Raw genomic sequence first — 56,175 nt, forward strand, 5'->3', positions numbered from 1 at the left:
TGCCCAGCCGTCACCTTGGCCTGGTCCAGGCCAGCGAGTTGAACGACCTGGATGCACGCCTGGATGCCGCCGCCGAAGCCCTGGGCGCCAGTTGCGATGCCGCGCTGCCGCCACCGGTCCGTTTTGCCGAGCCTGAGCCTGTGAATGTGACTGCGTCGCTGGCCGGAGCGCGCATCGGTGTGGCCCGCGATGAGGCCTTCGCCTTCACCTATGGCGCCAATCTTGACTTGCTGCGTGGCCTCGGTGCGCACCTGGAATTCTTCTCGCCGGTGCATGACCGCGAGCTACCCGTGGTGGACAGTCTCTACCTGCCCGGCGGCTACCCCGAACTGCATCACCAGGCGCTGGCCGCCAACGCGCCGATGCTGGAAGCGATCCGCGCCCATCATGCCGCCGGCAAGCCGTTGCTGGCCGAGTGCGGCGGCATGCTCTACCTGCTCGACGCGCTGACCGACGTGGCGGGCGAGCGCGCCACGCTGCTGGGCCTGCTGCCGGGCGAGGCGACCATGCAGAAGCGCCTGGCGGCCCTGGCCCTGCAGGCGGTCGAACTACCCGAAGGCACCCTGCGAGGCCACACCTACCACCACTCGCTGACCAGCACGGAGCTTGCGCCGATCGCCCGCGGCCAGAGCCCCAACGGCGGTCGGGGCAACGAGGCGGTCTATCGTCTGGGGCGTCTGACCGCCTCCTACGTGCACTTCTACTTCCCCTCCAACCCCGACGCGGCGGCGGCGCTGCTGCGACCATGAGCCGACACGCCTACAGCGAAGCCGAACGCCAGGCCATCTACCGGGCCATTGGCGAACGCCGCGACATGCGCCATTTTGCCGGGGGCGAGGTGGCCCCCGAGTTGCTCGGACGCCTGCTCGCCGCCGCCCACCAGGCGCCCAGCGTGGGCCTGATGCAGCCGTGGCGGTTCATCCGTATCAGCCAGCGTGCCTTGCGCGAGCGGATCCAGGCGCTGGTGGAGCAGGAGCGGGTGCGCACCGCCGAGGCCCTGGGCGAGCGCTCCGATGAATTCATGAAGCTCAAGGTCGAAGGCATCAACGACTGCGCCGAAGTGCTGGTGGCCGCGTTGATGGACAAGCGCGAGGCGCATGTCTTCGGCCGCCGCACCCTGCCCGAGATGGACTTGGCCTCGCTGGCCTGCGCCATCCAGAACCTGTGGCTGGCGGCACGCGCCGAAGGGTTGGGCATGGGCTGGGTATCGCTGTTCGACCCCGAGGCCCTGGCCGAACTGCTGGGCATGCCCGCGGGCGCCAAGCCCATGGCGGTGCTGTGCCTGGGGCCGGTGACCGAGTTCTATCCGGCGCCGATGCTGGTGCTGGAAGACTGGGCCGAACAGCGGCCCTTGAGCGAGATGCTGTACGAGAACCATTGGGGAGAGCGTCCATGAGCGTGGCCTTGCTGACCGTGGCGGGCGTGGCCCTGGATGCGCTGCTGGGCGAGCCGCGCCGGCGTCATCCGCTGGTGGGCTTCGGCAACTTCGCATCGCGCCTGGAGCAACGTTTCAACGCCGGTGGGTGCGGCTGGCGCAGCCATGGCGTCACCGCGTGGTTCCTGGCGGTGGTGCCGCTGACCCTGCTGGCGCTGATCCTGTCCTGGCTGCCGTACATCGGCTGGCTGGTGGATGTGCTTGCGCTGTACTGCGCCCTGGGCCTGCGCAGCCTGGGCGAGCATGTGCTGCCGGTGGCCCAGGCCTTGCGCCAGGGGGACCTGGCCGAGGCGCGGCGGCGTGTCGGTTACCTGGTCAGCCGCGAAACCCGCGAGCTGGACGAGCCCGCCGTGGCCCGGGCGGCCACCGAGTCGGTGTTGGAAAACGGCAGCGACGCGGTGTTTGCCGCGCTGTTCTGGTTTGTCGTGGCCGGTGCGCCGGGGGTGGTGCTGTACCGCCTGAGCAATACCCTGGATGCCATGTGGGGCTATCGCAACGAGCGCTTCGAACGCTTTGGCTGGTGCGCGGCGCGCATCGACGATGGGCTGAACTATATTCCCGCCAGGCTGGTGGCGCTGACCTATGCGCTGCTGGGCAAGACCCGCCTGGCCCTGGCCTGCTGGCGCAACCAGGCGCCGCTGTGGGATAGCCCCAACGCCGGCCCGGTGATGGCCGCGGGTGCCGGCGCGCTGGGCGTGGAGCTGGGCGGCCCGGCGGTGTATCACGGCGAGCTGCATGAACGACCGCGCCTGGGTGAAGGGCCGATGGCCGACGCCCAGGCCATCGAGCGCGGCTGGAGCCTGGTGCAGCGCGGCGTGTGGTTGTGGGTGCTGTTGATCTGCGTGGGAGCCTATCTGAATGCTTGAACACGGTGGCCGCCTGCTGCGGGCGGTGAAACAGTACGCCATTCCACGGGAGCAGTGGCTCGACCTGTCCAGCGGTATCGCGCCATGGTCCTATCCGATACCGCCGATTCCGCTGGAGGCCTGGGCCCGTCTGCCGGAGACCGAAGACGGCCTGGAGACGGCGGCGCGAAAGTACTATGGCGCGCAGCCGTTGCTGGCGGTGGCCGGCTCCCAGGCGGCGATCCAGGCCTTGCCGCACCTGCGCCCGAGCGGGCGGGTCGGGGTCCTGTCGCCGTGCTATGCCGAGCATCCGCATGCCTGGGCACGGGCAGGGCACACGTTGGTCGAACTGGACGAGACCGAGGTCGAGGACGTGCTCGACAGCCTTGACGTCCTGGTGCTGGTCAACCCCAACAATCCCACCGGCCGTCGGGTAACCCGCGAACGCCTGCTGGCCTGGCATGCGCGTCTGGCCGAGCGCGGTGGCTGGCTGCTGGTGGACGAAGCCTTCATGGACAATACGCCCGAACACAGCGTGGTCGAGCAGGCCGGGCAACCTGGCCTGATCGTGTTGCGCTCGTTCGGCAAGTTCTTCGGCCTGGCCGGTGTGCGGTTGGGCTTCGTCGTCGCCCAGGCGGATGTGCTGCGACGTCTGGCCGAGGCACTCGGGCCCTGGGCCGTCAGCGGCCCGACCCGAGTGCTGGGGCAGGCCTGTTTCGCCGACGACGCGGCGCACCTGGCGCAGATTGCCCGTTGCGCCCAGGCCAGCCAGCGCCTGGCCTCGTTGCTCGACGGCGCGGGCCTGCCACCCAGTGGCGGCTGCGACCTGTTCCAGTACGTGCGTGATGAGCGCGCCGCGCACCTGCATGACTTTCTCGCCCGCCGCGGCATTCTGGTGCGCCTGTTCGATCAGCCGCCCGCGCTGCGTTTCGGCCTGCCCGCCACGGCCGCTGACGAACAACGCCTGGCCCAGGCCCTGGCGGACTACCAGAAGGAATCGGCATGACCACCCTCATGGTGCAAGGCACCACCTCCGATGCCGGCAAGAGCACGCTGGTGACCGCCCTGTGCCGCTGGCTGCTGCGCCAGGGCATCGCCGTGGTGCCGTTCAAGCCGCAGAACATGGCGCTCAACAGCGCCGTGACCGCCGACGGTGGCGAGATCGGCCGCGCCCAGGCGGTGCAGGCCCAGGCCTGCCGGCTGGCGCCGCACACCGACATGAACCCGGTGCTGCTCAAGCCCAACAGCGACACCGGCGCCCAGGTGATCGTCCATGGCCGCGCGGTGACCAGCATGAACGCCGTCGCCTACCACGACTACAAGGCCATCGCCATGCAGGCGGTGCTGGCGTCCCACGAGCGCCTGAGCGAAGCCTACCCGGTGGTGATGGTCGAAGGCGCCGGCTCCCCGGCGGAGATCAACCTGCGTGCCGGCGACATCGCCAACATGGGCTTCGCCGAGGCGGTCGACTGCCCGGTGATCCTGGTGGCCGACATCAACCGCGGCGGCGTGTTCGCCCACCTGGTCGGCACCCTGGAACTGCTGTCGGCGAGCGAGCAGGCGCGGGTCAAGGGCTTTGTCATCAACCGTTTCCGTGGCGACATTGCCTTGCTGCAACCGGGCCTGGACTGGCTGGAGCAGCGCACCGGCAAGCCGGTGCTGGGCGTGTTGCCCTACATCACCGACCTGCACCTGGAGGCCGAGGACGGGATCGATACCCGCCAGGGGGCGAAGGGCGAGCGCGTGCTCAAGGTGATCGTCCCGGTGCTGCCGCGAATCAGCAACCACACCGACTTCGACCCGCTGCGCCTGCATCCGCAGGTGGACCTGCAGTTCATCGGCCCGGGCCAGCCGATCCCAGCCGCCGACCTGATCATCCTGCCCGGCTCCAAGAGCGTGCGCGGCGACCTGGCGCAACTGCGCGAGCGTGGCTGGGATACCGCCATCGCCCGGCACCTGCGCTACGGCGGCAAGCTCATCGGCATCTGCGGTGGCCTGCAGATGCTCGGCGAGCAGGTGCATGATCCACTGGGCCTGGAAGGGCCCGCCGGCTCCAGTGCGGGCCTCGGCCTGCTGGCCTACAGCACCGTGCTGGAGGCCGAGAAGCAGCTGCGCAACGTGGCCGGCACGCTCGATCTCGAGCAGGTTCCGGTGTCGGGTTACGAGATCCACGCCGGGGTTACCCACGGTCCGGCGCTGGAGCGTCCGGCGGTGCTACTAACCGATGGCCGCGCCGACGGGGCCATCAGCGCCGACGGGCAGATCCTCGCCACCTACCTGCATGGCCTGTTCGAGGGCACCCAGTCGTGCGCCGCGCTGCTGCGCTGGGCGGGTCTGGCCGATGTGCAGGCCATCGACTACGAGGCCCTGCGCGAACGCGATATCGAGCGCCTGGCCGACCTGGTCGAGCAGCACCTGGACACCGCGCGTCTGCGCCAACTGTGTGGAGTCGTCTGACATGCGCAGCCTGATCCTCGGCGGCGCCCGTTCGGGCAAGAGCCGCCTGGCCGAGCAACTGGCCGAGACCAGCGGCCTGCCGGTGACCTATATCGCCACCAGCCAGCCGCTGGATGGCGAGATGAATGAACGCGTGCGTCTGCACCGCGAGCGCCGTCCGGCCCATTGGGGGCTGGTGGAGGAACCCCTGGCGCTGGCTGATGTGCTGTACGCCGAAGCCGCCGAAGGGCGCTGCCTGCTGGTGGACTGCCTGACCCTGTGGCTGACCAATCTGCTGATGCTCGAGGATGACCTGCGCCTGGCGCAGGAGCGCGATGCGCTGCTCGATTGCCTGGAACAGCTGCCGGGCACCCTTGTCCTGGTCAGCAACGAAACCGGCCTGGGCGTGGTGCCCATGGGCGAACTGACCCGTCGCTACGTCGACCTGGCGGGCACGCTGCACCAGGCCGTGGCCGAGCGCTGCCAACGCGTGGTGCTGACTGTCGCTGGTCTCCCTCTCATGCTCAAAGGACCTGCCCTATGACCCAGATGTGGTGGCGTGACGCCTGCCAACCCCTCGACACCGCCGCCATGGACCAGGCCCGCGCTCGTCAGCAGCAGCTGACCAAACCGGCCGGCTCCCTCGGCCAACTCGAAGGCCTGGCGATACGCCTGGCCGGCCTGCAAGGGCGCGAGCGTCCCAGACTGGAGCGGATCGCCATCACGATCTTCGCCGGCGACCATGGCGTGGTGGAGGAGGGCATCTCTGCCTACCCGCAGGCGGTGACCGGACAGATGCTGCGCAATTTCGTCGGCGGTGGCGCGGCGATCAGCGTGCTGGCGCGCCAGCTGGACGCAGACCTTGAGGTGGTCGACCTCGGTACCATCGACCCGACGCTGCAACTGCCCGGTGTCCATCACCTGAGTCTTGGGCCTGGCACGGCCAATTTCGCCTGTCAGCCGGCGATGAGCGATGCGCAACTGGCTGCGGCGCTGCAGGCCGGACGCGACAGCGCCCTGCGCGCACTCGACAACGGCGCCCAGCTGTTCATCGGCGGGGAAATGGGCATCGGCAACACCACCGCGGCGGCGGCACTGGCCAGCACGTTGCTGGGCTGCCCGGCGCGTGAGCTGAGCGGCCCGGGCACCGGCCTGGACAGCGCCGGCGTGCGGCACAAGGCCGAAGTGATCGAGCGCGCCCTGGTGCTGCACGGTCTGCGCGCCGACCAGCCGTTGCAGGCGCTGGCCTGTGTCGGCGGCTTCGAGATCGCCGCGCTGGCCGGCGCCTACTTGGCGTGCGCCCAGCATGGCGTGGCGGTACTGGTCGATGGTTTCATCTGCAGTGTCGCCGCCCTGGTGGCGGTACGCCTCAATCCACAGTGCCGCCCCTGGCTGCTGTTCGCCCACCAGGGCGCCGAGCCGGGGCACAAGGCCTTGCTGGCGGCCCTGGAAGCCGAGCCGCTGCTGACCCTGGGCTTGCGCCTGGGCGAGGGCAGCGGTGCGGCGCTGGCGGTGCCGCTGATCCGCCTGGCCTGCGCGCTGCATGGGCAAATGGCGACCTTCGCCGAGGCGGCGGTGGCGGATCGCCCGGCATGATCCTCGACCTGCTGCGCCACGGCGAGACGGAAAAAGGGGGCGGCTTGCGCGGCAGCCTCGACGACGCCTTGACCGAGACTGGCTGGGCGCAGATGCGCCAGGCCGTCACCGACGTCGGCCCCTGGGACGTGCTGGTCAGTTCGCCGCTGCAGCGCTGCGCGGCGTTCGCCGATGAGCTGGGCGCGCGCCTGAACCTGCCGGTGTTGCGCGAGGCTGGTGTGCGCGAGCTGCACTTCGGTGAGTGGGAAGGGCAAAGCGCCGCGCAGATCATGCAGGTCGACGCCGATGCCCTTGGGCAGTTCTGGAATGATCCGTATGCCTTCACCCCGCCGGGCGGCGAACCGGTGCTGGCCTTTGCCGAACGGGTGCTGGCTGCGGTCGAGGGTTTGCGCCGTGTGCATGCAGGCAAGCGCGTGCTGCTGGTCACCCATGGTGGGGTGATGCGTCTTCTCCTGGCACGGGCACGTGGCTTGCCGCGTGAGCAATTGCTGCAGGTCGAGGTCGGGCACGGCGCGCTGGTGCGACTGATGCTGGATCACGACGGGCAAATGCGCGAGGTGGGTTGAGATGCTGCCGTTCTGGATCGCCCTGCAGTTCCTCAGTAGCTTGCCGGTCCGCTTGCCGGGCATGCCGGAGCCCCGCGAGATGGGGCGCTCGCTGCTGTGCTATCCGCTGGTGGGGCTGCTGTTTGGCCTGTTGCTGTGGCTGGCCAGCCATCTGCTGCAAGGCACTGCGGCGCCCTTGCACGCGGCCTTGTTGCTGGCGCTGTGGGTGCTGCTCAGCGGCGGGCTGCACCTGGACGGCCTGGCCGACAGCGCCGATGCGTGGCTGGGGGGCTTCGGTGATCGCGAACGCACCTTGCAGATCATGAAGGACCCGCGTAGCGGGCCGATTGCCGTGGTCACGCTGGTGCTGGTATTGCTGCTGAAGTTCTGCGCCCTCTGGGTGCTGGTCGAGCGGGGCGCTGACGGCCTGTTGGTGTTGGCTCCGGTGGTGGGGCGGGCGGCGATGCTCGGGTTGTTTCTCGGCACGCCCTACGTGCGCGCGGGCGGGCTGGGCGCGGCCTTGGCCGAACACCTGCCCCGGCGCGGTGCGGGCTGGGTGTTGCTGGGCTGTGCGCTGGTCGGCCTGGCGCTGGGAGGCTGGGCGGTGTTGTGGCCGCTGCTGGCGGCGTTGCTCATATTCGTGTGGCTGCGTCTGCTGATGTGCCGTCGGCTGGGGGGAACCACAGGGGATACGGCTGGGGCGTTGCTGGAACTGCTGGAGCTGACGGTGGTGGTTACCCTTGCGCTGTTAGTCTAGCAGCCCTTGGGTTTGTGTCGCTTCCACAGGGGGCAGGATGTGCCCTGCATGGATCTCGGAAACCAATTCCACGTATTGCGCTTATCCTCGTTTGCTCCTCAAAACCACCAGGAGCCCCTGCCATGCACCCCTGGATGCTCGCCAGTCTGCTGGCCACCAGCAACTGCATTGGGCCTTCTACAGCTTCCGTGAGGGCAGTTGGGATGGCATGGATTACGAGCTGGGTTCGGCCAAGATGCCGTGGCGCTATTGGCAAGCCATCGAGAACGCCGCGCCGGACCCCTTGCCGCGCAAGGCCACGGCTGAGTTCGAGCCGATCCGCCAGCGCCTGCTACCCAAACCGACACCGTGAAATTTCTTGCAACATCCATAATGCGGGTATATACACGTATCCATGCTGACCAGTGAATGCATCTGTACCCATTTGCGTCGCGCCGCCCGTGGGGTGAGCCGACATTACGACGAGGCCCTTGCCGGCTTCGGCATCAATGTCGCCCAGTTTTCCCTGCTGCGCCAGGTGCAGCGCCTCGACCGCCCCAGCATCACCTGCCTGGCCGAGGCCATGGGCCTGGAGCGCAGTACCTTGGGCCGCAATCTCAAGGTGCTCGAGGCCGACGGCCTGGTGCGTCTTGCCGACGGCGACGACCAGCGCAATCGCGTGGTGCTGCTGAGCGAAGCGGGCAGGGCGTGCCTGGACGCCGCCTACCCGGCTTGGCAGCAGGCCCAGAGGCAGTTGGTGGAACGGCTGGGCGAAAGCCAGCGTGACGAGTTGGTGCGCTTGCTGGAGCAGCTTGCCTGAACGACTACGATAGAAAGCGGGTATATACCCGCATAAACCTTGCGATGGGCTGGAGACAACGACAATGACTTCCCTTTGGCGGAGCAGCGGTTGGGTACTTCTGGGGGCGGCGCTGATCCTGGCGCTGTCGCTGGGGGTGCGACATGGTTTCGGCCTGTTCCTGGCGCCGATGAGCGCCGAGTTCGGCTGGGGCCGTGAGGTGTTCGCCTTCGCCATCGCCTTGCAGAACCTGATCTGGGGCCTGGCCCAGCCGTTTACCGGCGCCCTGGCCGACCGCCTGGGCGCGGCCAAGGTGGTGGTGATCGGCGGCATCCTCTACACCGCTGGCCTGGTGATGATGGGCATGGCCGACTCGGCATGGTCGCTGTCGCTGAGCGCCGGCCTGCTGATCGGCATCGGCCTGTCCGGCACCTCGTTCTCGGTGATCCTTGGGGTGGTCGGGCGCGCCGTGCCGCCGGAAAAGCGCAGCATGGCCATGGGTATCGCCAGCGCCGCCGGCTCCTTTGGCCAGTTCGCCATGCTTCCCGGCACCTTGGGCCTTATCCAGTGGCTGGGTTGGTCGGCGGCCTTGCTGGTGCTGGGCCTGATGGTGGCGTTGATCGTGCCGTTCGTAGGCCTGTTGCGTGATAACCCGCTGCCTAGCCATGGCGCCGAACAGAGCCTTGGCCAGGCGCTGCGCGAAGCTTGCTCGCACTCCGGCTTCTGGTTGCTGGCGCTAGGCTTCTTCGTCTGCGGCTTCCAGGTAGTGTTCATCGGCGTGCACCTGCCGGCCTACCTGGTCGACCAGCACTTGCCGGCGATCACCGGCACCACCGTGCTGGCGCTGGTCGGCCTGTTCAATATCGTCGGCACCTATACCGCCGGCTGGCTCGGCGGGCGCATGTCCAAGCCGCGCCTGCTGACCGGCTTGTACCTGCTGCGTGCCGTGGTCATCGTGCTGTTCCTCTGGGCGCCGGTGACCCAGTTCAGTGCCTACCTGTTCGGTATTGCCATGGGCCTGCTGTGGCTGTCCACGGTGCCGCTGACCAACGGCACCGTTGCCACGCTGTTCGGCGTGCGCAACCTGTCGATGCTCGGCGGTATCGTGTTCCTGTTCCACCAGCTGGGCGCGTTCCTCGGCGGCTGGCTGGGTGGGGTGGTCTATGACCAGACCGGCAGCTATGACCTGGTGTGGCAGATCTCGATCCTGCTCAGCCTGCTGGCCGCGGCCCTTAACTGGCCGGTGCGCGAGCGCCCGGTCGCTCGCCTGCAGGCCCAGGCCGCGTGAACGGCCTGCTCGGGCGTGGCTTGCTGCTGATCGCCGCGATACTGGTGCTGGCGCTGGTGTGGTGGGGCTGGCACAAGGGCGGGCTGGCGTTGATGCAGTTGGGCATGAGCCTGTGTTAAGCGCTACCCTGCACAATCAAGGAATCATGTGCAGGAGACCGCTATCATGCATGCCCGCTGGCTAACCCTCCCTTTGCTGGCCCTGGCCGCAGCCACTTCGAGCTGGGCAGCCGATTGTCCGGCGTTGCTCCAGGGCAGCCTGCCGGAGCTGCGCGGCAAGGAGCAGATCGACCTGTGCCAGCGTTTCGCCGGCAAGCCGCTGGTGGTGATCAACACCGCCAGCTACTGCGGCTTCGCCCCGCAGTTCGAAGGCCTCGAAGCTACCTATAAGGACTACCGCGAACAGGGCCTGGAAATGCTCGGCGTGCCGTCCAACGACTTCAAGCAGGAAGACGCCGACAGCGACAAGACCGCCAAGGTCTGCTATGCCAACTACGGCGTGACCTTCACCATGACCAAGGCCCAGCCGGTGCGCGGCAAGGACGCGATCCCGCTGTTCGTCGAGCTGGCCCGGCAGAGCAGCGCGCCGAAGTGGAACTTCTACAAGTATGTGGTGGACCGCAAGGGCAAGGTGATCGGCAACTTTTCCAGCCTGACCAAGCCTGATGATCCGGCGTTCAGGGCGGCGATCGACAAGGCGATTGCTTCGCAGCCTTGAGGACCATGAGCGGCCTATCCGAACTGGTATATAGGCCAGTTTCGGCTGGAGGATGTTGATGGCTTCACTGAGCCAGTAATTGCCCGGATACGCGCCTGCTGGTTAGCCAACTGGTGAAGCTGCAATTATTTTTGCCCAGCTACGAAGTGACATTGTCTAGCTAGTAGATAAGCGCCTCGCTTACTCAGGGTGCACAGTCAGCGCAACCAGTCGAATGACTACGGGTCGCACCATCAATACACAGAAGAACGCTACGGGCATCGCCAGCTGGTACGCCTTGAGTACATTGTGCAGGTAGTCGGCAGCGACCCCGCCATTGGCGGCGGTAATCACGAAGCACATCAACAATGCCATGATCGCTGACATGTAGAACGCGAACACATAGGGTGTGGCGCCTGCGCGCAATTTGCGACGATTCCGGATCGAGGACAATTCGTTCATGGGGGCCTCTGTTCGAATGAATGGGCGTGCAGGTTAACAAGGGCTGTACGCGACGCTGTAGACGCTGTTCACTGAGTTCTTTATAAAGAGAAACTTACGAATCAGCCAGGCATCCCATGGACCTGCTCAACGCCATCCGCAGTTTCATCAAGGTCGTCGAAGCCGGTAGCATTGCCGGCGGTGCTCGCAATCTGGGTCTCAGCCCCGCAGCCGTTAGCCAGAACCTGGCGCGGCTGGAGACGCATCTGCAGGTGCGCTTGCTGACCCGCACCACTCGCAGCATGGCCCTGACGCCGCCCGGCAGCCTGTACTACGAGCGCGTACGGCATATCGAGCGTGATCTTGCCCAGGCCGAGCTTGCGGTCACCACGCCGGACAGCGAGCCTCAGGGGCGCTTGTGCATTGCCTCGACATCGGCCTTCGGACGGCACGTGCTGGCGCCGCTCATCCCGGCATTTAGCGCCCGTTATCCGCTGCTTTCGATAGAGTTGGTGATGGCTGATCGCAAGGTCAATCACGCCCGCGAAGACGTCGATGTGAGCCTGCGCATCACGCCGCAGCTGGAAGACCACTTGTTGGCTAGGCATATAGCCCGTATTCCTTTCATCTGCTGCGCAGCACCCGGCTACCTGGCCAGGGCCGGTTTGCCGGCCACACCAGAGGCTTTGCACGATCACAGTTGTTTAGTGTTCCGCTACCCGGTGGATGGCCGATTCCTGCCCTGGGGATTCATGCGTGACGGTATGCGCTTCGAGGCCCGCTTCGGTCGGGTGCTGATCAGTGATGATATCGACGCATTAACCCAGATGGCGCTGAATGATGGTGGTATTACCCGCCTGGCCGAGTTCGTCGTGCGCCCGCACCTGGATGCCGGCCGGCTGGTGCCGCTGTTTGAATTCGGCGACAGCGGGCAGGCCTATGCCCAGACCGAGCCGATGGATATATACCTGTGCCTGGCTGACCGCTTTGCACTGACGACCAAGGTGCGAGTGTTCATGGAATACCTGCAGCAGTGCCTGGGCCAGCAGTGGTGCGCACAGGCATGAAAAAACCGCCACGAGGGCGGTTCTTCATGCTGCGACAGTGACTCAGAAGCGGTAGGTCAGCGAAGCACCAACGCCGTGAGCGCTGTTTTCGTACTTGGCCTGGTAGCTGCCCTTGAGGCCAGCCTCGGTCAGGCTATGCGGCTGGTTGTTGACCTTGGTGTCTTCTTCCCACAGGTACGAGTAGGCCACGTCGATGGTCATGTCGTCGGTCGGGCTCCAGCCGGCACCGATGCTGAAGATCTTGCGATCGCCAGTCGGGATGCGCGGGGAGCGGTTGGTGTTGTTGGTCGGCGACTGGTCAACCGAGAAACCAGTACGCAGGACCCACTCCTTGTTCACCTTGTAGGAGGCGCCGATGGCGTGAGCCCAGGTGTCGTGCCAATTCTGTTCCTCGGTGATGGTCGCGAACTGCCCGGCAGGGCCTGCCGGTACTTCATTGTTGACTGTGATGTTCTCCAGGCGGCTCCAGCGGGTCCAGGTGCTGCCTGCGTACAGGGTCCACTTGTCGTCCAGTTCGTGGGTCACCGAGAAGTCCACCGACTCGGGGGTCTTGATCTTCAGGGTGGCATCGAACTTGTTGCCGTCCAGGCCGAGCAACGGGTAGCTGACCTTGGTCTTGCCTTCGAGCTTGTAGTCGACCATCGAGTGGTAGGTCAGGCCGACACGGGTGCGGTCGGTGGCTTGTACCAGAATACCGATGTTGTAGCCGACGGCGGTGTCGTCGCCCTTGATTTTCACCTCGCCATCGGCCGGACGCAGCGGCGAGATACTGGCCAGGTTCGAGCCCAGTTCGCCTTTGATGCGGTTGATGGTCGGGCCGAAGCCGATCGAGACCTTGTCGTTGAACGCATAGCTCACGGTCGGCTGGAAGGTCACGACCTCGACATGGCTCTTCTTGCCCCAGTAGCGCGCGGCATCGTCGCTACCATAGTCGGTGACCAGGCCGAACGGTACGTAGACGCCGAAACCGACGCTCCAGTGGTCATCGATGGACTTGACGTAGTAACCCATCGGCACGCCGACCACGGGCACCATGTCACCGTCCATTTCCCCCCCTTTGTTACTGCCGCGTCCGGAAATATCGGACTTGGCGATGACCGCAGCACCACCAACGGTCATCTGGTCGCGCTTCAGGCGGGACATGCCCGCCGGGTTGCCATACACGGTGCTGGCATCTTCGGCAGAAGAAGAACGACCCGCGAAACCTGTCCCCATGCCGCTGACGCTCTGTTCGTTAAGGGCAAAGCCGCTGGCGAACAATTGGCTGGAAGCGAGGGCAACGGCAATGCCGAGAGAGGTTTTGAGCATAACTTTTTTCATTATTAGAAAACTCCTTGGGATCTCCGGGGCGAAAAGCTACCAACAAATGCCGCGCTGCGCCATAGGCTGAAACGCAGGAGATAGAGCGGTTTTGTAGGACAATCCGACCAAAATTCCGTTTTTTTGGGTGTAGGACGCGTTGGCTCAGGAGGCTGGGGTGAGCATTGGCTCGATACAGTGGTGCCAGGCGTGGGTGAAGTCCCGCAGGCGCCCTTGGGGCTGGAAGGTCTGCCGCCAAATCCGTGCCAGGCCCAGCAGATCGTCGGCCGCCGGCAAGGGCAGGGCTTGCTCTTCGATCAGCATCCAGGCGATGGCGGTGGCGTAGCGCAGGTTGACGGTGAGTTCGAGGTGCGGGCCGCCGAGGAAGGCGTGCTGGCTGGCCAGGCCGCGCACCAGGCTGGCCAGTTCGGGGTCGCGGGCAAGGTATTCGTCCCACAGGCAACGGTGACGATTCCCACCGATCCGGTAAAGCCCATGGCCACGTCGGTCATGCAGGGCGGCCCCCAGCGCAGACTGGCTCGCGGCAACGCCCAGTAACAAAGCTTCGGCGCTGTCGCTGTGGCGACCCAGGTAGATCAGGGTCGGCCGAATCACATATCGACTCAACTCGTTCGCAGCGATGCCCATGATGCCCTCTGCTGAAAAGGGCCGACGGGCGCTGGAGCTTGGCAGCTGGTGAGTGATCAGGCCCGCCGGAAGCGGCAGATGCCGCTCGAGTTGAAGTGTAGTGTGATAACAGTGGTGTAAAAGGCTGTTTTTAAATCGATTGCAGCCCGAAGGCGCAGGGCATATGCCCATTGGCGATTAGGCCAATTACCTTCAGGCTGGGTTTTGCATGGCGTATTCATGGCGTGAATTACCCGCCATTCATTCATGCGGTCAGCGACTGGCGGGTGCGCTCGATCACCGCTTGCAGCGGTTCTGCCCGGTTGTACTGCTCCGGATAGAGGCGCTCGCTGTGGCAGGCGATGCCATGCTCGTCGACCAGGGTGAAGCTAAAGCTGCCCTTGCGTGGCGCAACGATGAGGCACTTCAATGGGGCGAAGGCCTGGGAAAGGGTGCCGAAGGCAACCTGGATTTGTTGATGGTTACTCATATTGTTGGATGTTCCTGCGTAAGACACGGTGTTTGATCCGTGCACAATAGAAACGTTCCAGTGACGTCTTTATTAAGGAGACGCAGAACCTGACTGGAACAGGGCAGCCAGAGGGGCGCATGCAATAAGTGGGCGCTGGGCTGACTGGTAGGTACGACAGAAGGCAGGCAGCACACCGACACCAGGGTTCTGGGCGTCGGGGAAGATCCTGATCAATCTGAAACGTGATTCGTGCTGGGCAAGGTTTGCCGAGTGAATCATCGAATGGGCCGGTCCCGATGGGGCAGTGCTTGCTCGTTACCGAGCACTTGGGCTGCAGGGACTGAGTGGCCAGAATGACTTCAGCTGGGTACTAACGGGGCGCAACCCTACACGAACTTTTCGGGGTTGGCAAGTTTTTGGCTTTTCTAGCGGTAAGCCGATAATTATGTCGTCAATCGCGCCTGGTGTGAAGAGGGTGAAATGTTCAGCCAACCACCCTCCTGTACTGATTCCGTGCACCGCGATGCCATTTGTTGGTGCGGTTGTACACACTCAGTTGAACAGTTGTAACCCTCTTGCAACGTCCTGTGGACGGCTCGCCAATGACTTGACTGGGGGCTTAAGTCAATGAAAAAAAACACTAATTTTTGCTGGTGAAAAAATCGTCAGTTTGACTGAAAGCCCCATTTCACAGGGGTTTGCGAGCTACCTCAAGGGGTTGTCCACCGAGTTATCCACAGGTTCTGTGGATTGTCCCGGGCGCTTGCTCTAGGACGGGCGTGCCAGCTGTTTCATCCATTGTCCGACAATCGGTGGGTAGTGGTGGCATCGGCATTTTCCTTGGGAAAACGTCAAGAAAAAATCGTGGAAAAAAATGGCGATCAGCCGAAAGTCGCCCAGGTCAGTCCACAAAAAAAGGAGTAGAGTGGCGCGCCTCTCGAATCACCCTTGCTGTAGGTCATGAAGCTTCGCGGTAAACACCTCGCCAGTCCTGATGCCTCGCCATCGCTGCCTTCCTCCAAGCGTTTTTCCCTGAAAGTGGCCCTGTGGCTGCTCGACAGCCCGCGCCTGGGGGACAAGCCCAGCGTCAAGCACCTGGCCGGGCGCATGCTCAAGCAGCCGGCGCGCCAGGGCGTGGTGGTGGCCCAGAGCCGCCTGGGGCAGATGCTCTGCCGCGACTGCGGCAATGCCCGCGACCGGCGCATCGGTCATGAACTGCTGCGCCAGGCGGCCCGCGCCGGTGATCGCCGGGCCCAACTGGAGTATGGCCGGTTGTGCCAGGCCCAGGAGCCGGAGCAGTCCCGCTATTGGCTGGAGCTGGCGGCGGGGCAGGGCTCGCAGGAGGCGCGGCGGTTGTTGCGCCAGTGGTTCGGTAGTTAACCGGAGCAGCTGTGTAAAACCATTTGTTGGGGGGCGCATGGCTGAGGTGCTCTCTTGCTGGGTACTGACCACCCAACCCTGTCACCAGGCTGATAAGCTGCGCAGCATTCGTCAATGTTCGATCGGGGTAGGCATGACAGTGGATCTGACCAGCATTTTGCTGGGCTTGGTGGCGGGCGCCGTGCCCTGCCTGGGCTGGGTCATGCAGGTTCAGCGCGGACAGGGGGCGCGCAAGGCCGAGCAGGCCTTGCTCGAAGAGCGCCTGAATGCCGCCCAGTTGACCCAGGCCGGCCTGCTGGCCCAGCTGGAGGCCAGTCGCGACGAGATCAGCGACCTCAGCGAGGCCAACACCATCAAGCAGACCCAGCTGGCCGCCCAGGGCAGGGAACTGGAGCTGCTGCAGATCGACCGCGACAACGCCCGTGATGCCGCCCATGCCTGGCACCTGGAGCGCGCCAACCGCGAGGCCGAGCTGCGCCGTCTCGAGGCCCAGGCTGCACGCCTGGAAGCCGAGCTGCGTGAACAGCAGGAGAGCCACCAGCAACGCCTCGAAGACCTGCAGGAAGCCCGCGACACCCTGCGCGCGCAGTTCGCCGACCTTGCCACCAAGATCTTCGACGAGCGCGAGCAACGCTTCGCCCAGACCAGCCAGCAGCACCTGGGCCAGTTGCTCGACCCGCTCAAGGAGCGTATCCAGGCATTCGAGAAGCGCGTCGAGGAAAGCTACCAGCAGGAGGCCCGCGAGCGTTTCTCCCTGGGCAAGGAACTCGAGCGCCTGCAGCAGCTCAACCTGCGCCTGTCCGACGAGGCCACCAACCTTACCCAGGCGCTCAAGGGCCAGAAGACCCAGGGCAACTGGGGCGAACTGATCCTGGAGCGGGTGCTGGAGCACGCGGGCCTCGAAAAGGGCCGCGAATACCAGACCCAGGTCAGCCTGCGCAGCGCCGATGGCGAGCGCTTCCAGCCCGATGTGCTGATCATGCTGCCGGGCGACAAGCAGGTGGTGGTGGATGCCAAGGTCAGCCTGACGGCCTACCAGCAGTTCGTCGGCAACAACGACGAAGCCGCGCTCAAACAGCACGTACAGTCGCTGCGCAATCACGTCAAGGGCTTGTCCAGCAAGGATTACAGCCGCCTTGAGGGCTTGCACAGCCTCGACTTCGTGCTGCTGTTCGTGCCCATCGAGGCGGCTTTCTCGGCGGCACTGCAGGCCGAGCCCAACCTGTTCCAGGAGGCCTTTGACCGACAGATCGTGATCGTCAGCCCGACCACCTTGCTCGCCACCCTGCGGGTGATCGACAGCCTGTGGAAGCAGGAACGCCAGGGGCAGAACGCCCGCGAGATCGCCGAGCGCGCCGGCTGGCTGTACGACAAGTTTGTGCTCTTCATTCAGGACCTGGACGAGCTCGGCGCACGCCTTGCCCAGGTGGACAAGGCCTACGCCGCGGCACGCAACAAGCTGTGCGAGGGGCGCGGCAACCTGGTCAGCCGCAGCGAGCAGCTCAAGCTGCTCGGCGCCCGGGCCAGCAAGAGCCTGCCGGCTGAGTTGATTGAGCGCGCCCTAAACGATGAGGCGCTTACTGAACCAGGCTCAGATGCCGATTGAGCAGGGCGCGCAGGGCTGCCGGCTTGACCGGCTTGGCCAGGTAGTCGAGGCCTGCGGCATGCACCAGGGCGATGGTCTCGTTGCGCCCGTCGGCGCTGATCACCACCCCGGGCACCGGCTCGCCCAGGCGTGTTCGTAGCCAGCCCATCAGCCCGGTACCGGTCTCGCCGTCATCCAGGTGGTAGTCCACCAGCGCCAGGTGCGGGCGCAGGCCCTTGCCGAGCAGGGCCTCGCATTCGGCCTGGTTGCGCGCGGTCCACACCTGACAACCCCAACGGCTGAGCAGGCTGTTCATGCCGATCAGGATGCTGTCCTCGTTGTCCACGCACAATACCTGCAGCCCGGCCAGCGGCTGCCCGGCCTGCTCCACGGGGGCGGGCGTCGCGGGCGCTGGGCTGTGGGCGATGGGCACGCTGACGCGGAACACGCTGCCCTTGCCCGGCCAGGAGCGTACCTCCAGCGGATGCCCGAGCACCCGGCACAGGCCGTCGGCGATCGCCAGGCCCAGGCCCAGGCCTTTCTCGGCGCGGGTCTGGTGGCTGTCCAGGCGCTTGAACTCCTGGAAGATCACCTGCAGCTTGTCGTCGGCGATGCCCGGGCCACGGTCCCACACCTCCAGCCACAGGCGTCCACTTTGTCGCCGCGCACCCAGCAGCAGCGGGCTCTTGCCGTAGCGCAGGGCGTTGGTGAGGAAGTTCTGCAGCACCCGGCGCAGCAGTTTCATGTCGCTGTCCACCCGCAGGCGGCTGCCGCGCAGGCGGAACTCCAGGCCCTTCTCGGCGGCCAGCACCTTGAACTCGGCGCCGAGGGTGTCAAACAGCTCGTTGAGGGCGAAGGGCTTGATGTCGGGGGTGACCTTGCCGTTCTCCAGTCGCGAGATATCGAGCAGGTCGCTGATCAGCTCCTCGGCCGAGCGCAGCGAGCTGTCCATGTGCTGCACCAGTTGCCGGGCCTCGTCGTTCATGGCCTCGGCTTGCTGCGACAGAGCGGCGGAGAACAGCCGGGCAGCGTTGAGCGGCTGCATCAGGTCGTGGCTGACGGCGGCGAGGAAGCGGGTCTTGGACTGGCTGACCGCCTCGGCGCGGCTCTTGGCCTCGGTCAACGCCTGGTTGAGCTGCGACAGCTCGTGGGTGCGCTCGGCGACGCGTTGCTCCAGGCCCTCGTTGGAGTCGCGCAGGGCCTGTTCGGCCTCGCGGAACGGGGTGATGTCGGTAAAGCTCATGACGAAGCCGCCGCCAGGCATCGGGTTGCCGATCAGCTCGATCACCCGGCCATTGGGGAACAGCCGCTCGGAGGAGTGGGCCCGGCCCTGGCGCATCCAGTGCAGGCGCCGCGCCACATGCACCTGGGCCTCGCCCGGCCCGCACAGACCGCGCTCGGCGTTGTAGCGGATGATGTCGGCGATCGGCCGGCCGACGCTGATCAACCCGTCGGGGTAGTTGAACAGCTCCAGGTAGCGGCGGTTCCAGGCCACCAGGCGCAGGTTCTGGTCGACCACGCTGATACCCTGATTGATGTTCTCGATGGCGCCCTGCAGCAGCGCGCGGTTGAACTGCAGCACCTCGCTGGCTTCGTCGGCGATGCGCACCACATCCTCAAGCTGCATGTCGCGGCCTTCGATGGCGGCCTTGACCACGGCGCGGGTCGAGGAGGTGCCGAGCACGCCGGCCAGCAGCCGTTCGGTGTGCTCGATCCAGTCACCATCGGCGTTCTGATTGGGGTTGAAGCCCTTGCCCTGGCGGTAGGCGAAGCGGATGAAGCTTTGCCGGGCGCGCTCCTCGCCGACGAAGCGCGCGGCGAGCTTGAGCAGGTCGTCGATCTGCACCGCCAGCAGGGGTTTGCTGGAGGGGCGGGCGCTGGTCTGCTGGCCGATGAAGCGCCCAGCCTGCCAGTGCTCGGAAACCCGTGTGCGGGACAGGATCGAAACCCAGGCGAACAGGGTGAAGTTGCCCGCCAGCGACAGCACCACGCCCTGGGTGAGCGGGGTGATCGGCAGGTTGAGCGGGTTGCCGTGCAGCCAGGCCAGCCCCGGGAACAGCTGCAGCGACCAGCCCAGGCTGTGGGCGGCGATCGGCAGCACCAGGGTGTAGAACCACAGGAAGATGCCGGCGGCCAGGCCCGCGAACACGCCGCGGCGGTTGGCCTGCTTCCAGTACAGCGCGCCGAGCATCGCCGGGGTCAGCTGGGTCACCGCGGCGAAGGCGATCTGGCCGATGGTCGCCAGGCTCGCGGTGGAGCCAAGCAGCCGGTAGCTGACGTAGGCCAGCAGCAGGATGACGACGATGGTCACCCGGCGCACCGAGAGCATCCAGTGGCGGAACACCTCGAACGGCCGCTCGGCGTTGTTGCGCCGCAGCAGCCAGGGCAGCAGCATGTCGTTGGAGACCATGGTCGACAGCGCCACGGCCTCGACGATGACCATGCCGGTGGCCGCCGAGGCGCCGCCGATGAACGCCAGCAGAGCCAGGCTCGGGTGGGCCTCGGCCAGCGGCAGGCTGATCACGAACGAATCGGAAATCACCGTGCCCGGCAGCAGCATCTGCCCGGCCAGGGCGATGGGCACCACGAACAGCGCGGCCAGGGCCAGGTACAGCGGGAACACCCAGCGGGCCAGGCGCATGTCCTGGGGCTCGATGTTTTCCACCACGGTGACGTGGAACTGCCGGGGTAGGCAGATGATCGCCATCATCGCCACGGCGGTCTGCACCACCATCGACGGCCAGTTGATGGTCTCTTCCCAGTAGTCGCTCAGGTGCACCGACTGCCGCGCCTGGGTGAACAGGTCGTCGAAGCCGTCATACAGGTTGAACACCACGAAGACGCCCACGGCAAGGAAGGCCAGCAGCTTGACGAGCGATTCGAAGGCAATCGCCAGGACCATGCCGCGGTGGTGCTCGGTGACGTCCAGGCTACGGGTGCCGAAGACAATGGCGAACAGCGCCAGCACCAGCGATACCACCAGCGCGGTGTCCTGCACCCGGCTGCCGGTGGCATCGGCGTTGGCGCCGATCAACAGGTTCACCCCCAGCACGATGCCCTTGAGCTGCAGGGCGATGTACGGCAGCACCCCGACCAGGCAGATCAGTGCCACCACCACCGCCAGGGTCTGCGACTTGCCATAGCGGGCGGCGATGAAGTCGGCGATCGAGGTGATGTTCTGCTGCTTGCTGATCAGCACCATCTTCTGCAGTACCCAGGGGGCGAAGATCAGCAACAGCACCGGCCCCAGGTAGATGGGCAGGAACGCCCAGAGCTGCTCGGCGGCCTGGCCGACCGCGCCGAAGAAGGTCCAACTGGTGCAGTACACCGCCAGCGACAGGCTGTACACCCAGGCGCGCAGGCGCGGCGGCAACGGCGTGCTGCGGCGGTCGCCATAGAAGGCGATGGCGAACATGATGGCCATGTAGGCCAGGGCGACCACGGCGATCAGCCCGCTGGACAACGACATGCAAACTCCGGAGCAAAAAAGAAAACGCGGTCCCGATCAATCAGTCTGGCACGCAGGGCGCGGTTCGTCAGCGCCGACGATGGTCGCAGTGGCAGGACGTCGCAGGGCCCGCGATCGGCCGGTATTGCCAACTAAGGCTGGCGGGCGGTGCGTGTTCCCAGCCAGTAGAACACCGCCGCCAGCATCACCGACCCGATCAACAGATAGAACACCGTCACCGGCACCACATGCCCCAGTGCCAGGCCTACCAGGATCGGCCCGAGCCCAGCGCCCAGGTTGGAGAGGTTCTGCGCGCCATAATAAACCCCGCGCAGATGCTCCGGCGCAATCAGGTCGATGAACATGAACTCGGCCGGAATCACGATGATCTCGCCCAGGGTGAACACCAGCATGGCCAGGCACCACGCCGGCGCCGAAGCAGCCACGGAGAACCCCAGCAACCCGGCAGCGAACATGGCCATGCCAGCCATCAGCCAGGGCATCAGGTGCTGACGGGTGATGCGTCGGCCGATCAGGTATTGCAGGCCGATCACTCCCAGGGCATTGGTGGTTACCAGGTAGCCGGCCAGGCGCGCCACCTCGGCGGGATCGTTCAGGGTCACCACCAGGTACTGCGAAAGGTAGGCGGTGAACTGGCCGAACACCACGGCACTGAGCACGCCGCCCAGGGTGAAGCACACCAGGCGCCGGTCGCGCAGCATGCCCAGGGCGACCTGGGCGAAGCCCGCTGCCGGCCGGTCCTCGCGCAGGCTCAGCAAGCTGCGTTCGCCAAGGCGGTAATAGACCAGGCTCAGGCCGAGGCCGATCAGGGCCGAAACCACGAACGGCAGGTGGTCGTCCGCCTCGATCAGCAGCACCCCAAGCATCGGCCCCGCGGCCCAGGCGATGTTGTTGAAGGTGTACTTGATGGCGAATACTTCGCCGCGTCGGTTCTCTGCCAGCAAGGCGCAGAACCCGGCCTTGGCGGCAATGTCGACCACGGTCTGGGCCAGGTAGGCCACCACCAGGAAGCAGAAGAACAGCGCAGCCGAAGTGCTGGCCACGATGCCGACGAAGGCCAGGGCGAACACCGAGGTGCAGGCGACGATCAGCGTATGACTGCGCAGGGTGTCGACCAGGTGTCCGCCATAGAGGCTGAGCATTGATGCCAGGAGCATCGCGCCGCCGACCAGCAGGCCGGTCTGGCCGACCGACAGGCCCAGGTGCGTTGACAGGTACACCACCAGATAGGGCAGGGTGATCGCCCGGGCCATGGTCAAGGTGAAGGTGGTGAACAACAGCAGGCGAACCGCAGCGGGGTAGCCTTTAAGGGCGCGGAGCATCGACCGATCCTTGTCATTGTCAGCGGTCAAGCATATGCCAGGTGCCGGCCTGGCTGCTATATCTTTAAAATCGATAACAGATAGAGAAATTACCCGTTATATAGATATTCTTTGCAGGCATAAGATATCTCTACCTTACACAAGGCCAGGAGATACCTTATGCCATGCACCCAGACCCGCGCGCCTTCCTGGCGCCCGTTCAGCCAATTGGCCCACCCCCGCGAAGTGATCCGCCAGTTCACCCCCAACTGGTTCGCCGCGACCATGGGTACCGGCGTGCTGGCCCTGGCCTTTCATCAAGTCCAGGTGCCGGGGTTGGACAGCGTGGCCGAGGGCCTTTGGTGGCTGACCATCGGCCTGTTTACCCTGTTCTGCGTCCTGTACGGCGCCCGTTGGGTAATGTTCTTCGATGAGGCGCGGCGGATTTTCGCGCACTCCACCGTGTCGATGTTCTTCGGCACCATCCCCATGGGGCTGGCCACCATCCTCAACGGCGCCCTGGTGTTCGGCATGGCGCGCTGGGGTGAGGCCGTGGTGCCGTGGGTTGAAATGCTTTGGTGGCTGGACGTGGGCCTGGCGCTGCTATGCGGCGTGGCAATTCCCTACCTGATGTTCACCCGCCAGGAGCACAGCATCGACCAGATGACCGCGGTGTGGTTGCTGCCGGTGGTGGCTGCTGAAGTCGCCGCCGCCAGCGGCGGGCTGCTGGCGCCGCACCTGGTGGATATGCACCGGCAATTCCTGGTGGTAATCACCAGCTATGTGATGTGGGCGGTGTCGTTGCCGGTAGCGTTCAGCATCCTCACCATCCTGATGCTGCGCATGGCCCTGCATAAACTGCCGCCGGCGAACATGGCCGCTTCCAGTTGGCTGGCGCTAGGCCCGATCGGTACCGGTGCTTTGGGCATGCTGGTGCTCGGCGGCGATGCCCCTGCAGTGTTCGCCGCCAATGGCCTTGGCGGCCTCGGCGAGGTGGCACACGGGTTGGGCCTGGTGGCCGGCATCGTGCTGTGGGGCGCGGGGTTGTGGTGGTTGCTGACAGCGGTGCTGATCACCTTGCGCTACATGCGCCAGGGCATGCCGTTCAACCTGGGCTGGTGGGGGTTCACCTTCCCGCTGGGGGTGTACTGCCTGGCCACGTTGAAACTGGCTGCCTGGCTGGAGTTGGGCTTCTTCACTGTGTTCGGCCAGGTGCTGGTGGTGGCGCTGGCGCTGCTCTGGCTGCTGGTGGCCAGCCGGACCCTGCGCGGGGCCTGGCGCGGCGAGCTGTTTGTGTCGCCATGCATCGCGCAGTCTTGAGGGTGATCCAGTAGGGGCGGCTTGCCCGCTCCTACAAGTTCCTTGTGCCTATGGACATTCCCGTGCAGATTTGTGGCTTATCACGCTGTACGTGCCTCCAATGACAAAGCCCAACCAGGTACAAGGACGATGAGTCACCCCTCGCAATTCACCCTGCTCGGCAAACGGCGCTTCCTGCCGTTCTTCATCACCCAGTCGCTGGGCGCCTTCAACGACAACCTGTTCAAGCAGTCGCTGATCCTGGCGATCCTCTACAAGCTGAGCCTGGAAGGCGACCGCTCGATCTGGGTCAACCTCTGCGCCTTGCTGTTCATCCTGCCGTTCTTCCTGTTCTCGGCGCTGGCCGGGCAGTTCGGCGAGAAGTTCGCCAAGGACCGGTTGATCCGCGTGATCAAGCTGGCCGAGATCGTCATCATGGCCATCGGCGCGACCGGTTTCGTCACCCATCATCTGGAGTTGATGCTGGTGGCGCTGTTCGCCATGGGCACCCACTCGGCGCTGTTCGGCCCGGTGAAGTACTCGATCCTGCCCCAGGCCCTGCGCGAGGAGGAACTGGTGGGCGGCAACGGCCTGGTGGAGATGGGCACTTTCCTGGCGATCCTGGCCGGGACCATCGGCGCCGGGATGCTGATGTCCTCCAGCCAGTACGCGGTGCTGGCCGCCGCCGGGGTGGTGGGCACTGCGGTGCTGGGCTACCTGGCCAGTCGCTGGATCCCCCGCGCCGCCGCCGCCGCGCCGCAGATGAAGCTGGACTGGAACATCTTCAAGCAGTCCTGGCTGACCCTGCGCCTGGGCCTTGGCCAGACCCCGGCGGTGTCGCGCTCGATTGTCGGCAACTCGTGGTTCTGGTTCGTCGGTGCCATCTACCTCACGCAGATCCCGGCCTACGCCAAGGACTGGCTGCACGGCGACGAGACCGTGGTGACCCTGGTGCTAACCCTGTTCTCGGTGGGCATCGCCGTCGGTTCGCTGCTGTGCGAGCGCCTGAGCGGACGCAAGGTGGAGATCGGCCTGGTGCCGTTCGGCTCGTTCGGCCTGACCCTGTTCGGCCTGCTCTGGTGGTGGCATTCGGGGGATGTGCCGGTCGGCGTCGTGCCCCATGACTGGCTGGCGTTGCTGGGCATTAGCCAAGCCTGGTGGATCATGCTGTCGATCGTTGGCCTGGGCATCTTCGGCGGCTTCTACATCGTGCCACTGTACGCGCTGATCCAGGCACGCACGCCGGAAGACCAGCGGGCCCGGGTGATTGCCGCCAACAACATCCTCAACGCGCTGTTCATGGTGGTGTCGGCGATCATCACCATCGTCCTGCTGAGCCTGGCCAAGCTGAGCATCCCGCAGCTGTTCCTGGTGGTGTCTTTGCTCAATATCGCGGTCAACGCCTACATCTTCCGCATCGTGCCGGAATTCACCATGCGCTTCCTGATCTGGCTGCTCAGCCACTCGATGTACCGGGTCGAGCACCGCGAGCTGCAGCGCATTCCCGATGAGGGCGCGGCGCTGCTGGTGTGCAACCATGTGTCGTTCGTCGATGCGCTGTTGATCGGTGGGGCGATCCGCCGGCCGATCCGTTTCGTCATGTACTACAAGATCTACAATTTGCCGGTGCTCAATTTCGTGTTCCGCACCGCCGGCGCCATCCCCATCGCCGGGCGTGGCGAGGACGAGGCCACCTACGAGCGTGCCTTCGCCCGTATCGCCCAGTACCTGGCCGACGGCGAGCTGGTGTGTATCTTCCCCGAAGGCAAGCTGAGTTCGGACGGTGAGATCGATGTGTTCAAGGGCGGGGTGAACCGCATCCTGCAGGAGACGCCGGTGCCGGTAATTCCACTGGCGTTGCAGGGGCTGTGGGGCAGTTTCTTCAGTCGCGACCCGAACAAGGGTTTCTTCAAGCGCCTGTGGTCGCGGGTGACCCTGGTGGCCGGCGCCGCCATCCCGGTGGAGGCGGCGCAGCCCGAGGCGCTGCGCGAGCAGGTGAGCCTGCTGCGCGGCGACGTTCGCTAAGGGAAACGGAGGGAGGTCAGCTGGCGCTGACCTTCAGGCCGACCAGGCCGGTGATGATCAGGGCGACACTGGCCAGGCGGATGAGCGCCATGGATTCGCCGAACAGGATGATCCCGGCGATCACCGTGCCGACCGCGCCGACACCGGTCCAGATGGCATAGGCGGTACCCAGCGGCAGTTCCTTCATGGCCAGGCCCAGCAGGCCGAGGCTGATGACCATGGCGCCGACGGTGAGAATGGTCGGCAGGGGGCGGGTGAAGCCGTCGGTGTACTTGAGGCCGACAGCCCAGCCGACTTCGAACAGGCCGGCGAAGAACAGGATGATCCAGGACATGGTAAGTCTCCATCGATTCAATGATGGGGCCGTCCCCGGTATGTTCACGCACAGCGTCGTGAGGCCGTCCTCACAGTGCGCACTATACTGCACATTTGCCGCGGGCGAGGCAAGCGTGACGGATCAATGGTGCTTGTGCCGGCCATCGTCACTGGCTGGCCGGTACGCATGTACACCTACGTCAAGACCAGCTCAGGATGGGCCAGCCATTGGTCTGCGCATGCTCGCGCAGCACCGGGTCCGGGTTCACCACGTGCGGGTGATCGACCTTCAGCAGCAGCGGCAGGTCGTTGCGTGAATCCGAGTAGAAACTCGCGCCCTCCAGGTTTTCCTGTTCCTGGTCCAGCCACTCCAGCAGGCGGGTGATCTTGCCTTCGCGGTAGGTGAGCACGCCGTGGGTCTTGCCGGTGAACACGCCGTTGACCGCCTCCAGCTCGATGGCCAGGTACTCGTCGACGCCCAGGCGCGCCGCGATCGGTCCGACCAGGTGGGTGCCGCTGGCCGAAATGATCAGGATCCGGTCGCCGCGCTTGCGGTGTTCGGCGATGCAACGGCAGGCGTCGCCGTAGATGATCGGCTCGATCACATCCTCCACCCAGGGCTCGACCAGGTGCTCGACCTCTTCCAGGGTACGCCCGGCGATGGGCTCCAGGCTGAAGGCCATGTAGTCCTCCATCGCCAGGTGGCCCTTGCCGTAGGCTTCCATCAGCTCGTGGTCGCGCTTGAGGAAAGCCTTGCCGTCCACCCAGCCCAGCCGGGCCATCTGCTCGCTCCAAAGCGACGCGCAGTCGCCGTGGATCAGGGTTTCGTCCAGATCGAAGATTGCCAGTGCCATGCGTTGATGCTCCTTAGGCCACTTCCCGTAGCGCCGTGGGGTCGATCGACAAGGATACCCGCTGCCCGTCCGCGTGCAGGTCGGCCGCGCAGCGGTTGAGCACGTCGACCACCAGCTCGACGTCGCGCACCCGCACCCGATAACGGATGACGTTGCCCAGCAGGCTGTGGCTGAGGATCTCGCCGTCCAGTTCGCCGTTCAGGCCCAGGGTGATGGATTCCGGGCGGATCGCCAGGCGACCGTTGACCGGGCGTCGCAGCAGGCGGCTGGCGCTGTCGGCGTCGAGCAGGTTGTAGTTGCCGATGAAGCCCGCGGCGAACAGGTCCACGGGCGAGGTGTAGAGGGTCTCGGCATCGCCGCTCTGGACGATGCGGCCCTGGTTCATCAGGACGATGCGGTCCGACATGGTCAGCGCCTCTTCCTGGTCGTGGGTGACGAAGATGGTGGTCAGCCCCAGCTCGCGCTGGATGGCGCGGATCTGCTCGCGCAGGTGCTTGCGGATGCGCGCATCCAGTGCCGACAGCGGCTCGTCGAGCAGCAGCAGGCGCGGGCGGGTGACCAGCGAGCGGGCCAGGGCCACGCGTTGGCACTGGCCGCCGGACAGCTGGTGCGGGTAGCGTCCGGCGAAGCTGCCCAGCTCCACCAGGTCGAGTACTTCGCGCACCCGCGCCTGGCTCTCGTCGGCCTTGACCTTCTGCATGCGCAGGCCGAAGGCGACGTTCTGTTCCACGGTCATGTTGGGGAACAGGGCGTAGCTCTGGAACACCATGCCGATGCCACGCTTCTGCGGGCTCAACGGCACGATGTCCTGGCCGTCGAGCAGGATCCGCCCGCTGTCCACCGGGGTCAGCCCGGCGATGCAGCGCAGCAGGGTGGACTTGCCGCAGCCGGAGGGGCCGAGCAGGGTGACGAACTCGCCGCGCTCGATCTGGCAGTCGATGTTCTCGAACACCGGGCTGCCGGCGTAGCTCTTTTGCAGTTTCTGTACGCTGACGAAGCTCATGTCAGGTCTTGTCCTTGTTCAGGCGGTTGGCGACCCAGGTCAGCACCAGCACGAAGGCGAAGTAGGAGATGACCAGCGCGCTGTTGAAGTGGCCGCTGCTGTTGCGCATGTTGTTCAGGTACACCTGCAGGGTCTCGTAGCGGGTGCCCACCAGCAGGTTGGCGAACACGAACTCGCCGAACAGGAACGAGAACGACAGCAGCAGCGCCACCATCAGGCCCTTGCGCAGGTTGGGCAGCACCACCAGGAACGCCGCCTGCCAGGTGCTGGCGCCGAGCAGCTGGGCAGCGTCCATCAGGTCGCGCAGGTTGATGGCCTGCAGGTTGTTGGTGATGGCTCGATACATGAACGGCAGGGCGATGGTGAAGTAGCAGCCGATCAGGATCCACGGCGTGCCGACCATGGCCATCGGCCCGCTGCCGTACAACTGCAGCAGACCCACCGACGACACCACCGGGGGCACGGCGAACGGCAGCAGGATGAGGACGTTCATCAGCGCGTCGAGCTTGGGGAAGTGGTAGTGCACCACGAACAGCAACGGCAGGATCAGCAGCACCGACAGCAGCAGCGCGCCGACGCATACCAGCAGCGACTGGCCGAAGGCGGCGAGAAAGCGCGGCTCGCTCCACAGTGCGACGTACCACTTGAAGGTCAGCCCGCTGGGCAGCAGGGTCGCCGACCAACTGGTGGCCAACGAGTAGAGCAGGGTGCCGGCCAGCGGCAGCAGCAGGATCAGGAACAGCAGGTACACCACCACGCGGTGGTAGAGCCCGCCAGCGTTGTTTTCAGCGCGCATGGTAGCTCCTCTTGAGCAGCCATTGATGGACCACCGTGACCACGGTCATCAGGCCCACCAGCACCATCGCCAGGGCGCTGGCCAGGTTCGGGTCGAGGCTGATGTCGCCGGCCACCAGGCCCGCGATGCGGATCGGCAGCACGTTGAAGTTGCCGGTGGTCAGGGCGTAGACAGTGGCGTAGGCGCCGAGGGCGTTGGCCAGCAGGATGACGAAGGTGCCGAGCAGCGCCGGGGTCAGCACCGGCAGGCCGATATGCCGCCAGAACTGCCAGTGGCTGGCGCCGAGCAGTGCGGCGGACTCGCGCCAGTCCTCGCGCAGGGCGTCGAAGGCCGGGTAGAGCAGCAGCACGCCCAGGGGGATCTGGAAGTAGGTGTACACCAGGATCAGGCCGGTCTTGGAGTAGATGCTGAAGTCGCCGAGCAGGCCCATCTGCTTGAGCAGCAGCGTCAGTGCGCCATTGAAACCGAGCAGGATGATGAAGGCGAACGCCAGGGGCACGCCGGCGAAATTGCTGGTCATGTTGGCGAAGGCGCTGACGAAGTCGCGCAGTTTCGAGTCGACCTGGCGCAGTGAATAGGCGCCCAGGGTGGCGATGACGATGCCGAACAGGCTCGACCAGAAGCTGATCTCCAGGCTGCGTTGCAACGCCTGCAGGTAGAACTTCGAGGCGAAGACCTTGCTGAAGTTGGCCAGGCCCCAGCCGCTTTCGCCCTGCAGACTGTTTAGGGCGACCCAGGCCAGCGGCGCGATCTGGAAGATGATGAAGAACACGGCGAACGGCAGCAGGCAGAGCAGGGCCAGGTAGCGGCCGCGATGGCTTGCATTCACTTGAGCAGCTCCCGGCAGACCGGTTTGTCGTGGGCGGCGCCGAGCAGCTCGCAGATCGTGCCGCACAGCTCGGTCTGCAACGGCTTGGCCGCGGGATCGAGGCTGAACGCCTCGCCGAACACGAACAGCGGCACTTCGCGTTCCTCGGCCAGCAGGCCGTTGTGCGAGCGGTCGTTGTTCATGCCGTGGTCGGCGGTGACCAGCACCTGGTAGCCCTCTTCGAGCCAGCGCGGCAGGTAGTCGGCCAGCAGGATGTCGGCGCTGCGGGCGGCGTTGCGGTACTGGCTGCTGTCCAGGCCGTGGCGGTGGCCGGCGTCGTCGATGTTCATCGGGTGCACCAGCAGGAAGTTCGGCGCATGGCGGCGGCGCAGGTATTCGGCGTCGGCCAGCAGGTGCGAGTCGGGGTAGTGGTCTGCGTAGTAGAACAGGCCGTGCTGGATCGGCAGCTTCGGTGCGTGGGTATGGCGGTCGCGCAGGGGGTCGAAGGGTGAGCGGTTGTACAGCTCGCTCATCCAGTGATAGGCCGCGGCGGCAGTGCCCAGGCCGGCCTCGCGGGCGTAGTGGAACACGCTGCGCTGGTTGGACAGGCGGTTGACGTTGTTATGGACGATGCCGCTGTCGATCGGCGGCACGCCGGTGAGGATGCATTCGTACAGCGGTCGCGACAGTGACGGCAGCTCGCACTCCACCCGGTACAGCGCGGCGCGGTCGGCCTCGACGTAGGCGTGCAGGTGGCCCATGGCATGGTGCGCGACCTGGTGGTTGAGGCCGTCGAGCAGGACCAGGATGACGTTGTGGTTCATTTATGACTCCGAAAAAGCGGGGGAGGGCTTTGCCCTCCTTTCGCGACGCAAGGCCGCTCCCACAGAGGTAGTGCAAACCTCTTGGGCGACGTGGGCCCTGTGGGAGCGGCCTTGCGTCGCGATGGGCTGCGCAGCTGCCCCAGGATAGTCTGGCCTCAGTTCATCTCGGTGATCACTTGTTCATTCCACTGTTGTGGCAATGCCTTGGATGTTTTTTCCCACGCGGCTGCATCCTTGATTGGTTGGACCTTTTTATATTGCTCGTTGGGCAACAGCTTGGCCTGTACTTCGGCGGGCAACTTCAGGTGTTCGGCACGGATTGGCCGGGCGTTGCCGATGGCCAGGTTGGTCTGGCCGGCATCGCTGAAAATGTACTCACGCGCAAGTTTCGCCGCGTTCGGGTGTTTGGCGTACTTGTTGATGATGGTTGTGTAGCCCGAGATTACCGAACCATCGGAGGGGATCAGCACCTCGAAACGCTTGGGATCAATCTGTTCACGGTAGCTCAGACCGTTGAAGTCCCATACCACGCCGACTTCCACTTCGCCCTTCTCCAATGTCTGGATGGTAGGGTTGGACATCGACAAGCGGTTCTGCTTGGCCAGGTCTGCGAAGAACAGCAGGCCCGGCTCGATGTTCGACTCGTTGCCACCGTTGGCGATTGCGGCTGCCAGTACACCATTGGCTGCCTGGGCTGCGGTGCTGACGTCGCCGATTGCAACTTTGTACTTCCCGGTTTTGAGGTCCGCCCAGGATTTCGGCGCGTTCTCCTTTACCAGGTCCTTGTTGATGATGAAGGCGATGGTGCCGGTGTAGGCCAGCGCCCAGTGGCCGTCCTGATCCTTGGCCCACGCCGGCACCTGGTCCCAGGTGCTCGGCTTGTAGGGCTGGGTGACGCCCTTGGCGACCGCGATCGGACCGAAGGCGGCGCCGACGTCGCCGATGTCGGCGCTGGCGTTGTCCTTCTCGGCGTCGAACTTGGCGATCTCCTGGGCTGAGCTCATGTCGGTGTCGCTGTGCTTGAGGCCGTATTTTTTCGCCAGGTCGTCCCAGGTGCCTTTCCAGTTGGCCCAGGCATCGGGCATGCCCACGCTGTTGACGGTGCCTTCCTTGCGGGCGGCGTCTTCAAGGGCCTTGAGGTCCTGGGCCATGGCCGAGGTGCAAAAAGCGATGGCCGAACCGAGCAGTGACGCCATGAACAACTTTTTCATCCGAAGCTCCTTTGGTGGGTGCCTTGCATTCGTTGTTATGAACAGAAGCGGTGCTTGCGAACCCCTGGTCTAGGTCAGCAAACCTTGAGCCAAGGTAGGCCTGTTGCGTGACAGTTTGATGTAAGAAGAAGGAGTGGGTGGCAGGCCGATGGCTCTCGGGATACAGCGTAGACCACATCGAAAGCCTGGAATCGCGTGGCCTGGCCCGGATCTGGCAAGTCCCTGGGCGAGGCTTTGTCACAGGATGTTCATCAGCCTTGCCTAGGCTTGTAGCCATCGCCACATGCCCCTTTATGGGGCTGGACTAGTCCAGATAGGTAACCTTTGATGCAAGCGACGCCACCGCGCGCGGTAACAGCCATCTGCCATGCCCTGCAGGAGCAGATCGAACACGGCCTGCTGGCCCCCGGCGGCAAGCTGCCGGCCGAGCGTCGGCTCAGCGAAGTGTTCGACACCACGCGCATCACCCTGCGCGAGGCACTGGTGCAGCTGGAGGCCCAAGGGCTGATCTACCGCGAGGAGCGCCGTGGCTGGTTCGTCGCGCCCGAGCGTCTGACCTACGACCTGATCGAGCGCAGCCACTTCCATGCGATGGTGCGCGACCAGGGGCGGGTGCCGAGCACCGAGTTGCTGTCGGCACGCCTGCAACCGGCCTCGGCGGCGATCTGCGCGCGCCTGCGCCTGCCGGCGTTGTCCAGCGTGGTGCGGATCTGCCGTTTGCGGCGCATCGATGGGCGGGCGGTGCTGTACGCCGAGCACTATCTCAACCCGCGCTACTTCCCGGGGATCCTCGAGCTGGACCTGGCCCGGTCGCTGACCGAGATCTATGCGCGGGAGTACGCCATTCACTATGGGCAGGTGTGCTTCGAGATCCTGCCGACCGCGTTGCCAGTGGCGGCGGCAGGGGCGCTGAAGGTCTCGACGGGCAGCCCGGGCTTGCACATCACCCGGGTCAACAGCGACCAGCATGGGCATCTGATCGACTGTGACCTGGAATACTGGCGGCACGATGCGATCCGCATCCGCGCCGAGGCGGGTTAGGGGCGCGAAGCGGCCCTAACTGCTAGCGCCTCCGGTCTCAGCCATGCCGCCACCGCCAGCCGTCACCACCTGCACTGACAGCCGTGGCGTCGCCAGGTCCAGACCGGCTTCATCGAGCTGCCGCTTCAAGGCCAGGTTGAACGCCCGCGATACCTCCCACTGCTTGATCGGCGCGGTCTTGAACCGCGCCCGCAGGATCGCCGAGCCCGACTCGAAGCTCTCCACCCCCTGCAACTCCAGCGGCGACCAGATGTTGCGGCGCATCAGCGGGTCGTTGCGCAGCTTCTGGCCCACTTCGCGGACCAGCGTGATGGCCTGGTCGATGTTCATGCTGTGCGGGATGGCCACGCGGAAGATCGCGTAGCCGAACTCCCGCGAGTAGTTCTTGATGCTCTTGATCTCGCTGAACGGGATGGTGTGCACGATGCCGTCGATGTCCCGCAGGCGCACGGTACGGATGGTCAGGCCTTCGACCGTGCCCAGGTGGCCGCCGACGTCGACGTAGTCGTCGATGGCCAGCGAGTCCTCGATGATGATGAACAGCCCGGTGATCAGGTCGGCCACCAGCGACTGGGCGCCGAAACCGATGGCCAGGCCGATGACGCCGGCACCGGCCAGCAGCGGGGTGACGTTCATGCCCATGTTGGCCAGGGCGACGATCACCGCGATGATGAAGATCACCACGAACATCACGTTGCGGATCAAGGGCATCATGGTCTGTGCCCGGGCGTTGGCCAGGCCACGGCGCGAGCGCACCAGGGCATGGTGCACGGCGGTGTCGGCGAGGATCCACACCAGCCAGGCGACGATCAGCGTGCCGGCCAGGCCCAGCAGGCGCAGGCTCACTTCATGGCCGTCGCCCTCGGCGAAGCTGATCATCGAGCGGCCCCAGACGCGCAGGCCCAGCTCGATGAACACCAGCCAGATGAACAGGTGCACCAGCACGTAGCCGAAGTTGCGCAGGCGTTCGGTGTAGACCGCCTGGCGCTTGTTGGCGCGCCGGGGTTTGGCGGCGTGGCGCCGCACCAGACCGTTGAGCACCATGCACACCACTACCAGCACCGTGCACATCAGCGACTGGCGCAGGGCAGTGCTGGTGTCGCCGGCGGAAACGAAGGTGGCGAACAGCGAGATCGCCACCAGGATCAGCGCCGGGAGGTACCAGAAACTGCCGAGCAGCTCGATGGTGTCGCTCAGGGTGCGCCGGGTCAGGCGTCGGGACAGGGGCTGGTTGCGGATCAGGTGGGCGATCGGGCGGCGAAAGCGCAGGATGAACAGCCCAGTGCACAGCGCCGCGACGACATTGGCCAGGGTGGCCAGGGCGTGGGCCAGGTGGCTGCCCAGGGCAGTGGTCAGGCGTGGGTCGCTCATCGCCTCGCCGAACGCGGCGAAGCTGCCGATCAGCCACAGCGGGCGGAACGCCTGGTGCCGCAGGATATGCAGGGCGCGGTGGCGATGCGGGCCGTCGAGCAGCGAGAAAGCGATCACGCAGATCGCCGAGAACAGTGTGCCGACCACCAGTGCGTAGGCCAGCACCATGGCCATCGACTTGCCCAGCGAGGAGGGCAGGGCGAAGCTCAGGTACACGGTGAACACCAGCGCCACCAGCCACGGTCCCAGCTTGCGCAGGGCGAAGCGCACCAGGTCCCAGGTACGCGGGTGCTGGGGCAGTTCCTCGGTCAGGCCGAAGCGTAGGCGCACGCGGTGGCCGATCCAGTTGAAGGTGTAGGCCAGCAGGCTCCAGACCAGGATCACCCCGGCAAAGCCGAACAGGATCGCCGGCCACTGGTGCACCGGCACCACCAGCGCGGCCAACTCATCCTGCGCCTGGTCGATTTCCAGCGACCAGCGCTTGAACGGACTGGCATCGCCGCTGAACTGCTGCTCGAAATCGTGCAGGGCGCCACCGATCAGGCCGAGCACGCCCTGTTCGACCGTGGGTTGCGATTGTTTGCTGGCGTCGCGCAGCTTCTTCAGGTCGGCCAGCAGCTTGGCCCGTTGCTGGTCGTTCTCCAGGCTCTTGATCACCTCGTCCAGCGACTTGCCCAGCGGTTCGCTGGCTTCGGGCTGGGCGGGTGTGCTGGAACCGAGCAGGCCCGGCAGGCCGGCGGCGTGCACCGGGGTGATGAACAGCAGGAACAGCAGCGTGATGCAACGCAGGAGGGCTGGCACCGGAAACTCTACCTCAGGTCAAACGTTTGCCCGAGTGTAGTGGTTTACGACGGCAGTTTCTCGAGGATCTTCCAGCAGGTGAGGCCGAAAATGCCGAGGGTGCCGATCCACATCATCAACACGCCGACATTGCGCTCGCGCAGGCTGAAGCCGATGGTCAGCAGCATCAGGAACAGGAACACCGGCACGAACAGGGACAGGAACGGCGATGACATGAACAGCATCCTTCTGTTTTGGGGGCCATGTATCAAGCATAGCGCTTTGCAAGCGAGGCGGATTGACCGGGGGCAGGCGGTGGGCAAGTCGCATCGGCACACCGCCGCTCCCACAGGTCCGCGTGGGAGCGGGTTGGCCGTCAGGGCAGTTCGCGGCTGCGGTAGAAGGCGCTGAGCACCTTCACCAGGTGCGCCAGGTCATGGCTGCCGCACAGTTCGCGAATCGAGTGCATGGCGAAGGTCGGCAGGCCGATGTCGACCGTGCGCACGCCCAGGTGGCTGGCGGTGATCGGGCCGATGGTCGAGCCGCAGCCCATGTCACTGCGCACCACGAAGCTCTGCACCGGCACTTCCTCGGCCATGCACAGGTGGCGGAAGAACCCAGCGGTTTCGCTGTTGGTGGCGTAGCGCTGGTTGTTGTTGACCTTGATCACCGGGCCGGCGTTGAGCTTGGGCCCGTGGTTGCCGTCGTGCTTGTCGGCGTAGTTGGGGTGCACGCCGTGGGCGTTGTCGGCCGAGACCATCAGCGAGCGCTGGATGGTGCGCACGTAGTCGTCGCCTTCGGGCAGCAGGCGTTGCAGGGTCTGCTCGAGCATGGGGCCGTCGGCGCCGCAGGCCGAGCAGGAGCCGACTTCCTCGTGGTCGTTGCACACCAGCACGCAGGTCTCGTCGCTGTCGGCACCCAGCAAGGCCTGCAGGCCGGCATAGCACGACAGCAGGTTGTCCAGGCGGGCGGCGGCGATGAAGTCGCCGTTCAGGCCGATCAACGCGGCGTCCTGGGTGTCGTAGAAGCTCAGCTCGTAGTCGAGCACCACGTCGGCGTTGAGGTCGTGCTCGCGGGCCAGTTGCTCGGTGAGCAGGGCGCGGAAGTCGACGCGCTCGTCGCCGGCCACCTGGGCCAGGATCGGCGGCAGCTCGGTCTGCGGGTTGATCTGCCAGCCTTCGTTGGCGGTGCGGTTGAGGTGGATCGCCAGGTTGGGGATTACGGCGATCGGCAGCTTGAAGTCGATCAGCTGGCTCTCCACCTTGCCATCACGGCGGAAGGTGACCCGGCCGGCCAGCGACAGGTCGCGGTCGAACCAAGGGGCAAGCAGGGCGCCGCCGTACACTTCCACGCCCAGTTGCAGGAAGCCCTGGCGTTGCAGCTCGGGCTGCGGCTTGACCCGCAGGCACGGGCTGTCGGTGTGGGCGCCGACCATGCGGATGCCGCCCAGCAGCGGCGAGAGCTTGCCGAGCTTGATGGCGATGATCGAGGAATCGTTGCGGGTCACGTAGTAGCGACCACCGGGCACGGTGGCCCAGCTGTCGCGTTCGTCCAGACGCTGGTAGCCGGCGGCCTCGAGGCGCTGCGCGAGGCTGGCGGTGGCATGGAACGGCGTCGGGGAGGCCTTGAGGAATTCGATCAGGCCGGCATTCAGGGCATCGCGCATAAGTCACTCCAGACAGCAGTGGCGCGAGTTTAGCGTAATTGCTCGAAAATTTGTGCCGGCCCTGTTGCTGGCACTATACGGCTCGAGTAATCAGAACGGCGCCGGACACTCGAACTTCAGGCGTTCGCCAGATACCGGGTGGGTGAAGCTCAGCATCGACGCATGCAGGCACAGCCGCTCATGGGCCGCCAGCGCCTCGGGGTTGGCGTACAACCGGTCGCCCAGCAGCGGGTGGCCGATCGACAGCATGTGCACGCGCAACTGGTGCGAGCGCCCGGTGATCGGTGTCAGCTCGACCCGGCAATGATCGGCGCAGCGTTCGACGATGCGCCAGAAGGTCAGGGCGTGCTTGCCCTGTTCGTGGTCGACCACATGGCGCGGCTTGGTCGGCGGGTCATAGCGCAGCGGCAGGTCGATGCTGCCGCTGTCCAGGGTCGGTTGGCCCCAGCACAGCGCGGTATAGGCCTTTTCGGTCTCGCGGTCGTGGAACTGGCGCGACAGCTCGCGGTGGCTGTCGGCGTCGCGGGCGAGCAGGATGATCCCCGAGGTTTCCCAGTCCAGGCGGTGGACGATCAGGGCATCCGGGTAGCCGTTTTCCTGCAGGCGGGTGATCAGGCAGTCCTTGTTGTCCTCGGCGCGACCCGGCACCGACAACAGCAGGGTCGGCTTGTTGATCACCAGGATGGCGGCGTCTTCGTGAAGGATCTGGATGTTCGACAGCGGCATGTTCAGGTGTTCTCTGCAAAGCATTGTGGGAGCGGGCTTGCCCCGCGACGGCCATTGGAGGCAATCGCGGGGCAAGCCCGCTCCCACAAGGTAACCCTGAGCTACTGAAAGATCAGCGCTCGGGCAGGGTGATGTTCAGCTCCAGGATCGAGCAGCTGCCCTGGTTCTCCAGCGCCACCTGCACATCGTCGTTGCCGATGTTGACGTACTTGCGGATCACCTCGACCAGCTCCTTCTGCAGGGCGGGCAGGTAGTCCGGGGTGCTGCGCTGGCCGCGCTCGTGCGCCACGATGATCTGTAGACGCTCTTTCGCTACCGACGCGCTGGTCTGTTTCTGTCTGCCACGAAAGAAGTCAAAAAGGTTCATGGTTTACTTGCCTCCAAACAGACGCGCGAAGAATCCTTGCTTCTGCACGTCGATGAACCGCAGGGGCTTCTCTTTGCCCAGCAGACGGTCGACGGTGTCACTGTACGCCTGGCCGGCATCGCTCTGGTCGTCAAGGATGACCGGGATGCCCTGGTTGGAGGCCTTGAGAACGGCTTGCGACTCGGGAATCACACCCTTGAGCTTGATCGCCAGGATCTCTTCGACGTCGGCGATGCTGAGCATTTCGCCCTTCTCGACGCGCTCGGGGTGGTAACGGGTGATCAGCAGGTGTTCCTTTATCGGCTCCTCGCCGTTCTCGGAGCGGCGCGACTTGCTCGACAGGATGCCCAGCATGCGGTCGGAGTCGCGTACCGAGGACACCTCGGGGTTGGTCACGACGATGGCTTCGTCGGCGAAGTACATTGCCAGGTGCGCGCCTTTCTCGATACCGGCCGGCGAGTCGCAGATGACGTAGTCGAAGGTTTCCTTCAGCTCCATCAGGACCTTTTCCACGCCTTCCTGGGTCAGGGCGTCCTTGTCGCGGGTCTGGCTGGCGGCCAGCACGAACAGGTTCTCCAGGCGCTTGTCCTTGATCAGGGCCTGCTGCAGGTTGGCCTCGCCGTTGACCACGTTGACGAAGTCGTACACCACGCGGCGCTCGCAGCCCATGATCAGGTCGAGGTTACGCAGGCCGACGTCGAAGTCGACGATGACAGTCTTGTAGCCGCGCAGTGCGAGGCCGGTACCGATGGCGGCGCTGGTGGTGGTCTTGCCCACACCCCCCTTGCCGGAAGTGACGACGAGAATCTTGGCCAAGGTGTTTCACCCCTAAATAAACGGGACGCGTGTCCCTGCAAATACAAAAAACGGCAACGGGAAAAAAGTTGCGCTAAAAATGCCGGCAAGTATCCGTTAAAGACGGGTGATGTTCAACACGTCGCCGGACAGGCTGACCTGCACGCCCGAGCCCCACAGCGGGTCGCGGCGCAGGTCTTCGCACACTTTGTACTGGCCGGCGATGGAGACCATTTCCGCGGTCATCTGCTGGCAGAAGATGCGCGCCTTGGTGTTGCCCTTGATACCGGCCAGGGCGCGGCCGCGCATGGCGCCGTACACATGGATGTTGCCATCGGCGAGAAGTTCCGCGCCGGGGCTGACCGAGCCTGTCACCACCAGGTCGCCGCCCTGGGCGTAGATCTGCTGGCCGCCGCGCACCGGCGAGGTGATGATGCGGGTCGGGCGCACCTCGGGTTCGGCCGGCGCCGGTGGCGGAGCTGGCGCGGGTTCGGGCTTCTTCGCTTCCGGTTCGGGCTCGAGCGGGCGTTCACGGGCACCCGACGGCGGCAGCACCGGCAGGTCGATGGCGATCGCCGCGGCGATGTCCTCGATGCGGCTGGCGCGGATCGCCAGGGTGCGCAGGCCATGGTGACGGCACACGCGCATCAGCCCGGGCAGGTCGATGGCGCCCGAGTCATGGGGCAGCTTGTCCAGGGCCAGCACCAGCGGGGTGTTGCTGAAGAAATTCGGCGCCTGCGCCACCTTCGCCGCCAGCTGGCGGTCGAGGGATTCGAGGTCGTTGCGCGCCAGTTCCAGCACGGTGATGGCAAGCATGCTGCCCTTGAGCTGGAACACGGGGGCGTTGTCGGGTGTCTGGTTGGGGCTCATGGTCTGCATAGACGGCTTGTTGCGAAAAAAGTGCCCTGACTTATAGCGATAAGACCGATTGCCCGCAACCGATGTAGAATGCCGGGCTCATGTCTTGCCGGAAGCTTCAATGGAACGCCCGCGTTTTCGATCCTCTTTCCTCCACCCGCGATTCTGGGGGCTGTGGCTGGGCCTGGGCCTGCTGTGGCTGGTCGCCCAACTGCCGTACCGTGCCCTGCTGGGCCTGGGCCGCGCCCTGGGCGCGGTGATGTACCGGGTAGCCGGCGAGCGCCGGCGCATTGCCGCGCGCAACCTCGAGCTGTGTTTCCCCGAACTGTCCGGCGACGAACGGCAATATCTGCTCAAGGAAAACTTCGCCTCCACCGGCATCGCCTTCTTCGAGATGGCCATGAGCTGGTGGTGGCCAAAGGCCCGGCTGGCGCGCCTGGCCCACATCGAGGGCATCGAGCACCTGCAGACCGCCCAGCGCGAAGGCGAGGGTGCCATCCTCATGGCCGTGCACTTTACCACCCTGGAGATCGGCGCCGCGCTGCTGGGGCAGGCCCACACCATCGACGGCATGTACCGCGAGCACGGCAACCCGGTGTTCGACTTCGTCCAGCGCCGCGGTCGCGAGCGCCACAACCTCGATTCACTGGCCGTGGAGCGCGACGACGTGCGCGGCATGCTCAAGCTGCTGCGCAAGGGCCGGGCGATCTGGTACGCGCCGGACCAGGACTATGGCATCAAGCAGAGTATCTTCGTGCCGCTGTTCGGCATTCCCGCGGCCACCGTCACCGCCACCACCAAGTTCGCCCGGCTGGGCAAGGCCCGGGTGATTCCGTTCACCCAGCGGCGCCTGGAGGACGGCAGCGGCTATCGTCTGGTGGTGCATCCGCCGCTCGCTGACTTCCCCGGCGAAACCGAGGAGGCCGACTGCCTGCGCATCAACCAGTGGGTAGAGGGCGTGCTGCGCGAGTGCCCGGAGCAGTACCTGTGGGCGCACCGGCGCTTCAAGTCGCGGCCCGAGGGCGAGCCACGGCTGTACGACAAGAAGAAAAAATGACACTGGGGCCGCGTGGTAGCGGGCTGGCCCCGCGATAGGGCGGTCACTGGCAAGCACTGATTCCAGGGAGGAGCAATGACCTCAACCACCGGCCTGATCCTCTCCGGCGGCGGTGCCCGCGCGGCCTACCAGGTCGGCGTGCTGGCCGGCATCGCCGAGCTGCTGCCCCCTGGGGCGGCCAATCCCTTCCCGGTGATCGTCGGTACCTCCGCTGGCGCGATCAATGCCGTCAAGCTGGCCAGCGGGGCTACCCGCTTCGCCGAATCGGTGCAGCACCTGACCGCCTTCTGGCAGAACTTTCGCAGCCACCTGGTGCTGCGCAGCGACTGGCCCGGGGTGATCCGCCAGGCCAGCCGCTTCGTCGGCCACAACCTGCTGGGGCTCGGCGGCCAGGTGCCGGTGGCGCTGCTCGACAGTCGCCCGCTGCGCCGCCTGCTGCATGAGCACCTGGACCTGGACGGCATCGCCCACTCCCTGGCGGCCAATCAGTTGCGCGCCATTGCCGTGACCGCCTTTGGCTACGAGTCCGGCCAGGCGGTGACCTTCTACCAGGGGCGCGACACCATCGAGCCCTGGCTGCGCCACCGGCGCATCGGCATGCCCACGCCGTTGACCATCGACCACCTGCTGGCCAGCTCGGCGATCCCGCTGTTGTTCGCGCCGGTGCGCCTGGGCGATGAGTTCTTCGGAGATGGCGCGGTGCGCCAGTCGGCGCCGATCAGCCCGGCGCTGCACCTGGGCGCCAGCCGCGTGCTGGTGGTCGGCGTCAGTGGCAACCCCCAGCGCCCGGCGCCGCCCTTGCCCACCCAGCGCGTGTTCAGCGGCCAGCAGCCGAGCCTGGCGCAGATCGGCGGGCATATGCTCAACAGCACGTTCATCGACAGTCTCGAGGACGATATCGAGTTGCTGCAGCGGCTCAACCATCTCAGCCACCTGATGCCGGCGCACCTGGACGCCCGGCGCCTGGGGCTGGCGCCGATCGAGGTGCTGGTGGTGGCGCCCAGCCAGCCGCTGGACGAGATCGCCGCCCGTCATCGGCGCGAGCTGCCAGCGGCGCTGAGGCTTTTCCTGCGTGGGCCTGGCGCTACCAAGACCAGCGGTGCGGGGGTGCTGAGCTACCTGCTGTTCGAGGCGAGCTATTGCAGCGAACTGATCGAGTTGGGGCGCAAGGATGCGTTGGCCAAGAAACGGGAGCTGTGTCAGTTCCTCGGACTGCCTGGCTGAACACTCCTGTGGGAGCGGCCTTGCGTCGCGATAGGGCTGCGAAGCAGCCCCAGGATGTGTGCCCGGTTCAAGATTGCCGGGGCCGCTTTGCGGCCCTTTCCGACCGGTCCGACGCCTCGGCAAGGCCGCTCCCACAGCGCTTATTCGGCGATCTGCAACTTGCGCGCCTGGGTATACACATACCGTAGCTTCTCGTATTCGAACGGCGAGTTGGTCTGCCCGTAGCGGAAGTTGGTGCTGTAGCGCTTGTCCACCGCCCGCAGCACGGTGAGCTCCGGGTGGTCGCTGGCGGTGTCGGGCACGTTCAGGTAGTTGATCTCCTTCTCCCCCACGTAGTCGACCACCAGTCCGGTGGTATCGCGCAGGTTCGATGGCCCGAGGATCGGCAGCATCAGGTATGGCCCGTCCGGTACCCCGTAGAAGCCCAAGGTTTGGCCGAAGTCCTCGCTCTGCCGGGGCAGCCCCATCTTGGTCGCCGGGTCCCACAGGCCGCCGACACCGATGATGGTGTTGAACATCAGCCGCGCGGTGATTTCTGCTGAACGCTTGGGCTTGAGCTGCAGCACGCTGTTGAACAGGTTGGGCACGTCGCCCAGGTTGTTGAAGAAGTTGCTCACCCCGGTGCGCACGAAGCTGGGAGTGACGTAGCGGTAGCCATCGACCACCGGCAGGAACACCCACTGGTCGAAGCGGTAGTTGAAGTGGTAGATGCGCCGGTTCAGCGACTCCAGCGGGTCGTAGATGTTCAGCGCGGCCAGGGTCGAGCGTTCGAACTCGCGCTGGTCCAGGCCGGGGTTGAACTTGAGTTCGCGCAGCGGATCGACGAAGCCGTCGGCCTCCACGGTCAGGGTTTCGGTCTTGTCGGCCTCGACCACGCTGGCACGCGGCGCGACTTCCTCGGCCAGGGCGCAGCCGCTGGCGAGCAGGGCGGTGACGAGCAGCAGTCTGTTAACCACGGAAGAACTCCAGCATGGCGTCGCTGTTGACGCGGTAGTTGAGGTTGCCGCAATGGCCGCCATGGGGGTAGAGCGTCAGCCGTTCGCCGAACACCCGGCGCAGGAAACCGATGTCGCCGGGGCCGAGGATCACGTCGTCGGCGTTATGCATCACGGCGATCTTGGGGCTGGCGCGCAGGTAGTCCTCCAGCGCGTACAGGCTCACCTGGTCGACCAGTTGCAGCAGGCTGTTGCCGTCGGTGCGCGCCCGCCACATGGGGATCACCTGCTCGGTCAGATAGCAGTCGAAGTCGCATTGCAGCGCCCGTTTGAAGAACGGCTCCAGGCTGCTGCCCTCGGTAATCGGGAACTTAGGCGGAATGATCAGGCCACGGCGGTTGATCAGGTCGGAGGTGAAGGCAATGTCGGCGGCCGAGAAGCGGAACGAAGTGCCGATGAGCATGGCCATCTGTTCATTGGACAGGTGTTGGCGCGACTTCTGGAAGTCATACAGCAGCGCTTCGTTGAGGTCGATGTAGCCCTTGTCCTGGAAGTAACGGGTCAGTTTCTCCAGCATCAACTCATAGAAGGTGGTGCTGCGGTCGATGCCCTTGACCCGGGTCTGCACCAGCTTGTCCAGGTTGGTGATCGAGGTGTACAGGTTGACCGGCGGGTTGAGCAGCAGCACGCGCTTGAAGTTGAAGCTCTGGCGGGTTTCGTCGAGCTTGCTGACGAACGCCGCGTCCAGCGCCCCGAGGCTGTAGCCGGTGAGGTAGTACTCGCTGACCGGCAGGCGTGCCTGCTGGGCGCGCACCGCTTGCATGACCCGGTACAGGTCCTTGGCGTCCTCGCTGGTCACCCCGGGAGTGGCGAAGCGCGAAGCGGCGCTCATGAAGTCCCAGCTGGTCGGCGATGACAGCTGCACCACGTGGTAGCCGGCCTGGTAGAACAGTTTCTTCAGGTACTCGTTGATGCTGCTGGAGTAGGGCGCGCCGGTACCGGCGATCAAGAAGATCAACGGCGCCTCGTGGTCTTGCTTGGCCAGGCGGTAGCGCAGTTTCTTCACCGACCAGAAGTTGTCGGGCAGGGTGAACTCGCGCTCCGGGCGCAGGGTAAGGCTGTAGTCGGCCTGGTCGATATCGTCGTCGCTGGGCAGCGTCGGGCGCTGTTCAGGCGGCGTGGTGGCGATGGTCGCCTCGAACGGGTTGGTCAACGGATAGCCGTAGCTCGCCGCGTCGATATCCCGCGCCGATGCGGCCGCAGCCAGGAGCAGGCCGCCGAGCAGGGCGGCGAGGCGCAAAGATCGAAGCATGTAGTCCCCCAAGGAAAACGCAAGGTCGTGCAATACGCAGGCTAGGACCACGGCGTGTTGGACAAAGTTGCCCGTTGCCCTGTCGTTCGTCGCACAAGATGTTGCCGCGCCGGACAACATTTGTCTTGTGCAACATAGCTGCAGGGCCATGATTTTGCCTTGTCGCGGCCCGTGGGCGATCATGCAATGCTTAGATTACCGCTATTGGAGATCCGCATGGCGCGTTGGTGGCCGGTCGTTGCCCTGTTGCTGTTCCTGCCCTTGTGGCTGGCCGCCAGTTATGGCCTGCGTTATGGGCTGATGGAGGATGCCCGGTGGGTCGGGCTGTGCAGCGTGCCGGGAGAGGTCTGGCAATGCCAGGCGCGTTCGCTGCTGGGCTTGGGGATACATTTCCAGGCCATTGCCTGGGGGGCATTGGGGTTGGCGTTGCTCAGCCAACTGACGCCTGGCCGAGGCGGGTGGTGGCTGGCGGCGCTGGCGCTGCTGTTCGGGATTCCGGCACTGGTGCTCTATACCGCGAGCATCGCGGTGTTTGCCGTGGTATTGGCGGGATTGCGGCTGGTCCGGCAAGCCGGCTCTCACAGGGCATGACGCCTGGCCTGTGGGAGCCGGCTTGCCGGCGAATCGAGGGCGAAGTCCTCGCACTCGGTTCACGCCAAGCGCAGTTTGAGGCTTCGCCATAACGCGCCAGCCATCAACACGCTGACCACCGCCCAGCCCCATGCCTGTCGATTCGCCAACCCTTCCTGGAACAACTGCGGTGCCACTCCAGCGCCCACGATAAAGGCCAGCAACGCCACCTCCGCCCGCCGCGCCGGCACCGGTCGCAGCAGATAGACCACCGCCGGCAACAGCAACGCCGCGCTGGGAAAGCTGCGATAACGCGGGTCGAACACCATCGCCAGCATGCTCACTGCCGCGGCGAATCCCGCCGCCAGCAACCAGGTGCCCGCGTGCGCCTCGAGCCAGGTGAACAGCCGCTGGCGCCAGCCGTCTGGACGAGCCAGGGCCAGTGCGCCGTGGGCCAGCACCAACAGGTTCAAGCCGGCCAGGGCACCCGCCCACAGCCACTCCCCGACAAAGCGGGCATTGGTGCGCATCAGTTCCCCCCACAGCCCCAGGCTGCCGGCACCCAGGGCCGCCAGCAACGGCAGCAGCAGGGCGGCACGGCGGCTTGCCGGGCGCCCGGCCAGGGTCAGGGTCGCCAGCATCAGCAACACGCTGGCCAGCAACCACTGCGGCCACAACGCCAGGTTGCTCACCGGCCCTTCGAGCACGCCCTTGTCCTGGCGGTCGGCATCGTATAGCCCCCAGTAGCCGCCCACGGCGCCTTCGCTGGCACGTTTCCAGGGCTGGTCGAATGCCTCGATCAGGTTGTAGCGCCAGCCGTTGGCTTCGGCCAAGGCGACGAAGCCGCGGATGAAACGCGCCTCGTTGACCCGGCTCGGCTCGGCGGTTTCGCGCTGGCGTCCTTCGCTGGGCCAGCCGGTCTCGCCGATCAGGACGTCCTTGGGCGCGAAGCGGTTGCCGAACACCTGGCGCACCTCGGCCACATGGGCCAGCGCCGCATCGATGCCACGCGGGTCGTCTTCCCAGTAGGGCAACAGGTGGATGGTGAGGAAGTCCACCGCCGGTGCGATCTGCGGGTGTTGCAGCCAGAATTCCCAGACGTCGGCGTAAGTCACCGGCACCTTGACCTGGCTTTTCACTTTCTCGATCAGCCCGGCCAGGCGCTCGCCGGTGACTTCCTTGCGCAGCAGCGCCTCGTTGCCGACGATCACCGCGCTGACCACGTCGGGGTTGGCATTGGCCGCGGCGATAAGCCGTTCGACTTCCTTGTCGGTGTCCACCGGGTTGGCGTTGACCCAGGCGCCGAGCATCACCTTCAGGCCATGCTTGCGGGCCAGCGCCGGGATTGCCTCAAGGCCGGTCATCGAATAGGTGCGGATGCACTGGAATCGCTCGCTCAGCAACGCCAGGTCGGCGTCCATGCGCGCCGGGCGTAGGCGAAACGGCTGGTCGAACGGCGACTGGTCCTTGTCGAAGGGGGTGTAGGACGCGCACTGCAGCTTGTGCGTCGGGCTCGCCGCATCAGGCAGGTGCACCGGCTTGCCGAGGCCGTACCAGAGCGCCCACAGGCCGCCAAGGGCGAGCAGGCAGGCGAGCAGGTACGCAGGCAGGAGCAGTCGGGTGTTACTGGGCATCGGGCAGTCCGTCGTCAAGCACAAAGGGCTAGATGATAGCCGCAAATGACCGGCGCCAAGCCTTTGGCATGCAAGGATCGCGCAGGTCGATCGAGTGTCATGGCGTTAATGGCACAGTGCTGTCGCTGATCGTTCGCTGGAGGTCGCTGACAGAGCAGGTCGTGCGCGGGGGCAGGTCGATGATGCTCTCTCCAAGACCTGACGAGGGATGCTTTGATGGCGACTTTTACAAGAGTACGACGTTTCCTGAGTGTGGGCGCCGCCCTGGTATTGACCATGAGCACTGCGCAGGCCATGGCCAAGGAAGTGAGCATCGGTTACGTGGATGGCTGGTCGGACAGCGTGGCCACGACCAACGTGGCCGCCGAAGTGATCAGGCAGAAACTCGGCTATGACGTGAAGCTGCAGGCCGTGGCCACCGGGATCATGTGGCAGGGCGTGGCCACCGGCAAGCTCGATGCCATGCTTTCGGCCTGGCTGCCGGTGACCCATGGCGAGTACTGGGCCAAGAACAAGGACAACGTCGTCGACTACGGACCGAACTTCAAGGATGCCAAGATCGGCCTGATCGTCCCCGAGTACGTCAAGGCCAACAGCATCGCCGACCTCAAGACCGATGCCAGCTTCAAGAACAAGATCGTCGGCATCGATGCCGGCTCCGGGGTCATGCTCAAGACCGAGCAGGCCATCAAGGACTACGACCTGACCGGCTACAAACTGACGGCCAGTTCCGGCGCGGCGATGACCGCCGAGCTGGGCCGCTCCTACGCCAAGCAGCAGTCCATCGCCGTGACCGGCTGGGTGCCGCACTGGATGTTCGCCAAGTGGAAGCTCAAGTTCCTCGAGGATCCCAAGGGCGTGTACGGCGCCGCCGAGACGGTCAACAGCATCGGCAGCAAGGAGCTGGCGAGCAAGGCGCCGGAAGTGGCCGAGTTCCTGAAGAGGTTCCAGTGGCAGTCCAAGGACGAGATCGGCGAAGTGATGTTGGCGATTCAGGAAGGCGCCAAGCCGGAGGCCGCGGCCAAGGACTGGCTGGCCAAGCATCCGGAGCGGGTCAAGGAGTGGACCGGCAAGTGATGGCTTGAGATGGGGCTGCCGTGCAGCCCTTTCGCCGGCAAGCCGGCTCCCGCAGTGTCGGCGCAGATCCCCTGTCGGAGCCGGCTTGCCGGCGAAAAGGGCGCGCAGCGTCCCCAGGATTTGTTACCGATCTTGCAAAACACCGTTGCATCTAAGACTAAGGTCGTCTGGTTGGCGTCCAGCGGCAGCATAAAGTTGGAGTCGGGTTCTCCCTACTCTGTGCTGCTAGGACAAAAACAATGAACGACAGCATTTACCAATCGATACAGAACAGTCCGCGCTTCAAGGAACTGGTCACCAAGCGTGAGCGCTTCGCCTGGATTCTCTCGGCGATCATGCTCGGCCTGTACTGCGCCTTCATCCTCCTCATCGCCTATGGCCCGCACGTGCTGGGCGCCAAGCTCAGCCCCGATTCGTCCATCACCTGGGGCATTCCCCTGGGCGTCGGCCTGATTGTCTCGGCCTTCGTGCTCACCGCGCTCTACGTGCGTCGCGCCAACGGCGAGTTCGATGAACTGAACAAGGCCATTCTCGAGGAGGCCAAGCAATGATCCGTCACGCCAAAGCCCTGGCCGTCCTGGCCTACGGTGCCTTCGCACCCGCCGTGTGGGCCGCCGATGCCCTGACCGGCGAGGTGCAGAAACAGCCGCTGAACGTCTCGGCGATCGCCATGTTCGTGGCTTTCGTCGCCTTCACCCTGGGCATTACCTACTGGGCCTCCAAACGCAACAAGTCGGCGGCCGACTATTACGCCGCCGGCGGCAAGATCACTGGCTTCCAGAACGGCCTGGCGATCGCCGGCGACTATATGTCGGCGGCCTCGTTCCTGGGTATTTCCGCGCTGGTGTTCACCTCGGGCTACGACGGTCTGATCTACTCCATCGGCTTCCTCGTCGGCTGGCCGATCATCCTGTTCCTGATCGCCGAGCGCCTGCGCAACCTGGGCAAGTACACCTTTGCCGACGTGGCCTCGTATCGTCTCGGGCAGAAGGAAATCCGCACCCTGTCGGCCTCGGGCTCGCTGGTGGTGGTGGCGTTCTACCTGATCGCGCAGATGGTCGGTGCCGGCAAGCTCATTGAGCTGCTGTTCGGCCTGGACTACCACGTGGCGGTGATCCTGGTGGGCATCCTGATGTGCCTGTACGTGCTGTTCGGCGGCATGCTCGCCACCACCTGGGTGCAGATCATCAAGGCGGTGCTGCTGCTGTCCGGTGCCAGCTTCATGGCGCTGATGGTGATGAAACACGTGGGCTTCGACTTCAACACCCTGTTCTCCGAAGCGATCAAGGTGCATGCCAAGGGCGAGGCGATCATGAGCCCGGGCGGCCTGGTCAAGGACCCGATCTCGGCGTTCTCGCTGGGCTTGGCGCTGATGTTTGGCACCGCGGGCCTGCCGCACATCCTGATGCGCTTCTTCACCGTCAGCGACGCCAAGGAAGCGCGCAAGTCGGTGCTCTACGCCACCGGTTTCATCGGCTACTTCTACATCCTGACCTTCATCATCGGCTTCGGCGCGATCCTGCTCGTCAGCACCAATCCCGACTTCAAGGACGCCGCCGGCGCCCTGATCGGCGGCAACAACATGGCGGCGGTGCACTTGGCCGATGCCGTGGGTGGCAGCGTGTTCCTCGGCTTCATCTCGGCAGTGGCCTTCGCCACCATCCTGGCGGTGGTCGCCGGCCTGACCCTGGCCGGTGCCTCGGCGGTGTCCCATGACCTGTACGCCAGCGTCTGGCGCAAGGGCAAGGCCAACGACAAAGACGAGATCCGCGTGTCGAAGATCACCACCATCGCCCTGGGCGTGCTGGCGATTGGTCTGGGCATCCTGTTCGAGAAGCAGAACATCGCCTTCATGGTCGGCCTGGCCTTCTCCATCGCCGCCAGCTGCAACTTCCCGGTGCTGCTGCTCTCGATGTATTGGAAGAAGCTGACCACCCGCGGCGCCATGATCGGTGGCTGGATGGGCCTGATCAGCGCGGTGGGCCTGATGATTCTCGGCCCGACCATCTGGGTGCAGATCCTCGGTCACGAGAAAGCCATCTACCCGTACGAGTACCCGGCGCTGTTCTCGATGATCATCGCTTTCGCCGGCATCTGGTTCTTCTCGGTTACCGACAAGTCCAAGGCTGCCGAGAACGAGCGCGCGCTGTTCTTCCCACAGTTCGTCCGCTCGCAGACCGGCCTGGGAGCCAGTGGCGCGGTATCGCACTGATACCTTGAGCTGAACACACAATGCCCCGGCCTATGCCGGGGCATTGTGCTTTCAGAGTTGTCGCATTACCTGCCGCTAGGAAATTTCTTAGGCCCGCTCGGAACGGTCTTAGTCATCGCCGCGACGTGTTCGCCAATACTTCTCCTCACCCGCTGGCCGCGCGCCGGCAGGCATTGACCAATTTAAGGAGATCAGATTCGTGAACCGCACGTTACTCGCCCTTCCCCTGGCCATGTTCTTCGCAGGCTCCGCTTTTGCGGTGGACCCGATCGAGAAGCAGGTACAGGTGACCGCCCAGGTGCCGACCGACGCTTTCTTCGTCGAGCCGGTAGGCGGCAACTGGATGAACGACCCGCAGGAAATGGCCTGGAACTCGTATCAGGCCAAGCTCGATCCGATCCGCAAGCAATTGCAGGTCAAGAGCACTGTGGGCCCGATCACCGCCTATCTGGTTTCGCCGGCGGTCATCGCCAGCGGCACCGAAAACATCGGCCTCGACGTCAAGGTCGGCGACACCGTGCTGCAGACCACCCCGGCCGAAGTCGTCAGCGCCACCCAGGCGGCACCGGGCGCGATCATCGGCTTCGAGGTGGCGGCCCAGCCCGCGCCGGCGAGCGGTTATGTGCCTGGCAATTACCAGGGCCTGGTGAGCATGATCTTCGAAACCGCCGCACCCTGAGCCTTCTCTCTTCGTTCATCCGTTGTTCCCCCTGACCCTCGGCTCCCGCCGAGGGACGGGTGGGTATTGCCTGCAAGCGACACCTCATGACCAATCATTCCATCCTGGCGGCCATGGGCCGCTGCTTGCTGTTGCCGGCCTGGCTGGCCGTCCACGCGCCCGCTAGCCAGGCCGCCGGCAATGCACTTGGTGCCGTCGATGGCCTGCCGCGCGAGTTCGAAGCGCATTTTTTTGATGTGCCGCTGGCGGTCCGGGTCGACCTTGATGGGCGCTACCTGGGTGATGCCATGGTGGTGCTCAGTCGCGATCAGCGCGTGCAGCTGCTGGAGTTCACCGATACCCTCGACAGCCGTGAACCGGAAAGCCTGCGCCGCCGCTGGCACGAGCGCCTGTTTGACGGCCGTCCTTTGGGGGACTGCCGCGGTGATTGCCCCGACGGCCTGCGCGCGGTGCACTACAGCCTAGTGAACTCGCAGCTGTCACTATTGACCGACCAGGCCGAGATCGCTGAGGTCAGTGAACGTTTTCACCGCCAGCCGGAGCAGGGCAGCTATGGGCTGCTACTACGCAACCAGCTCAACCTGGTCAATGACGGCCATGCCACCAGTGGTCGTTATGCATTGCAGGGCCAGGGCAGCGTCGGCAATTGGACCACCTTGGCCGATGGCCAGCTTGACCGGGGTAGCGACAGCCGCCAGGGCACGCGCCACCGGGTCGACCAGCTGTATGCCGAGCGCCTGGTAGAAAACCAGTTTTATCGGCTGGGCTACTTCACCCCAAGCGCCCAGGGGTTGACCCGCCAGCCGCGGTTGATGGGAAGCACGGCCGATACCACCTTCGGCTTGATGCTGGGGAGCAGCGACAGCCTGGCCATCGATACTGGCGCACCCAGCACCACGCCGATCTACGTTACCCCTAATCGTCCCGCCGTCGCCGAGGTCTATCGCAATGGCGTGCTGATCAACAGTCAACCGGTGCAGCCTGGTTTGCAGACCCTCGACACCAAGGTCCTGCCCGGGGGCATCTACGAAGTCGAGGTACGGCTGGTCGAAGACGGCCAGGAAACCTCGCGCAGTCAGGAGTTCATCTACAAACCCAGTAACTGGCGCAGCACCGATGCGCCCTGGCGCTACAACCTTTACCTGGGGCGCCAGAGCACATTGCTGAGCAACTGGGAGCGTGATACCGACGACAGCCTCGCCGCTGGCGTGCTGGCCAACTACATGTTGCATCCGCGGGCGATCCTGGGTATGTCGGCGCAACGGGTTGATGACGCCATGCAGTATGGCACCTCGCTGGACTGGGATATGCGTGAGCGTTTCAAGCTGTACGCCAACCTGTTCCAGACGCAAGGGCAGGGCAACGGCTACGACATCCAGCTGATCCATGCCTATGACAGCGGTTCGTTGGTTGCCAGCCACAGCCGAACCTGGCTGGCGCGCCCTGACTGGCGCCGCCTCGATGATAGAGCGCGGCGGCCATTCCAGGCGCGCCAGACACAGTCGTCCCTGTCGCTGAACCATCGCCTCGACCCGCGCAATACCGTCAGCATGCGGCTTTCGCAGTCTGAAGACGTCAATGCCGGCACCGGTCTCGACCTGGGGTGGGCTTACTATGGTCGGCTGCTGGGCTCCGATGCCAACTGGCGGTTGTCGCTGTTCGATCGTCCAGGAACGGCAGCCACCGGCGAATCTCGCAGCCGCGGCGTCAACTTGAGCCTGAGCATGAGTCTGGGTGGCGGCAGTGGTCGGCGTGTGTCCGCCAGTGTCGGTAGCCGCACCTCGCGCGACGGCGGGCGCGATCTCAACGCCTCGCTGGCCTACCAGCAAGATGTCGATATCGGCCCGCTGCGCAGCGTCGGCGCAACGCTCAGTGCGGACCGCTACGGCGCAGGGCTTGGCGGCGATACCCAGTTCGAGAGTCAGGTCGTGCACGGCGATGCCTATGTCCAGCGTTCGTCCTACAGCGGCGACTTCACCGGTGGCCTGAATCTGCAGAGCATGTTGGCCGTGGGAGCAGGCAAGGCGGCCATGAGTGGTCAGTACCTGCCGCACCAGGCCGGGCTGATCGTTGATGTCGAGACCGATATCGAGGGGTTGAAGCTGCGCGCCGACGACCGCCATGGCGGTTCCGCCAACCTGCAGCCTGGGCGCAACCTGATCCCGGTTGCAGCCTACAAGGCCGGGCATGTGCAGTTCGATTTTGAGGGCAGCGCGGTCACCGCAGCCGTTATCCAGCCCGCGAGCCTGGACTATCACCTCAACCGTGGCGGCATCGAATACCGTGAACTGCGGGTGTTGCGCACTGTTACCGTGCTTGGGCGCCTGTTTGACGAGCATGGCAAGCCGATGCGCGGCGCCCAGTTGATCAACCACGCCAGCCGCAGTGTCACCGAAACCGATGGCTTCTTTGCGGTCGAGATGAGCGAGTTGAACCCTACCTTGGAGATTCGCCAGCAGGGGCAGGCGGTATGCCTGCTGAGTCTGGACGTGAGCACGTTGGCGCGGGAGGACGATGTGCTGCTGGCTGGCGACCAACGCTGTGTGCCTGGGGTGGCGCAGGTCGAGGCGGTTGTACGCAACGGGCAGGGGTAAGCCGTTCAGTAAGGTGCAGCTCGGATGATCCCTGCTCAGGGTAAAGGCCTACTGCCGTTTAGGGCGTTTCAGATGGCCATGCGGGAAGGTTCCCGCAGGTTCGGCCATGGCCACGCAGCCACTCCCCATCAATACTTTCCCGTCAATGACGCACGGAGTTCGCATCATGAATATTTTCCGCCTGCTGGCCTCGACACTGCTGGCGCTGCCTCTGGTCGCCAGTGCCGCTCCCGAGCTCAATGTCGGCGCGCTTTATGACTACGTCGACGGTGACAAGAGCACCTTGCTCAAGCGGGTACGCAACAGCGGCGACACCACTGCGTTTGTCAAGGTCAGCGTCGCTGAACTGGTGTATGACGCAACTGGTGTTGCCCGTGAAATTGCCACCGATGGGCTGCCACTGGAACAGCGCGGCTTGATCGCCAGCCCGGCGCGGCTGATCATCCCCGCCCAAGGCATGCAGGCGGTACGCCTGCTTTATCGTGGCTCACGGGAGCAGGAGCGCTATTTCCGTCTGCGCTTCGTACCGGTGCTTCCGGAGTCGGGCGATGGTTTCATGGTGGATGACCAGGAGGCGGAAAAGTACCGTGACAGCCTCAAGGCCGGGGTCAATCTGCTGGCCGGATATGGCTCGCTGTTGTTCGTCCGGCCTGCCGAGACACGCTATCAGACCCACATACGGCGCGCAGGCGGGCAACTGACTGTCGTGAACCAGGGTAACGCCACGGTTGTGCTCGATCATTTTCGCCTGTGCCAAGCCGCAGGGCAGGGATGTGCGCCCGCCACCAAACACCACGTCCTGCCGGGTCGCACCCGGCAGTTCGACGGGGAGACCGGCAAGGTGCATCAGTTCGAGTTAATTGAGGGCGGTAATACCAAGGCAATGGTGGTGGAGGGATGATCGTGTTTTTTTCATCCATCAGACAGCGAGGGTGGGCACGCTGGGGCTGCGCGATAGTACTGTGCGGGGTCATGCCAGTGGCCAGCGCATTGGACGTGACTATTAGCGCAGAGTACCGGGGTGGCGGATCAGGTCGCTTCGAAAACACAACGCCTCCGGGTGGGGTGTGCAGGTACTGGCCCGCCACGTGCCGAGGGGCCACGACGGTCGACTTGCCGATTACCTTCACGAAAAAAGCGGTACAGGAGGCGGCGGATCCGCGCGACGAGTTCTTCCTGCAGCTTCCCGGGCGGCGTGAGGTGGACGTCTACCACGATGAAACCGGTGAGCCACGACGAATGGCCTTCGAGTGGACGTTGTTCAGCGTGGTTGCGAAGAGCGCAAGGCTCGATCGCAATCCAACTTATAACCGGATACTCGGAGGATGTGTTTCCGGTGGTGGATCGTCCGGCAGTTGGGGAGACGGCAGGGCGCGGGTGCTTTGGCGTCTAAGTGATTCGCTCACGCCTGGCGCTTGCTGGTCGCGTAGCATCTATGCTCCCGCAGGCACGGTGATGCAGGCTGACGTTGAAGAACTCAGTGTAGGTTTCAACCTGAACATACCGCCACCTTACCGGCTCAAGGCCGGCAAGTACCGGGGCTCGACCACCTTTCGCATCGGCCCGGGTGGTGATTTCGACTTTGGCAACGATGTCAGCAACCTGAGTGGTGACAGCCTCACCATCAATTTCGAACTCGATGTGCAGCACGCCTTCATGTTCGAGTTTCCGCCTGGTTCCGACCGGGCTGTGCTGGAGCCCAGGAACGGCTGGCAGGCCTGGTTGGCCGGTGGCAAGGCGCCGCAGCGCATCTATCGCGACCTGCCGTTCAGGGTGTGGTCCACCGGCCCGTTCAAGGTCTATAAGCTTTGCCAGCACGACATGGGCGCGCACTGCGCGATCCGCAGTGACGAAGGGGAACAGGTGGCTGTGGAGGTCGCCATGAGTCTGCCTGCGGGTATCCAGCACCGGGGCCAGGCGGTGGAACGCCTGCAGTTGCCTACTGGCCGCTTCGCGGCGCTTCAGTTCGAGGCGGCCATGCCAACGTTGAATCGACCAGGCCAGTTGCATTTCGAGGTGGGACGCAGTGATGTCCAAGCGATGCTCAAGCACCCTGGCAGTACTTATGCCGGCCAGGTCACCGTGGTCTTCGACGCCGAGCTTTAACCGGCTGAGGTAGCGCACGAGGTAAACGCTATGCACAGAGCACTTGTGGTTGACGACCATCCTTTCATCCGCAGCACCGTCTGTATGCTGCTGCGCCAGCAACGCCTGGAGATAATCGGCCAGGCCGACAATGGCATCGACGCGGTGCGCCTGGCCCGTGAGCATGCGCCGGACCTGGTAATTCTCGATATCGCCATGCCTGGCCTGGATGGGCTGGAAGTGATCGCCCGGATCAAGGCCCTGGGGACGCCCACGCGTATAGTGGTGCTGACCTCGCAACTGGCCGAGTCCTACTCATTGCGCTGCATGCAGGCTGGGGCCGTTGGGTATGTGTCTAAAACCGATGATCTCGATGAACTCGGCAAAGCGGTGCGCGCTGTGCTGTCTGGCTATAGCTACTTTCCCGAAGTGGCGCTCAGCTCGGTCAACCGCCGTGACCTGCAGGCAACCGAGGCACAGTGCATCGCCAGTTTGACCGATCGCGAGTTGATGGTCCTCCAGCACTTGGCGCGTGGCTATAGTAACAAAGCCATCGGCGAGGCCATGTTGTTGAGCAACAAGACCATCAGTACCTACAAGATTCGCCTACTGGAAAAGCTGCGACTCAGCTCGTTGATCGACCTGGCGGATTTCGCCCGTCGCAACGCGCTCATCTGAGCGCTGTAGTCCCGTGTTCCTGCGTGCCTTGCTGATAGGGATACTGGGGGGGCTTGGCTACCTGCCAACTTGCGCGGCCGTGCAATTGCACGCACGCCCCGCCCCGCAGACACCGCCGCCGGTTCTGGATAACGAGGAACTGCGTTGGCTGTGGGAGCACCGCGTGTTACGCCTGGGCGTGATCGCCCGTGACAACCCACCGTTCGACATGCTTACCACGGGGCAGGCCTACGAGGGCATCACCGCCGATTACGTCGGGCTGCTGGCGAGTCAACTGCGCCTCGAAGTGCAGTTGCAGGTGTTTGCATCGTTCGCCGAGACGGCAGCTGCCCTGCGCCAAGGCCGTATCGACCTGCTCGGGTCCGTCAGCCCGCAGCAGGCGCTCGAGGCAGGTCTGCATCTGTCTGCGCCCTATGCCCAGGATCGTCCCTTGCTGATCGCCCCGCAGGAGCATGCGCGGGAACGGGCCCGCAGCGGCGCCAGCTTCAGGTTGGCGCTGGTCGACGGATATCGTCCGCGCCAACAGGTACAGGCGTTATACCCCTTGGCCGAAATCCAGCTTCATCCCTCGCCGTTCAGCGCCTTGGCGGCACTCGCGCTGGGTGACGCCGACCTTTATCTGGGCAGCACGCTCGGAAGCCGTTATCTCCTGGGCCGCAACCAATGGAACGGTGCCGAGGAAATTGGCCATGCGGCCCTGACCAGCCAAGCTGTCGGTTTTGCCATGGCCCGCGACAACAAGGCGTTGATCGGCCTGGTTGATCGAGTATTGGACGGCCTTGGCGATCAGCATGCGGATATTCACGAGCGTTGGCATGCCCGACCTGCTGCCGTGCACAGGTCGCCAGGCATCCCGCTGAGCGATGTCGAGCGGCACTGGCTGGCCGAAAACCCACGCATCAAGGTGCTGGTGAATGAACAGGCAATGCCGCTGAGCTATCGCGATGGTAAAGGCCAACTGCAAGGGTTGAGCTTCGATCTGTTGCAATTGCTTGGCCGGCGAACGGGCTTGGAGTTTGACATCGAGGCGGGTGGCACTACGGCACAGATGGTCGAGCAGGTACGCATGGGAAAGGCACAATTGATCGCGGGCCTGCCCTACAGCCCGGCGCGTGGAGAGCGCCTGCGATTCACTCGTGGCTTTCTGAGTTCTGCGTATGTGCTGGTGATGCAGGGGCACGCCGAGCGACCAGGTGATCTCGCCCAGCTGAACGGGCGGCGGCTGGCACTGGAGGAAGGCAGCGTGGCACAGGCGTTGCTGGCCCAGGCATATCCGAGGGTCGTGCAGTCACCGGTCAATGGTGCGTTGGAGGCGGTGCACGCGGTGGCCGCCGGGAGAGTCGCGGCAGCCGTGCTGCCACT

General features: G+C 64.9%; 53 protein-coding genes and 2 pseudogenes (1 of these 55 running past the window's edge). 32 read left to right on the top strand and 23 right to left on the bottom strand.

Translation table 11 applies throughout. The annotated features are described in order from the left end of the window. The 14 genes and pseudogenes from CC207_RS27425 to CC207_RS07275 all read left to right on the top strand — a co-directional run. Positions 1 to 749, top strand: a pseudogene (locus CC207_RS27425) (cobyrinate a,c-diamide synthase); the annotation flags it as partial. After that, positions 746 to 1,396: a 5,6-dimethylbenzimidazole synthase gene (gene bluB / locus CC207_RS07220; RefSeq protein ID WP_028690901.1), complete on the top strand. Its 651-nt coding sequence runs from the start codon at positions 746 to 748 to the stop codon at positions 1,394 to 1,396. The pseudogene CC207_RS27425 and the gene bluB, both read left to right, overlap by 4 nt. Beyond that, a complete protein-coding gene (gene cbiB / locus CC207_RS07225) occupies positions 1,393 to 2,301 on the top strand; it encodes an adenosylcobinamide-phosphate synthase CbiB (protein WP_088851797.1) in 909 nt (302 codons plus the stop codon). Before bluB ends, cbiB begins: the two co-directional genes overlap by 4 nt. Then, entirely contained in the window at positions 2,294 to 3,286 is a 993-nt protein-coding gene (gene cobD, locus CC207_RS07230; RefSeq protein ID WP_088851798.1) for a threonine-phosphate decarboxylase CobD, read from the top strand. The genes cbiB and cobD overlap by 8 nt, the downstream gene beginning before the upstream one ends. After that, entirely contained in the window at positions 3,283 to 4,737 is a 1,455-nt protein-coding gene (locus CC207_RS07235; RefSeq protein WP_088851799.1) for a cobyric acid synthase, read from the top strand. Before cobD ends, CC207_RS07235 begins: the two co-directional genes overlap by 4 nt. Before the next feature lies 1 nt (position 4,738). Next, entirely contained in the window at positions 4,739 to 5,260 is a 522-nt protein-coding gene (cobU, locus tag CC207_RS07240; protein WP_028690897.1) for a bifunctional adenosylcobinamide kinase/adenosylcobinamide-phosphate guanylyltransferase, read from the top strand. After that, complete coding sequence (gene cobT / locus CC207_RS07245) at positions 5,257 to 6,312, top strand: nicotinate-nucleotide--dimethylbenzimidazole phosphoribosyltransferase (RefSeq protein WP_088851800.1); 1,056 nt, start codon at positions 5,257 to 5,259, stop codon at positions 6,310 to 6,312. The genes cobU and cobT overlap by 4 nt, the downstream gene beginning before the upstream one ends. After that, positions 6,309 to 6,878, top strand: a complete 570-nt coding sequence (gene cobC / locus CC207_RS07250; RefSeq protein WP_028690895.1) for an alpha-ribazole phosphatase family protein — start codon at positions 6,309 to 6,311, stop codon at positions 6,876 to 6,878. The genes cobT and cobC overlap by 4 nt, the downstream gene beginning before the upstream one ends. 1 nt (position 6,879) lies before the next feature. Continuing rightward, complete coding sequence (locus CC207_RS07255; protein WP_088851801.1) at positions 6,880 to 7,614, top strand: adenosylcobinamide-GDP ribazoletransferase; 735 nt, start codon at positions 6,880 to 6,882, stop codon at positions 7,612 to 7,614. Positions 7,615 to 7,774: 160 nt separating this feature from the next. Further along, positions 7,775 to 7,966: pseudogene (locus tag CC207_RS07260) on the top strand (glycosyl hydrolase); the annotation flags it as partial. 42 nt (positions 7,967 to 8,008) lie between these two features. Further along, the gene (locus CC207_RS07265) at positions 8,009 to 8,413 is read left to right on the top strand and encodes a MarR family winged helix-turn-helix transcriptional regulator (protein WP_069017443.1); all 405 of its coding nucleotides are present in this window, start codon (positions 8,009 to 8,011) and stop codon (positions 8,411 to 8,413) included. A 64-nt stretch (positions 8,414 to 8,477) separates the two neighbouring features. Next, complete coding sequence (locus CC207_RS07270) at positions 8,478 to 9,680, top strand: MFS transporter (RefSeq protein WP_028690891.1); 1,203 nt, start codon at positions 8,478 to 8,480, stop codon at positions 9,678 to 9,680. Next, on the top strand, positions 9,677 to 9,799 hold the full coding sequence (locus CC207_RS27430) for a hypothetical protein (protein WP_256582037.1): 123 nt from the start codon (positions 9,677 to 9,679) through the stop codon (positions 9,797 to 9,799). Before CC207_RS07270 ends, CC207_RS27430 begins: the two co-directional genes overlap by 4 nt. 46 nt (positions 9,800 to 9,845) lie before the next feature. Further along, positions 9,846 to 10,397 carry a glutathione peroxidase gene (locus CC207_RS07275; protein ID WP_028690890.1) on the top strand — a complete coding sequence of 184 codons (552 nt, stop codon included), beginning with the start codon at positions 9,846 to 9,848 and terminating at the stop codon, positions 10,395 to 10,397. A gap of 180 nt (positions 10,398 to 10,577) precedes the next feature. Here the strand turns inward: CC207_RS07275 and CC207_RS07280 are convergent, their stop codons facing one another. Beyond that, a complete protein-coding gene (locus tag CC207_RS07280) occupies positions 10,578 to 10,838 on the bottom strand; it encodes a DUF2798 domain-containing protein (RefSeq protein WP_028690889.1) in 261 nt (86 codons plus the stop codon). Positions 10,839 to 10,954: 116 nt separating this feature from the next. Here CC207_RS07280 and CC207_RS07285 point away from each other — a divergent pair, with 116 nt between their 5' ends. Beyond that, complete coding sequence (locus CC207_RS07285; protein ID WP_062361425.1) at positions 10,955 to 11,884, top strand: LysR family transcriptional regulator; 930 nt, start codon at positions 10,955 to 10,957, stop codon at positions 11,882 to 11,884. Positions 11,885 to 11,926: 42 nt separating this feature from the next. Here the strand turns inward: CC207_RS07285 and CC207_RS07290 are convergent, their stop codons facing one another. From CC207_RS07290 to CC207_RS07300, 3 genes are all read right to left on the bottom strand, one after another. Beyond that, positions 11,927 to 13,204, bottom strand: a complete 1,278-nt coding sequence (locus CC207_RS07290) for an OmpP1/FadL family transporter (protein ID WP_062361428.1) — start codon at positions 13,202 to 13,204, stop codon at positions 11,927 to 11,929. Between the two features lie 144 nt (positions 13,205 to 13,348). Then, a complete protein-coding gene (locus CC207_RS07295; protein ID WP_069017445.1) occupies positions 13,349 to 13,831 on the bottom strand; it encodes a hypothetical protein in 483 nt (160 codons plus the stop codon). Positions 13,832 to 14,075: 244 nt separating this feature from the next. Next, positions 14,076 to 14,300 (bottom strand): hypothetical protein, encoded by a 225-nt coding sequence (locus CC207_RS07300; RefSeq protein ID WP_028690885.1) that lies wholly within the window; start codon positions 14,298 to 14,300, stop codon positions 14,076 to 14,078. Between the two features lie 942 nt (positions 14,301 to 15,242). Here CC207_RS07300 and CC207_RS07305 point away from each other — a divergent pair. Both CC207_RS07305 and rmuC read left to right on the top strand, forming a co-directional pair. Beyond that, on the top strand, positions 15,243 to 15,662 hold the full coding sequence (locus CC207_RS07305) for a tetratricopeptide repeat protein (RefSeq protein ID WP_069017446.1): 420 nt from the start codon (positions 15,243 to 15,245) through the stop codon (positions 15,660 to 15,662). 247 nt (positions 15,663 to 15,909) lie between these two features. Further along, the gene (gene rmuC, locus CC207_RS07310) at positions 15,910 to 17,268 is read left to right on the top strand and encodes a DNA recombination protein RmuC (protein WP_175406197.1); all 1,359 of its coding nucleotides are present in this window, start codon (positions 15,910 to 15,912) and stop codon (positions 17,266 to 17,268) included. Here rmuC and CC207_RS07315 read toward each other — a convergent pair. Together CC207_RS07315 and CC207_RS07320 are read right to left on the bottom strand one after the other, a co-directional pair. Further along, on the bottom strand, positions 17,240 to 20,716 hold the full coding sequence (locus tag CC207_RS07315; protein WP_028690882.1) for a PAS domain-containing hybrid sensor histidine kinase/response regulator: 3,477 nt from the start codon (positions 20,714 to 20,716) through the stop codon (positions 17,240 to 17,242). The two genes, rmuC and CC207_RS07315, sit on opposite strands and share 29 nt — an antisense overlap. A gap of 131 nt (positions 20,717 to 20,847) precedes the next feature. After that, positions 20,848 to 22,038: an MFS transporter gene (locus CC207_RS07320; protein WP_062361436.1), complete on the bottom strand. Its 1,191-nt coding sequence runs from the start codon at positions 22,036 to 22,038 to the stop codon at positions 20,848 to 20,850. Positions 22,039 to 22,197: 159 nt separating this feature from the next. Between CC207_RS07320 and CC207_RS07325 the strand changes: the two genes are divergently transcribed. Next, a complete protein-coding gene (locus CC207_RS07325; RefSeq protein WP_028690880.1) occupies positions 22,198 to 23,337 on the top strand; it encodes a TDT family transporter in 1,140 nt (379 codons plus the stop codon). A gap of 129 nt (positions 23,338 to 23,466) precedes the next feature. Next, positions 23,467 to 25,341: an MFS transporter gene (locus CC207_RS07330; protein WP_088851802.1), complete on the top strand. Its 1,875-nt coding sequence runs from the start codon at positions 23,467 to 23,469 to the stop codon at positions 25,339 to 25,341. Positions 25,342 to 25,357: 16 nt separating this feature from the next. Here the strand turns inward: CC207_RS07330 and sugE are convergent, their stop codons facing one another. The 7 genes from sugE to CC207_RS07365 all read right to left on the bottom strand — a co-directional run bounded on the left by sugE (position 25,358) and on the right by CC207_RS07365 (position 31,152). Next, entirely contained in the window at positions 25,358 to 25,675 is a 318-nt protein-coding gene (gene sugE, locus CC207_RS07335) for a quaternary ammonium compound efflux SMR transporter SugE (protein WP_028690878.1), read from the bottom strand. A gap of 181 nt (positions 25,676 to 25,856) precedes the next feature. Further along, the gene (locus tag CC207_RS07340) at positions 25,857 to 26,510 is read right to left on the bottom strand and encodes an HAD family phosphatase (protein ID WP_028690877.1); all 654 of its coding nucleotides are present in this window, start codon (positions 26,508 to 26,510) and stop codon (positions 25,857 to 25,859) included. Positions 26,511 to 26,523: 13 nt separating this feature from the next. Continuing rightward, the gene (locus CC207_RS07345) at positions 26,524 to 27,513 is read right to left on the bottom strand and encodes an ABC transporter ATP-binding protein (protein WP_088851803.1); all 990 of its coding nucleotides are present in this window, start codon (positions 27,511 to 27,513) and stop codon (positions 26,524 to 26,526) included. Position 27,514: 1 nt separating this feature from the next. Then, positions 27,515 to 28,309 (bottom strand): ABC transporter permease, encoded by a 795-nt coding sequence (locus tag CC207_RS07350; protein ID WP_062361447.1) that lies wholly within the window; start codon positions 28,307 to 28,309, stop codon positions 27,515 to 27,517. Beyond that, complete coding sequence (locus CC207_RS07355) at positions 28,299 to 29,138, bottom strand: ABC transporter permease subunit (protein ID WP_088851804.1); 840 nt, start codon at positions 29,136 to 29,138, stop codon at positions 28,299 to 28,301. The genes CC207_RS07350 and CC207_RS07355 overlap by 11 nt, the downstream gene beginning before the upstream one ends. Beyond that, positions 29,135 to 29,941 carry an alkaline phosphatase family protein gene (locus tag CC207_RS07360; RefSeq protein ID WP_028690873.1) on the bottom strand — a complete coding sequence of 269 codons (807 nt, stop codon included), beginning with the start codon at positions 29,939 to 29,941 and terminating at the stop codon, positions 29,135 to 29,137. The genes CC207_RS07355 and CC207_RS07360 overlap by 4 nt, the downstream gene beginning before the upstream one ends. Positions 29,942 to 30,096: 155 nt before the next feature. Next, complete coding sequence (locus tag CC207_RS07365) at positions 30,097 to 31,152, bottom strand: extracellular solute-binding protein (protein ID WP_088851805.1); 1,056 nt, start codon at positions 31,150 to 31,152, stop codon at positions 30,097 to 30,099. Between the two features lie 327 nt (positions 31,153 to 31,479). On the opposite strand from CC207_RS07365, the gene CC207_RS07370 reads away from it, so the two are divergent. Continuing rightward, positions 31,480 to 32,193 carry a UTRA domain-containing protein gene (locus CC207_RS07370; protein ID WP_069017451.1) on the top strand — a complete coding sequence of 238 codons (714 nt, stop codon included), beginning with the start codon at positions 31,480 to 31,482 and terminating at the stop codon, positions 32,191 to 32,193. Between the two features lie 15 nt (positions 32,194 to 32,208). Here CC207_RS07370 and CC207_RS07375 read toward each other — a convergent pair whose 3' ends face one another. From CC207_RS07375 to minC, 7 genes are all read right to left on the bottom strand, one after another. Next, positions 32,209 to 34,365 (bottom strand): mechanosensitive ion channel family protein, encoded by a 2,157-nt coding sequence (locus CC207_RS07375; RefSeq protein WP_088851806.1) that lies wholly within the window; start codon positions 34,363 to 34,365, stop codon positions 32,209 to 32,211. Positions 34,366 to 34,409: 44 nt separating this feature from the next. Next, positions 34,410 to 34,580, bottom strand: a complete 171-nt coding sequence (locus tag CC207_RS27115; RefSeq protein WP_167388396.1) for a hypothetical protein — start codon at positions 34,578 to 34,580, stop codon at positions 34,410 to 34,412. A 140-nt stretch (positions 34,581 to 34,720) separates the two neighbouring features. Beyond that, complete coding sequence (locus CC207_RS07380) at positions 34,721 to 36,010, bottom strand: M18 family aminopeptidase (RefSeq protein WP_028690868.1); 1,290 nt, start codon at positions 36,008 to 36,010, stop codon at positions 34,721 to 34,723. Positions 36,011 to 36,100: 90 nt separating this feature from the next. Beyond that, positions 36,101 to 36,736, bottom strand: coding sequence for an RluA family pseudouridine synthase (locus CC207_RS07385; RefSeq protein ID WP_028690867.1), 636 nt, complete (start codon positions 36,734 to 36,736; stop codon positions 36,101 to 36,103). 112 nt (positions 36,737 to 36,848) lie between these two features. Beyond that, entirely contained in the window at positions 36,849 to 37,103 is a 255-nt protein-coding gene (gene minE, locus CC207_RS07390) for a cell division topological specificity factor MinE (RefSeq protein WP_011532731.1), read from the bottom strand. Between the two features lie 3 nt (positions 37,104 to 37,106). Then, a complete protein-coding gene (minD, locus tag CC207_RS07395; RefSeq protein ID WP_028690866.1) occupies positions 37,107 to 37,919 on the bottom strand; it encodes a septum site-determining protein MinD in 813 nt (270 codons plus the stop codon). A 96-nt stretch (positions 37,920 to 38,015) separates the two neighbouring features. Continuing rightward, the gene (gene minC / locus CC207_RS07400; RefSeq protein WP_028690865.1) at positions 38,016 to 38,777 is read right to left on the bottom strand and encodes a septum site-determining protein MinC; all 762 of its coding nucleotides are present in this window, start codon (positions 38,775 to 38,777) and stop codon (positions 38,016 to 38,018) included. A 100-nt stretch (positions 38,778 to 38,877) separates the two neighbouring features. Between minC and CC207_RS07405 the strand changes: the two genes are divergently transcribed. After that, positions 38,878 to 39,813, top strand: coding sequence for a lipid A biosynthesis lauroyl acyltransferase (locus CC207_RS07405; protein WP_088851807.1), 936 nt, complete (start codon positions 38,878 to 38,880; stop codon positions 39,811 to 39,813). Positions 39,814 to 39,888: 75 nt separating this feature from the next. After that, positions 39,889 to 41,037 (top strand): patatin-like phospholipase family protein, encoded by a 1,149-nt coding sequence (locus CC207_RS07410; RefSeq protein WP_088851808.1) that lies wholly within the window; start codon positions 39,889 to 39,891, stop codon positions 41,035 to 41,037. Between the two features lie 140 nt (positions 41,038 to 41,177). On the opposite strand, the gene CC207_RS07415 is transcribed toward CC207_RS07410, so the two are convergent. Next, complete coding sequence (locus CC207_RS07415; protein WP_028690862.1) at positions 41,178 to 41,993, bottom strand: VacJ family lipoprotein; 816 nt, start codon at positions 41,991 to 41,993, stop codon at positions 41,178 to 41,180. Next, on the bottom strand, positions 41,986 to 43,284 hold the full coding sequence (locus CC207_RS07420; RefSeq protein ID WP_028690861.1) for a serine/threonine protein kinase: 1,299 nt from the start codon (positions 43,282 to 43,284) through the stop codon (positions 41,986 to 41,988). Before CC207_RS07420 ends, CC207_RS07415 begins: the two co-directional genes overlap by 8 nt. A gap of 216 nt (positions 43,285 to 43,500) precedes the next feature. Here CC207_RS07420 and CC207_RS07425 point away from each other — a divergent pair, with 216 nt between their 5' ends. Then, positions 43,501 to 43,875, top strand: a complete 375-nt coding sequence (locus tag CC207_RS07425) for a hypothetical protein (RefSeq protein WP_088851809.1) — start codon at positions 43,501 to 43,503, stop codon at positions 43,873 to 43,875. A gap of 59 nt (positions 43,876 to 43,934) precedes the next feature. Here CC207_RS07425 and CC207_RS07430 read toward each other — a convergent pair whose 3' ends face one another. Further along, entirely contained in the window at positions 43,935 to 45,488 is a 1,554-nt protein-coding gene (locus CC207_RS07430) for a beta (1-6) glucans synthase (RefSeq protein WP_069017453.1), read from the bottom strand. A gap of 216 nt (positions 45,489 to 45,704) precedes the next feature. On the opposite strand from CC207_RS07430, the gene CC207_RS07435 reads away from it, so the two are divergent. The 9 genes from CC207_RS07435 to CC207_RS07480 all read left to right on the top strand — a co-directional run. Beyond that, a complete protein-coding gene (locus CC207_RS07435) occupies positions 45,705 to 46,565 on the top strand; it encodes a glycine betaine ABC transporter substrate-binding protein (RefSeq protein ID WP_028690858.1) in 861 nt (286 codons plus the stop codon). A 239-nt stretch (positions 46,566 to 46,804) separates the two neighbouring features. Continuing rightward, positions 46,805 to 47,116 (top strand): DUF485 domain-containing protein, encoded by a 312-nt coding sequence (locus CC207_RS07445; protein WP_028690856.1) that lies wholly within the window; start codon positions 46,805 to 46,807, stop codon positions 47,114 to 47,116. After that, complete coding sequence (locus CC207_RS07450; protein WP_088851810.1) at positions 47,113 to 48,777, top strand: cation acetate symporter; 1,665 nt, start codon at positions 47,113 to 47,115, stop codon at positions 48,775 to 48,777. The genes CC207_RS07445 and CC207_RS07450 overlap by 4 nt, the downstream gene beginning before the upstream one ends. Before the next feature lie 199 nt (positions 48,778 to 48,976). Beyond that, positions 48,977 to 49,456 (top strand): CS1 type fimbrial major subunit, encoded by a 480-nt coding sequence (locus tag CC207_RS07455; RefSeq protein WP_028690854.1) that lies wholly within the window; start codon positions 48,977 to 48,979, stop codon positions 49,454 to 49,456. 86 nt (positions 49,457 to 49,542) lie between these two features. Continuing rightward, positions 49,543 to 52,050 (top strand): TcfC E-set like domain-containing protein, encoded by a 2,508-nt coding sequence (locus tag CC207_RS07460; RefSeq protein WP_069017454.1) that lies wholly within the window; start codon positions 49,543 to 49,545, stop codon positions 52,048 to 52,050. A 166-nt stretch (positions 52,051 to 52,216) separates the two neighbouring features. Then, complete coding sequence (locus CC207_RS07465) at positions 52,217 to 52,951, top strand: molecular chaperone (protein WP_062361480.1); 735 nt, start codon at positions 52,217 to 52,219, stop codon at positions 52,949 to 52,951. Between the two features lie 212 nt (positions 52,952 to 53,163). After that, a complete protein-coding gene (locus CC207_RS07470) occupies positions 53,164 to 54,156 on the top strand; it encodes a hypothetical protein (RefSeq protein WP_178080953.1) in 993 nt (330 codons plus the stop codon). Between the two features lie 30 nt (positions 54,157 to 54,186). Beyond that, the gene (locus tag CC207_RS07475) at positions 54,187 to 54,813 is read left to right on the top strand and encodes a response regulator transcription factor (protein ID WP_028690850.1); all 627 of its coding nucleotides are present in this window, start codon (positions 54,187 to 54,189) and stop codon (positions 54,811 to 54,813) included. Between the two features lie 13 nt (positions 54,814 to 54,826). Then, positions 54,827 to 56,175 carry the beginning of an ATP-binding protein gene (locus CC207_RS07480; protein WP_143496089.1) on the top strand. Its footprint extends 1,852 nt past the window's final position, so only the first 1,349 of its 3,201 coding nucleotides appear in the window; the start codon lies at positions 54,827 to 54,829; its stop codon lies off the right edge, out of view.

It is taken from the genome of Pseudomonas sp. DrBHI1 (genome assembly GCF_002205115.1).
GTDB lineage: Bacteria > Pseudomonadota > Gammaproteobacteria > Pseudomonadales > Pseudomonadaceae > Aquipseudomonas > Aquipseudomonas mosselii.

Coding starts and splice junctions, on each gene's coding strand:
- sugE (WP_028690878.1), bottom strand. CDS start 25,675: ATGTCCTGGATCATCCTGTTCTTCGCCGGCCTGTTCGAAGTCGGCTGG.
- CC207_RS07325 (WP_028690880.1), top strand. CDS start 22,198: ATGCCATGCACCCAGACCCGCGCGCCTTCCTGGCGCCCGTTCAGCCAA.
- CC207_RS07425 (WP_088851809.1), top strand. CDS start 43,501: ATGGCGCGTTGGTGGCCGGTCGTTGCCCTGTTGCTGTTCCTGCCCTTG.
- CC207_RS07340 (WP_028690877.1), bottom strand. CDS start 26,510: ATGGCACTGGCAATCTTCGATCTGGACGAAACCCTGATCCACGGCGAC.
- CC207_RS07255 (WP_088851801.1), top strand. CDS start 6,880: ATGCTGCCGTTCTGGATCGCCCTGCAGTTCCTCAGTAGCTTGCCGGTC.
- CC207_RS07295 (WP_069017445.1), bottom strand. CDS start 13,831: ATGGGCATCGCTGCGAACGAGTTGAGTCGATATGTGATTCGGCCGACC.
- bluB (WP_028690901.1), top strand. CDS start 746: ATGAGCCGACACGCCTACAGCGAAGCCGAACGCCAGGCCATCTACCGG.
- CC207_RS07360 (WP_028690873.1), bottom strand. CDS start 29,941: ATGAACCACAACGTCATCCTGGTCCTGCTCGACGGCCTCAACCACCAG.
- cobC (WP_028690895.1), top strand. CDS start 6,309: ATGATCCTCGACCTGCTGCGCCACGGCGAGACGGAAAAAGGGGGCGGC.
- CC207_RS07300 (WP_028690885.1), bottom strand. CDS start 14,300: ATGAGTAACCATCAACAAATCCAGGTTGCCTTCGGCACCCTTTCCCAG.
- CC207_RS07460 (WP_069017454.1), top strand. CDS start 49,543: ATGACCAATCATTCCATCCTGGCGGCCATGGGCCGCTGCTTGCTGTTG.
- CC207_RS07285 (WP_062361425.1), top strand. CDS start 10,955: ATGGACCTGCTCAACGCCATCCGCAGTTTCATCAAGGTCGTCGAAGCC.
- CC207_RS07370 (WP_069017451.1), top strand. CDS start 31,480: ATGCAAGCGACGCCACCGCGCGCGGTAACAGCCATCTGCCATGCCCTG.
- CC207_RS07475 (WP_028690850.1), top strand. CDS start 54,187: ATGCACAGAGCACTTGTGGTTGACGACCATCCTTTCATCCGCAGCACC.
- CC207_RS07430 (WP_069017453.1), bottom strand. CDS start 45,488: ATGCCCAGTAACACCCGACTGCTCCTGCCTGCGTACCTGCTCGCCTGC.
- CC207_RS07290 (WP_062361428.1), bottom strand. CDS start 13,204: ATGAAAAAAGTTATGCTCAAAACCTCTCTCGGCATTGCCGTTGCCCTC.
- CC207_RS07465 (WP_062361480.1), top strand. CDS start 52,217: ATGAATATTTTCCGCCTGCTGGCCTCGACACTGCTGGCGCTGCCTCTG.
- CC207_RS07350 (WP_062361447.1), bottom strand. CDS start 28,309: ATGCGCGCTGAAAACAACGCTGGCGGGCTCTACCACCGCGTGGTGGTG.
- CC207_RS07420 (WP_028690861.1), bottom strand. CDS start 43,284: ATGCTTCGATCTTTGCGCCTCGCCGCCCTGCTCGGCGGCCTGCTCCTG.
- CC207_RS07235 (WP_088851799.1), top strand. CDS start 3,283: ATGACCACCCTCATGGTGCAAGGCACCACCTCCGATGCCGGCAAGAGC.
- cobU (WP_028690897.1), top strand. CDS start 4,739: ATGCGCAGCCTGATCCTCGGCGGCGCCCGTTCGGGCAAGAGCCGCCTG.
- CC207_RS07345 (WP_088851803.1), bottom strand. CDS start 27,513: ATGAGCTTCGTCAGCGTACAGAAACTGCAAAAGAGCTACGCCGGCAGC.
- CC207_RS07435 (WP_028690858.1), top strand. CDS start 45,705: ATGGCGACTTTTACAAGAGTACGACGTTTCCTGAGTGTGGGCGCCGCC.
- minE (WP_011532731.1), bottom strand. CDS start 37,103: ATGAACCTTTTTGACTTCTTTCGTGGCAGACAGAAACAGACCAGCGCG.
- cobT (WP_088851800.1), top strand. CDS start 5,257: ATGACCCAGATGTGGTGGCGTGACGCCTGCCAACCCCTCGACACCGCC.
- CC207_RS07450 (WP_088851810.1), top strand. CDS start 47,113: ATGATCCGTCACGCCAAAGCCCTGGCCGTCCTGGCCTACGGTGCCTTC.
- CC207_RS07365 (WP_088851805.1), bottom strand. CDS start 31,152: ATGAAAAAGTTGTTCATGGCGTCACTGCTCGGTTCGGCCATCGCTTTT.
- CC207_RS07445 (WP_028690856.1), top strand. CDS start 46,805: ATGAACGACAGCATTTACCAATCGATACAGAACAGTCCGCGCTTCAAG.
- CC207_RS07265 (WP_069017443.1), top strand. CDS start 8,009: ATGCTGACCAGTGAATGCATCTGTACCCATTTGCGTCGCGCCGCCCGT.
- cobD (WP_088851798.1), top strand. CDS start 2,294: ATGCTTGAACACGGTGGCCGCCTGCTGCGGGCGGTGAAACAGTACGCC.
- cbiB (WP_088851797.1), top strand. CDS start 1,393: ATGAGCGTGGCCTTGCTGACCGTGGCGGGCGTGGCCCTGGATGCGCTG.
- CC207_RS07380 (WP_028690868.1), bottom strand. CDS start 36,010: ATGCGCGATGCCCTGAATGCCGGCCTGATCGAATTCCTCAAGGCCTCC.
- CC207_RS07280 (WP_028690889.1), bottom strand. CDS start 10,838: ATGAACGAATTGTCCTCGATCCGGAATCGTCGCAAATTGCGCGCAGGC.
- CC207_RS27115 (WP_167388396.1), bottom strand. CDS start 34,580: ATGTCATCGCCGTTCCTGTCCCTGTTCGTGCCGGTGTTCCTGTTCCTG.
- CC207_RS07320 (WP_062361436.1), bottom strand. CDS start 22,038: ATGCTCCGCGCCCTTAAAGGCTACCCCGCTGCGGTTCGCCTGCTGTTG.
- CC207_RS07405 (WP_088851807.1), top strand. CDS start 38,878: ATGGAACGCCCGCGTTTTCGATCCTCTTTCCTCCACCCGCGATTCTGG.
- CC207_RS07275 (WP_028690890.1), top strand. CDS start 9,846: ATGCATGCCCGCTGGCTAACCCTCCCTTTGCTGGCCCTGGCCGCAGCC.
- CC207_RS07385 (WP_028690867.1), bottom strand. CDS start 36,736: ATGCCGCTGTCGAACATCCAGATCCTTCACGAAGACGCCGCCATCCTG.
- CC207_RS07410 (WP_088851808.1), top strand. CDS start 39,889: ATGACCTCAACCACCGGCCTGATCCTCTCCGGCGGCGGTGCCCGCGCG.
- CC207_RS07330 (WP_088851802.1), top strand. CDS start 23,467: ATGAGTCACCCCTCGCAATTCACCCTGCTCGGCAAACGGCGCTTCCTG.
- CC207_RS07270 (WP_028690891.1), top strand. CDS start 8,478: ATGACTTCCCTTTGGCGGAGCAGCGGTTGGGTACTTCTGGGGGCGGCG.
- minC (WP_028690865.1), bottom strand. CDS start 38,777: ATGCAGACCATGAGCCCCAACCAGACACCCGACAACGCCCCCGTGTTC.
- CC207_RS07305 (WP_069017446.1), top strand. CDS start 15,243: ATGAAGCTTCGCGGTAAACACCTCGCCAGTCCTGATGCCTCGCCATCG.
- CC207_RS07315 (WP_028690882.1), bottom strand. CDS start 20,716: ATGTCGTTGTCCAGCGGGCTGATCGCCGTGGTCGCCCTGGCCTACATG.